Origin of the sequence: Gymnodinialimonas sp. 202GB13-11 (assembly GCF_040932485.1) — a bacterium.
In the GTDB taxonomy this organism is placed as follows: domain Bacteria; phylum Pseudomonadota; class Alphaproteobacteria; order Rhodobacterales; family Rhodobacteraceae; genus Gymnodinialimonas; species Gymnodinialimonas hymeniacidonis.
On the sequence record NZ_JBFRBH010000001.1, the window covers coordinates 2584945 to 2640003 of the forward strand.

The following is a 55059-nucleotide window of genomic DNA, read 5'->3' on the forward strand; positions in this document are numbered from 1 at the left end:
CAGGTTCACGACAATCTCGGTCCGCACCGAATTGGCGATGAAACAGGCGTGATGCGCTTTGTCATGCAGCGCTTTGTGGGTGTCTACGTCGGGCGCATCGGCCCATGTGACGCGAATGTTCAGATCGACGCGGGGGATCCACGTCTTGCCGTCCTGTCGGACCAATGCGCCGGTCGCGCGATCCTCGTAGGATTCAGGCTCAAGCCCCGCTTGGCGGGCAAAATCCAGAAACCACAGCATGTGACAGCTTGAGATTGAGGCGATGAAAGCCTCTTCCGGGTCCACCGCGGCGGGGTCGGAATAGGGTTCCGGCACAACGGACGGAGAAGCCGAGGCCGGAACCTCAAGCCCCCCATCGAAGCGCCACATGTGCCCGCGCGTGTAGCGATTGGCGGCGAAGTCGCCGCTCTTCTTCCAGATCACGCGGGCCTCGTGCATCGGCTTAGAACAGCCCTTCGATCTGACCGTCATCGTTGAGGTGGATGGCCTCTGCCGATGGCACGCGCGGCAGGCCGGGCATGGTCATGATCTCGCCGCAGACCGCGACGATGAAGCCTGCGCCAGCGCTCAGCCGCACTTCGCGGACCGGAACGGTGAAGCCCGTGGGGGCGCCGCGTTGGCCCGGATCGGTTGAGAAGGAGTACTGCGTTTTCGCCATGCAGACCGGCAGGTTGCCATAGCCCTGATCTTCCCACAGCTTCAGCTGGTCGAGGATTTTCTTGTCCATCACGGCTTCATCGGCGCGATAGATCTTCTGGCAAACCGTCTGGATTTTCTCGGCCAGCGGCATGTCGTCAGCATAAAGCGTCTCGAACTGTGCTTCGCCCTTTTCAATCACCTCGACGACCTTCTCGGCCAGCGGCGCGGAGCCTTCGGAGCCCAACTCCCAATGCCGCGACAGCACCGCTTCCGCGCCCTGTTCGGCCACATAGTCCTTAACCGCCTGCACTTCCGCGTCCGTGTCGGTGACGAAGTGGTTGATGGCGACCACAACCGGCACGCCAAACCCTTTGAGGTTCTCGATATGGCGACCAAGGTTCGGGCAGCCGGCCTTCACCGCGTCCACGTTCTCGGCACCCAGATCAGCTTTCGCCACGCCGCCGTTCATCTTCATCGCGCGCACCGTGGCCACGCAGACCACAACGCTCGGCGCGAGGCCCGCTTTGCGGCACTTTATGTTCATGAACTTCTCAGCGCCTAGATCCGCGCCGAAGCCCGCTTCCGTCACCACGTAGTCGGCAAGCTTCAGCGCCGTGGAGGTTGCAATGACGGAGTTACAGCCGTGGGCGATGTTGGCGAACGGGCCGCCATGGACAAAGGCCGGGTTGTTTTCCAGCGTCTGCACGAGGTTCGGCTGCATCGCGTCCTTCAACAGCACCGTCATCGCGCCATCGGCTTTGATGTCGCGTGCAAAAACGGGGGAGCGGTCGCGGCGGTAGGCCACGATCATCGCGCCCAGACGCTCCTGCAGGTCCTTGAGGTCCTTCGCCAGGCACAGGATCGCCATGACCTCGGAGGCCACGGTGATGTCAAAGCCCGCCTCGCGCGGGAAGCCGTTGGCCACGCCGCCAAGCGAGGCCGTGATCTGCCGCAGAGCGCGGTCGTTCATGTCCACGACACGACGCCAGACGACGCGGCGCACGTCGATTTCCAGCTCATTGCCCCAGTAGATGTGGTTGTCGATCATTGCCGACAGAAGGCTGTGCGCCGAGGTGATCGCGTGGAAGTCGCCGGTGAAGTGGAGGTTCATCTCCTCCATCGGGACAACCTGCGCATTGCCACCGCCAGCGGCCCCGCCCTTCATGCCGAAGTTCGGCCCGAGCGAGGCTTCGCGAATGCAGACCATCGCGTTCTTGCCAATGCGGTTCAGGCCGTCACCCAGACCCACGGTCGTCGTCGTCTTTCCCTCGCCTGCGGGCGTCGGGTTGATCGCGGTCACAAGGATCAGTTTGCCGTTTTCGCGCGACTGGACGGAGTTGATGAACGACTGGCTGACCTTCGCCTTGTCATGGCCGTAGGGTAGCAGATCATCGCTGCCGATCCCGATCTTCGCGCCGATCTCCTGGATCGGCTTCTTCTGCGCCTCACGTGCGATTTCGATGTCGGATTTAAAGCCCATGGCGCGCGTCTCCCTCGCGAAAATCTTTGTCTCAACTCGCCTATAACGGGCAGACCATGGGCGGATAGGGCCAATTCCGACATTTTCACAGAGCATCCCGTCATGGCGCGTGCGCGACGTTTCCGAAAGGAAAATACGCCTCACGGGGGAACCAACAGCAGATTTGCACCGTTTCTTAACAAATCCAGCGTTTATGTTGGGCACTGTCTGCTATTTGGGGGAAACACGATGCAAATTCGCGCAATCAGCTTCATGATCTATACCGGCCTTGCGATGGGCATGTCCGCTGGCGTCGCTCTGCTCTCGATTGCCGTCTGATCAACAAAGCCGCGGCATCTTCCGGGATTTGTGTTAGCGTGCCTTTAGCAAAGCGGAGGACAGCGGATGCAAGACCCAAAGGAATTCATGGCAAAGGCCCAGGCCCAGATGGAAAGCTGGACCGCTGAAATGGGCAAAATGCAGTCCAAAATGATGGAGGCCGGCGCCAAGGGTCAGGCTGAGATGGCTAAGCAAATGGACTCGCTCAATGAGCAGCGCAAACATGCCGAGGCGCAGATGGAAGAGCTTGGCAAAGCCAACATGGAGGCCGCGAAGGAAATGCAGGCCAGCGTCCAGAAGATGTGGACTGACATGGAAGCTCAGATGAAAGAGATGCAGAAAAAGATGATGGGTTGACGCGACAGCGGCGCCCTTAGCAAAAAGCCCCGGCCATTCGACCGGGGCTTCTATATGTCTTGGTAACCGATACTATGCTGTCGGCTCAGGCTCCATATCGCCCGATGGCTTGGACTTCGGCGGCAGCTTTGGAATTGCCGTCACCGATGGTGTCCCGCCTGAACTTGGCGCTTCATCATCGTCGTCGCCCCGGTTGAGCGGCTCACCCGCGATCACCTTCGTAATCTCTTTGCCGGTCAGCGTCTCATATTCTAGCAAGCCTTGCGCCAGACGCTCAAGATCATCGGCCTTTTCTGTCAGGATGCGCTTGGCAGTGTCGTAGCCTTCGTCCACCAGCTCCTTGACCTTATCGTCGATGATCTTCTGCGTCGCGGCCGAGTGGTTGGTCCCACCACCATAGCTGCCCAGATAGGACTGCTGTTCATTGGCGTAATCGATGTAGCCAAGCTCTTCAGCATAGCCGAACTGGGTGACCATCGCGCGGGCGATCTTGGACACTTGCTGAATGTCCGAAGCCGCGCCCGAGGTGATGTTCTCCTTCCCGAAGATCAGCTCCTCCGCCACACGTCCACCCATCGCCATGGCGATTTTGGAGGTGTATTTGCGGTACGAAACGCTCAGTTGATCCCGCTCCGGCAAGCTCAACACAAGACCCAGCGCGCGGCCGCGCGGAATGATCGTCGCTTTGTGGATCGGATCGTGATCAGGAACGTTCAGGCCGACGATGGCATGGCCCGCCTCATGGTAAGCAGTGAGCTTCTTCTCATCCTCAGTCATGACCATGGAGCGGCGTTCGGCCCCCATCATCACCTTGTCCTTGGCGTTCTCGAAATCTTCCATCGTCACGAAACGCCGGTTCACGCGTGCGGCCATCAGCGCCGCCTCGTTTACCAGGTTCGCCAGGTCAGCACCCGAAAATCCCGGCGTGCCGCGCGCGATGATCCGCAGATCCACATCGGGGCCAAGCGGCACTTTCCGGGCATGGACGCCCAGAATGCGCTCGCGGCCTTTGATATCGGGGTTTGGCACCTGAACCTGACGGTCGAACCGGCCTGGACGCAGCAGCGCGGGGTCCAAAACGTCGGGGCGGTTGGTCGCGGCGATGATGATGATGCCTTCATTGGCCTCAAAACCATCCATCTCGACCAGCAGCTGGTTCAAGGTCTGCTCACGCTCGTCGTTGCCGCCGCCATAGCCCACGCCACGGGACCGGCCCACGGCGTCGATTTCGTCGATGAACACGATGCAGGGCGCATTCTTTTTCGCCTGCTCGAACATGTCGCGCACGCGGCTTGCACCCACACCCACGAACATCTCAACGAAGTCAGAGCCGGAGATGGTGAAGAACGGCACGCCAGCCTCACCCGCAATCGCGCGGGCCAGAAGCGTTTTACCAGTGCCCGGAGGGCCGACCAAAAGCGCACCTTTGGGGATCTTGCCACCGAGGCGCGAGAACTTCTGCGGGTTGCGCAGGAATTCGACGATCTCTTCCAGTTCGTCCTTGGCCTCGTCGATGCCTGCCACGTCATCGAACGTCACGCGGCCATGCTTTTCAGTCAGCAACTTGGCCTTGGATTTGCCGAAGCCCATCGCACCGCCACGGCCACCGCCCTGCATCCGGTTCATGAAGAAAATCCAGATGCCGATCAGGACCAGCACCGGCAGCCACAGCGACAACACACTCAGGAAGCCCGAGGTCTGCTGCGGTTGCGCTTCGATGCGGACGTCATTGTCCAGCAGCGTCTGCGTGGTTTCCGCGTCGTTCGGTGCGATCGTGGAATAAGTGCCGTCGCCGGTGGTGAATTCAACATTCTCCCCATCCAGCGTGGCCGACAAAACGCCACCGTTTTCAACCTGTTGCACGAAATCGGAATAGGCCACGGTGCGGCTGTTCACCTGGCTCTGACCACCTGAGAACAGGTTGAAGAGCGCCAGGATCAACAGAAACAGAATGACCCAGAATGCGATGTTTCTCGCGTTACCCAAGGGAGATCTCCTCGAAACGAGTAAAGGCGGGCCAATGCCCGCGTTGCGTCTAAGATAAGGTTTGAGGGGGCAAGTTCAACGCGATTCAAGGAATGTGATGAATTGTCCCGCCGGGGGCGCGAAACGGACCTGGAATTCAGGCGACGTATGAATGGGGTGCCAAGCGATAAGCCGGTCCCCGGCAAAGACAGCAGGAAACGTGATCGCCGCATCGTGTGGCGGCAGATCGCCCGGCTTGTCGACGGCCTGTTTCCAGCCGTCCGGCCCCAGCGCGCGGAGCGTCAGGCCCTCAGGCTTGGTCGAACACACGTGCCACCGCGTGTCCCACGCCACTTCAGTCGTACCAATGGGCGTCTGCGCTCCATCCACCGCGGCATATTCCCGGCTGACGCGGATCTTCGACGGTGTCACCATCACTCGCGCGCCGTGAAGCGTGCCGCCTCCACCCGACAGCGCCCGATCCAGCAGGGCCTCCAAAGCCGAGGCGCGGGGGCGGTAAGTGGCAGAGCTGACCCATTGCAAAGCGGCTGCGAGAATTCGCAGCTGCGTGTCGGCCTCAACCTCCGCGAACCGATCCCGATCAATCAGCAGATCACCGGTTGGCATGTAATCGCACTTTTCTTGTGTAACACAGTCCCGCGCCACATCCGCCGCCCGTCGCGATAACGCGACCGAGGCGCGCTGCATCCGCTCAGCCGTCGCGGTGAACGTTGCGGCCTCAATTCCAAGGCCAGCAAGGGCCTGTCGCGCCTTGACCCGATCAAAACGCGGGTCGTCGTTGGAGGGGTCATCGACATAAGGCACTTTCAGCGTGTTGATGTGGTGGCGCAGATCGGCGCGGGCCTCTCGCGTGAGAGGGCGAACCACTTTGAACGGCGCCTTCTGTCCTCGAACCGAGCGCATGTCAGACATCGCTGAAAGCCCCTCCACCCCCGACCCGCGGGCCAGCCGCATCAGGAAGGTCTCGGCAACATCGTCCTGCGTATGGGCCATCAACACATGGGCAATCTTGCCGCGCCACTGGTCGATCAGTTCAAGCCGCGCCCGCCGCGCCGCGTCTTGCAGATTGCCCTCACCATGCCACTGCCAACGCAGCGTCTCGTGCGGATGGCCAAGCAAGGCGCATTCCTTGGCCACCATCGCGGCCTCATCGGCGCTATCGGCGCGCAGACCGTGATCCACGGTCACTACCCACAGCTTCACGCCAAAGACATGTGCCCAGTCATGGGCCAGCGCCAGCATCGCCATGCTGTCGCCCCCGCCGGAAACGGCCAATGCAATGTCGGTGGGGAAGTCAGGCCCGAGCAGATGGCCCATACGGGCCGCAAACCGCTCGGGCAGAGTTTCGCTCACTGGCAGCCCAGACGCCCGCGTTCAGCCTGCGCTTCAGCCACGGAGGCGGAGCCGGGGTAGCGCACGGCGACCTCGGCCAAAGTCAGGCAGGCTTCTTCGGTTTGGCCGATCTGCGCCAAGGCCACGCCAAGCGATGTCAATGCAACGGGCGCGCGCTGTCCGTCGGGATTGGCTGAGAAACTATCTAGAAAGGCCCGCGCCGCCGGGCTCCACCGGCCCTGGTTCGCCTCTGCCTCACCGCGGAGGTAATGCGCATCCGCCGACAGCGGACTACCCGGATAGTTGTTGGTGAAGGCCTCGAACATGATCGCCGCGTCCGCGTATTCGCCACCGTCGAAGGCCGTACGCGCACGGTTGAAGTCTTCCTCTTCCGCAACGGCAAGGTTCGCGCCGCCGGTATCGGGCAAGGTCGACGCCGCAATCTCACCTCCTGTGGGCGCGGGTGCGGTCGCAGCCCCGCCTGAGGCCGGTGTCACACCACCGAGCGAGGGCGTGTCGCCAAGCGTGGCGATGTCGCAATCATCTTCCAATTCGCACAGGCGGAACTCCAGATCACCGATCCGGTTCGTCCCATCCCGCACCACGCCGTCCAGATCAATCTGGATGCGTTCAGTCAAAGCGGTTAGCCGCTGAACTTCGGCCTCGATGGCATTTACACGGTCAATCGTGCCGCCTGTGGCCCCTGTTCCACTGGCACCACCTGTGGTGTTCAGCTCACCGCGAAGGCGTTGAATTTCAACGAACAAAACCGAAAGCTCCTGCCGGATATCGGCGAGGGTCTGCGCACGGTCCTGCGCAAGCGCGGGACCGGCCACCAGAAAGGCACAAAGGGCAACGACCAGACGCATCTTACGCTCCAAGACCTGCCGAGATCACCGTGACCGCGCGGCGGTTCTGGCTGTAGCACGCCTCGGTCGAGCAAATCTCAATCGGGCGCTCTTTACCATAGGAGATCGTGCGCAACCGGTTGCCAGGCACCCCTTGGGAGATCAGGTATTCCTGCACCGCCGCCGCGCGCCGTGCGCCAAGGGCAAGGTTGTATTCGCGTGTGCCCTGCTCATCCGCATGGCCTTCGATCAACGCGGTGAATTCGGGGTTCGACAGCATCCACTGCGCCTGACCGGCCAGAATGGTCTGCGCCTCAGCCGACAGGGTGGATTGGTCCACGGCAAACAGCACGCGGTCGCCAACGACCTGATTGAAGTAGGCCGGGCTTGACGGATCGTTCACGCCGCCAGCACCTGCACCCGCGCCAAGCGCGCCGTTGGCACCGGTACCGCCGCCAGCTTCGTCATCGCCGCGGAACCCGCCTTGCGAACAGGCGGCGAGCGCCAGAGTGCTTACCAGAAGGACCGCCGGGGCCTTGCGAAAGATGTTTGTCAGTTTCATTGCTCTGATCCTCGGATCTTGTTTTTTGAACTCATACCATGCGCGGCCCGCCCGCGCCAATCACGACTAGCTTTGAAGCGGCCCCCAGGCTGGGTCCGATGCCATGCCGGGCGTCGCCACCCGTTGCAGGTTCCGACCCGAGATATCGACCGAATAGACCGCGGGTGCCCCATCATCACCCGGTGTCTCGCGGGTGAACATGATCACGCGGCCATTCGGCGCCCATGTCGGCCCTTCATCGAGGAAGGACGACGTCAGCAAACGTTCTTCGCTGCCATCAGTGCGCATCACACCAATGTGGAAGCGCCCGTCCGCCTGATAGGTGAAGGCGATGTAGTCACCACGCGGCGACCAGACGGGCGTGCCGTAGCGGCCAGCCCCGGTCGAAATCCGGCGCCCTTCGCCGCCGCCAGCGGGCATGATGTAGATCTGCTGCTGCCCGGTCCGGTCCGACTCAAACACGATTTGGCTGCCATCAGGGCTGAAGGATGGACCCGTTTCGATAGAGGGCGATTGGGTGAGTTGCGTGCGCGACCCGCCCCCAAGGGCAAGGCCATAGATGTCGGTATTGCCGCCCTGCTCCAGACTAAAGACCACGTTCTGACCACTTGGCGCAAAACGCGGGCTAAAGGTCATGTTGCCACCCGGGATTGCCTCCAGTGGCCTGCGCTGCACCGACGCGACGTCCATCAGATAGACCTGCGGGAAACCGCTCTCATAGCTCGTGTAGAGGATCTGATCGCCAGAGGGCGAGAAACGCGGCGCCAGAACCAGCGCGCGACTGTCGGTCAGATACTGCACGTTCGCGCCGTCATAATCCATGATCGCGAGCCGCTTGAGGCGCGCATTCTTTGGCCCTTCTTCGTGGATGAACGCCACGCGCGTGTCGAAATAGCCGCTTTCGCCGGTGATGCGGGAATAGACCTGATCGGCCACGTTATGCGCCATGCGCCGCCAGCTGTTGGCGGGGCCAACGAATTGCAGACCTTCACCCAAAGGCGCTTGGCTGAACACGTCGAACAGGCGGAAGCGGACCACGATATTGCCGTCACCGCGCGCCTCAACCTCGCCGGTGATAAGCGCCTGCGCGTTGATCGCCTGCCAATCGGGGTAGCTGACCGGTGCGTTGAAGCTCGTGACCTGAGAGATGTAGGCATCCTGCGGGATCTGCCGGAACAGCCCCGTGCCGCGCAAATCGGCCGCAATCACGCGGCTGATGTCGGCCGCCGCATCCCCTGACCCAATGAACGTGGGCAGCGCGAAGGGAAGCGGTTCAATCACCCCTTCCGTAATTTCCAAACGCAATGGGCCGTCTTGCGCCAGTCCGATTTGCGGCAGGGCCGTAGAGGCCAGAAGAAGGCTGGAAGAACCGATGAAATTCCGGCGTGTCAGCATAACACCACCTCTTTTGTGAATGGGCGCGGCATGGGCCGCGAGGTATTTGGGAAGCAATGACACATGTTCAATTGCCTCCTGTCTGTGAGGGATCAAAATTGATTTCGACCCGCTCCCAATAGGGGAAAGCGGCGGCGGGCAGGTCATAACCCGCCTCGCCACACCGGATGACCGCACGACGCGCGGCAAGGAAGGCCAGATCAGCGGCATCCTGATCGTCCACCGAGGCCGAAACCAATTCAAACGTATTGGGGATCGGTTCCGCCTCAGGCGTCATGGAAAAGCGCACGACGACCGCAACATTGCCGGCCTCCGCGTTGTTGCCGGTGTTCCAGCACGCGCGCACCTGCGTGATGAAGCTGGCGGTTTCCTCTTGCGTCAGGGGCCGCGTCGCTTCGGCCACCGCTGGAACCGCTTGCGTCTCCGCGTCTTCGGCCGCGCGAGCTTCGGCAGCAGCGGCACGCTCCGCCTCGCTCGGGCGGGGAACGGGCACGACGCTTTGTGCAAAAGCAGGCACAGCAGCAAGCAAAAGGACAGCGCCTAGGCGCAGGGGGGGGATCATCTCAAGCGGACTCCGTTTCGGTCAAATACTAAGGTCGCGGGGCGTGTTGCGGGCTCAGACCCGGACGCCTCCGCACAGCCGATCAACGCGCCACGCGCGGCATCAAAGGCTTCGGCTGCGGAGGATGACATGACATGGCCGAAGCCGGTCAATTGGATGCTTTGGGCGGCCGGCATGTTCATCTCATCCAGCGCCACGCTGACCGAAAGGCGCGCCCAACCGGCCTCAGCCCCCAAATCCGCGTACTGCCAGCAAATCGCTGCATCCGCGATCATCCGCGCTACGGCATTGGCATCGGGCGCGGGCAGTTCAGGCGCGGCATCTGGGTCAATCGGTGGTTCATCAGCAAGCGGCATGTCCGGCAAGCTTAACGGTGGCAGCGGTTGCGGGGCCGGGCGCGGCTCGGTCAAAAGAACGGCAGCCATTGCCTCCGGCGCTGGGGCCGTTGGCGGCACGCTGCGGGCCTGCGCGTCGGGGGCATTGGGCAAAAGCTCAGGCGGCAGCGCGGAATACGGGAACATATCAGGCGCCGGTTGCGCGGCGAACGACAGACCTTCGGCACGGTCAGGCGCCGGGCTCGGGCCAGGCATCAGGACCGCTGCCAAAGTGGCGGGCGCTGTGGCTTCGGGGGCCGCGACCTCTTCCTGCGCCGAAGGTCCTTCGGGCAATGGGCGCGACAGCACCGGAGCGGGATCTTCGCGCGGTACGAGGAAGGCTGCTGGCTGCACGGTCGGGCGCGCGCCGGTTGAGGTGCCGGGAAGCAAGACAGCCGACAAGGAAGCGGGCTGATTGCGCGGCGACATGGCCGCGACCGCGTGGAGCGCCGTGGGTGTGGGCGCAAGCCGGGGCTGCGCTTCGGCTGCGGCGAAGGCCGATGCAACAACGATATCTTCAGGCGCAAGTGTCGCCAAATCCGGCACCGTATCCGCGCTGACAAACGGGGCGGCTGCCATGATGTCGTGGGCATCATCGGCCAACATCGCTGCGAGTTCTGCGGCAAGCGCTGCTGCATCGTCGATTTCAACGCCGGCAACCTGCGGTGCGGGGTCTTCGACAGGCGCAACCTCGGGTGTTGGATCAACCGCAATCACCGCCGCTTCTTCCACGACGGGCGGAACGCTTTCCTCGGCTGGCGGCTCCATCACCTCCTCAACCTCACGCGGACGTTGCTGGGGTCGCGGGCCGGAATAGGCAGCGTCGACGATAATGGCGACGTCCTGATCTTCCTCTGGCTCTGGGTCAATAACGTCAGCCACGACGGCCAACGTATCCGGGCGCGGCGTTGGCCGGGTCGATGGGGCTGCGGCGGTCTCCGCAGGCGCCGCAATGGCGGGATGCTCAAGGATAACGCCGCTTGCGCTGCCGGTCGCATCCAGCACGACACCGCCAGAAGGCGCGGCCGCGATCAGCGGCGCGGAGTCCGGCGCGGTCAGAATCTCAGGCTGCGATGCGGGGGCCTCTGGCTGGACCGAAATCCACATGCCGGGGCGGTCATTCAAAGCCGTCTGCGCCGCAAGGGGTGAGACCGACGCCATGAGAGAGAAAACAATCGCGGAACGGAACACAGTCATAAGCCCGCCTCCTTCTTTACCGAATACGGGAAAGGCACCGCATGGGTGCTTTGGGGCAGCTTGAGAGGAATGGAGAAACAGGTCATCGCAGGCGCATCCCTTCGGGGTTGAACACCAGTTCAACCTGTTGCCAGCGACCGTAGCTTTCTTCGGGCAGGCCGTAGCCATTTGATCCACAACGGATAATCGCGCGACGGGCCGCTTCGTAAGCTTGCAATGCAGCAGCCTCGGACCCGCCGGAGAACTCGATCATACGGATCGTGCCCGTCTCGGGCCGCGCGTCGCGGGTCATGTCGAATGCTACAACGACGGTTGTGCCGAGCGCCTCGGTTGAAAGCGAGCCAACGTTCCAGCACGAGCTGACTGCCACCCGGAACCCATCCCTTACGCCTTGAGACAGCGGCGGCCCGGCCGGCGCAGAGTCGGCAGCAGGTGTGGGCGTTTCCACCGCCTCAGCGACTGCACCCGCAATCGCGGCGGCCAGCGGGTCTTCCTCAGGCTCAACGCTCGCCGTTTCTTCAACGGGTGCCTCAACCACCGGCTCTTCCGCAGGTTCCTCAACCTCCGCCACAGCCTCTTCCACAGGCTCCTCGACCGGTGCGGGCCGGTTGGGCCGTGCGGTCGGGCGCACAGAGGCTGTTGGAGCAAGCGCCGCGGCCGGTTCGTCGGCCTCGGTCACGATCTCAGTCGTGGATTCCTCGGGCGCAGTCTCGGGCACCTCCTCGACAGGGGTCTCTTCGGCCACAGCTTCTTCCGTGGGCTGCTCCAGAACCTCCGGCGCGGTCTCCACATCCGGTTCGGGCAAGGGGTTTGCCACAGGCGCGATGCGCGGCGCTTCCTCTGGCGTCGGCGTGTCGGACGGATCAGCGTCGGGCGCATCAGGTGGCGGAGCCAGGACAGCAACGTCGTCGCTGACCTGCGTGTCCGGGATTGGGTCCACCGGGACCGGATCACTCTCAGGCGCGGGCGCTTCTGTCTCTGCCGGTTGTTCCGTCACTGGTGGCGGCGCTTCTTGCGTTGGCGTCTCTGGCGCTTCGGTCACATCGGGCAAAGCCGGTGCTTCCGGCGCTTCGATCACGGCGGGCGCATCGGCGGCGCCGCTGGTCAGCGCCTCGAATTCCTCGGCCGTGATCAACGCCACACCCGTCACCTCAAACTCCACCTCCGGGCTGCGGTCGAACAGCAACCCGCCAAAGGCGACCCAGGCCAGAAGGCCCACATGGATCGCTGAAGAGGCATAGAGGGACCGGCGCATCGGGCTATCACTCCCCGCCGTCCAGGGTCGGGCCACCGGCATCGGTCACGAGACCAATCTCACGGAAGCCCGCCGCATTCAGCGCGCCCATCACCTGCATGACATCTTCATAAGGAATGCCACCATCGGCGCGCACAAAGATGCGCGGGCTGTCGCGCTCAGCAGCAATCGCTTGCAGGCGTGGGATGATCTCTTCCCGCGTCACTTCCGTGGTCTGCAGCATCACGCGCCCATCGGCGGCGAGGGTCACGGTCAGTGGCTCTTCCTCTTCGCTTGGCAATGCCTCAGCAGAAGTATCTGGCAAGTCGATAGGAACGCCCACAGTCATCAAGGGTGCGGCCACCATAAAGATAATCAAAAGGCACAACATCACGTCCACGAAGGGCGTGACGTTGATCTCGGACATCGGGCGTGCGCTTCGGCGGCCCCTGCCCCTGCGGCGACGTTGACCGCCGCCCGTCTGGACGGAGGCCCCCATCAGTCGAGCTGCCTGCTGAGAAGGGTGGAGAATTCGTCAGCGAACCCTTCGAAGGTCGCCACAATCTCATCCGCATCACTGGAAAGCTTGTTGTACAGGATCACCGCCGGGATAGCCGCCAGCAGGCCTAGGCCCGTGGCCAAAAGGGCCTCGGCAATACCGGGGGCCACAACGGCAAGCGAGGTCTGCCCGGAAATCGCAATCTCTTGGAACGACCGCATGATGCCCCAGACCGTGCCGAACAGACCCACAAACGGGGCCGTCGCGCCGGTCGTGGCCAGAAAGTTCAGCCCGTTGGTCATGCGCTGGCTTTCGCGCGCAATGGCCACATCCATCGACCGATCCACGCGCTGCTGCACACCGGGGATCAACGCCCCGTCATCGCGCAAGCTGCGCCGCCATTCGGTCATGCCGGCCACAAAGACCCGCTCAGACGCCGAACCCGGCGCGTCGGCCACCTGATCGTAAAGCTCATCGAGCGGCTCACCCGACCAGAAGGCCGCGTCGAAGCCTGCCGCATTGCTGCGCGCGCGGCGGAACATGGCGAATTTCGTGAAAGCGATTGCCCAAACCCAGACGGAGGCGACAATCAGCGCCACCATCACGAGTTGAACGATGAAACTTGCACGGAAGAAAAGGGCGACGAGGGTGAAATCCGCCTCGGTCGCCATAGCGAGCGTCTCTGTTTCCATAACTGGTTTGCTGTCCTCTGCCCGGCCTCAAACGTAAGGGCGCGATTTTTGATGCGCCTCATTTGAGCGGTAGATTAACAGCAATAAAGGGTTATGGCGAACACTTCTGCGTCACGGGCCATCACTTGCCGCGATTGCTGTGACTTTTGCGCGAATATCCGCCGGAAGACGGGCCGCACGCCCCTGTTCGTTAAGGATAACGACCTTGATCCGGGCTTCCATCAGCACCTCATCGCCCCGCAAAATGCGCTGTGGCATGTCGAATGAGGCCCCTTTGAGGGTATCGAGGCGTGTTTCAACCACCAGTTCGTCGTCATAATGGGCAGGTTTGAGGTAATCGGCCTCCACCCGGCGGACCGCGAAAACCAGCCCCGCTGCCTTCATGTCGAGCTGGCTGATCCCGGCGGCGCGGACCATCTCGGACCGGCCACGTTCGAGGTATTTCAGGTAATTCGCGTAGTAGACGATCGCCGCAAGATCGACGTCTTCATAGTACACGCGGAGAGGCCAGTGATGGATCATTGCAACGCTCCCATACGTGCGGCGATCCGCAGGGCCGTCGCGGGTTCTGTTGAGGCGACCGGCAACACCGGGTCATAGCCCGCGCGGATCACGTCCGCGATTTCGGGCCGCAGGACCGCCGCGCCGTTCTCCAGAACCGCCAAGGGCGAGTTTCCCAGAAAGGCCGTGTCCGACCAAAGCAGGATCGTCTGCACCACTTGGCTCAGCGCGATCGTTTCCGCCGGGGCCGCACTCATCGCCTCGTCCATCCGCACGAACACAAACGCCGCCTTGATCCCACCATCGGCATCGAACCGAAAGCTGCGATACTGGTTCGCATCCGCCCCCTTCAGACGTTCCACCGTCGGCGCAAGGTCGGGGATCAGCCGGTCGAGGTCGGGCACGGCAATCAGCTCATCCCACTCTCGAATGAAAAAGACCATTAGGTTCGCGCCAAGCTCTGGGTCTGTCTCGGCCATCTTGTGACCTGCCAGCGCAACGACCGCCTCAATCGCGCCTTTCAGCACGCTGACAGTCGCATCCTCCACCCCGAACACCACCGGCACGATAGGCCGCCCCCATCGCGCGAACAGGAACGTGCCATCGGCGCGTGTGAACAGCGCTTCGATCTCAGCGGGGTCGCTCATTCAAACCCATCCGCAATTGCAGCACGGAATGAAGGGGCGTCCGCCAGACCGAAGGTGCGATCGGGGTTTCCGGACGAACGGATAACGGCTGCCACCGCGCCATCGCTGATGCGGATGCCAATGGCGCCCATGTCCAGCCCGCAGGCATGGGGCTGACATCCCGTTGCAAAAACCCAATCGCCCTGTTGCGCTACGCTTGTGCCGACCAGAAGCCGCACCCAAAGGTCCTGCATCTCCCACACCTGCATCGCGCTCTCGAACCGCGCGCGCTCGCTCGGGTCTTCAAGCATGTTTGCGGCATGCTCTCCCAGCCACCGGGTCACATCCGCGCCCGCGCCGGCAGCCTCCGCCGGTGGGGCGTAGTGCAACGTCTCGGTATAAGCATCCCCCTGCCAGCGGATTGTCACATGGGTCACGAGGATGTTCGGTTCCATCCGATCCACTTCGACCCAATCCGCAGCTGCGCGAATGTCCAAAAGCAAGCCATCGCAATCGCTGATCGGCTGGCCCGCCGCCACGCCATCGGCCCCGACACGCAGCAGATAGGCCGCCCCACCGCAGGAATTTCCGCCGTGGTGGTGACTGGCCAGAACCCAGTCAAAGTCGCCCTCCGACGGTTGATGCCAGTTCACCCACCAGCGCCCATCTTCGGGCAGCGGCAGCTGTGTCTGATTGTGCCACAGTGTGAACTGAAAATCCGCACCCACGGCATGGATTTCCCCGAACCGCGTATTCACGCGCTCGGCGTAATCCAGCTCGATTTGCGCCTGCGCGGCGCCATCCAAACCAAGCGCGCATAGAGCAGCCGCAATGAACCATCTCATAGCAAATCCCCCTGCTCCGGCCGCTTTGGCGCAGCAAGCCCGAGATGGCTCCACCCCTTGTGCGCCAGCATCCGCCCGCGCGGCGTTCGCGCGATCAGGCCCTGTTGCAGAAGGAACGGCTCGATCACCTCTTCCAGCGCGTCGCGGGGTTCCGCCAAAGCAGCGGCAATCGTCTCAATCCCCACGGGACCGCCCTGATAATTCTCGGCGATCAGAGAAAGATAACGCCGGTCCGCCCCATCCAGCCCCAGCGCATCCACGCCAAGCCGCGTCAGCGCGCTGTCGGCAATCGCCCGGGTCAGCCGCCCGTCGCCTTCGACAACGGCAAAGTCGATGACACGCCGCAACAGCCGCCCCGCAATCCTCGGCGTACCCCGCGCGCGTTTGGCGATCTCTCGTGTGCCTTCCGGGTCCGCTTCGATCCCGGCCAGCCGCGATCCACGTGCCACGATCAGGTCCAACTCATCCTCGGTATAGAAATTCAGCCGCGTCGGAATGCCAAACCGGTCGCGCAATGGCGTGGTCAGGAGGCCAAGCCGCGTCGTCGCACCCACTAGCGTAAACGGCTGCAATTCAATCCGCACCGTCCGCGCGGCAGGCCCCTCCCCGATCACCAGATCCAGCTCAAAATCCTCAAGCGCAGGATAGAGTACCTCTTCCACCGCCGGGTTCAGTCTGTGGATCTCGTCAATGAACAGCACATCGCGCGCCTCCAGGTTCGTCAGGATCGCTGCCAAATCCCCAGCCTTGGCCAGAACAGGGCCAGACGTCATCCGAAACCCGACCCCCAATTCCTTCGCCATGATCTGTGCCAACGTGGTCTTGCCCAAACCGGGCGGCCCGTGGAACAGCACATGGTCCATCGCCTCACCGCGCCGTTTCGCGCTTTCGATGAACACGCGCAGGTTCGCGCGCGCCTCTTCCTGACCTGTGAAATCGTCAAGCGATTGCGGACGCAGGGCGCGGTCATCTTCCGGCTGTCGGTCCGGGCGCAGGGTTGGATCAGGCTCTGTCATATCCATCGCTTATGTCCCGTCGCCACGCGCGCCGCTAGTCCTTGGGTGCCAGCAACCGCAGCGCCGCGCGGATCAGGCCGGAGGTCTCGCTTTCGCCATCTGCCGCCTCGGCCACGGCGCGTGCCGCATCGGAGGGCGCATAGCCAAGGTTTTGCAACGCCGAAAGCGCCTCAGCCTGCGCATTCGACGCGGCCGCGCGCGGCTTGGGGGCCGGCGCATCGTCCACCACCAAAGGCTCCGCCGCCTCGTCCCCCATCGCAGCACCAAGCGAACCGCCCTGCGCCATCGCCGCCGGGGCCTTGTCCTTCAACTCCATCACCACCCGCTGCGCCAGCTTCGGCCCGACGCCTTGCGCGGCCTTCACCGCCGCCGCATCGCCAAGCGCAATCGCGCGCGCCACTCCCTCGGCCCCAAGCGTGCCAAGGATGGCCATGGACGCCTTCGCACCTACGCCTTGAACGGAGATCAGCAACCGATGCCATTCCCGTTCATAAGGCGTGGTGAAGCCGAACAGCTGCAACAGGTCTTCGCGGACCAGCAACTCCGTATAAAGCGACACCGCCTCCCCCGGCCCTGGCAGCGCGGCAAGCGTCCGGTCCGAGCAGTGCACAACGTAACCCACGCCACCCACATCAATCAGCGCGTGGTCATTGGCGCGGTAGTCCAGCCGACCGGTCAGCTTGCCGATCATGATGCCGCCCCAATCGCTGCGGCTAACCGACCGGCAGTTGCTGCGTGAAAGGAATGGCAAATCGCAATCGCCAGCGCATCGGCGGCATCGGCATTCTCTGGTGCGCAGCCCGGCAATTGCAGCCGCACCATATGGTCGATCTGCCGCTTGTCGGCATGGCCCACACCAACCACGGCCTTCTTCACCGCATTGGGCGCATATTCGGCCACCGCCAGACCCGCCTGCGCGGGCACCAGCATCGCGATCCCGCGCGCCTGACCCAGCTTCAGCGTGCCCGCGCCATCGCGGTTCACGAATGTCTGCTCCACCGCCGCCGTTTCGGGCGCGTAGCGGGCCACAACATCAGTCAGTTGGATATGCAACGACAGCAAGCGGTCCGCCAGATCGGTACCTGTGCTTTTGCAGGTGCCATTGGCCACATGGCTCAACCGCCCATTCACGGCGTCGACCACACCCCAGCCCAGACATCTCAGCCCGGGGTCAATTCCAATGATGCGCATGCCCTGCTCTTCCCGCCTGTTTCCGGCCTTTCAATCGCCACTAGCACGAAACGCGAACATCGCCAAGCAGAGCCTGTGTGAAGGCGGTTTTCGACGCACCGATGTCGCTTTCAGATCACGCGGAGGTTTTCCGACATTTTTCTGCAGATTTTCGACATCCACATCGCGGATTCTTGGATGAAAAACGGCAGGTTACGTCGATTTTGAGCTATGCAGAAATTGCATGGAGCCCATGCAAAAAATCGTCTTGTCCGGCGCAATTTCCAACTCTAGATGCCGTTCATCTTGAGGCGATGAAAATCATCGTCGGACAAGTCAAAAACACGAAACTGGAAAGGATGAGACCTATGGCCATCATCACCAATCGCCCGCTCGGCGCGGGGTTCAACGCCACCCGGATCCTCTCCGATCTGGTTGCAAAAGTCGCTGCCTGGAACGATGCGCGCGTCACGCGCAAAGCGCTGTCGGCCCTGTCAAACCGTGAGCTTGACGATCTCGGCCTGAACCGCGGCGACATCGAAGACATCGCAAGCGGTCGTCACGTTCGCTGATCTGCGACTGCTCAAAATAAGAAAAGGGCGACCGGTGGGACATCCGGTCGCCCTTTTTTTTGTCGGTGGCGGGGTGGGACAGCCCCGTACCAATTCAAAGCATCAGGTGCAAAGCGTGCGCGGTTCAGCGCAGGCCGCTTGCAACCAGTGCGTTAATCTCATCAATCCGATCCACACCCCACAAGGTCATCGCATCGGGCAGAAGGATGATCCCGGCGATCTGTTCGAAGCTGGACCCCGAAAGCAGGCTCTGCACTTCAAGCGTGTAGATATCCACGCCGAGGAACCAGATCAGATAGGATTTCACGGCCGCCACAATGAAGAGCGCCAGCATGAGGCCCTTCAGCGGGAACGCGAAGCGAAGACGGGAGGAGGGTTGACCGATCGCGGTGACGACACCGTCCGGATGGACGACAAAGCCCATGCCACCACGCTTCCGGCGCCGTGTGCGCTGGATGCGGTGTAACCGCGACTGGAACTGTTCAGTTTCATTTACCATTGGGCAGCTCTAACACAACATTGCTGCCCCCACCGGGAATTTACATAGCAATTCCCTGGCTTAATTGCGACAGATTTTAGGCAACTTATCCGAGCAAGTCTGACGTTACGTCATTTTCGCCGCTGCAGGGTGAGAGTGGTCCATTCGCCGATCTCGTCACGCGCTTTCAGGTCAAAGCCAGCCCCATCGTAGGCCGCAACAACCTCATCGGCTTGCGGGTTGAGAATGCCCGACAGGATGACATGACCATCCGCTGCGGTGTGGGCGGCCATAGAAGGAGCCAGATCGACCAGCGGACCTTTCAAAATGTTAGCAAAAACAAGATCGTAAGGCGCTTTCTGCCCAAGATCAGGATGCTCAAACCCCGCCGCTTCGACGCAGTCAACCAATGCCTCCACGCCGTTGGCACGGGCATTGGCCACCGCCGTTTCTACCGCCTGCGGATCAATGTCTGACGCCATCACAGACCGGTTCAAAACCTTCGCTGCCGCAATCGCCAGAACAGCCGTACCACAGCCGATATCGGCCACAGATTGGGGTAAATTCCGATCCGTAAACAGTTTGTCCACGGCCTCCAGACACCCTTTTGTGGTCCCGTGGTGTCCGGTTCCGAACGCCATTGCCGCCTCAATCAGCAGTGGAACCGACTCAGCTGGCACCTTGTCGGCATCGTGGCTGCCATAGACAAAGAAGCGCCCCGCCTCGACCGGATGCAATTCGCGGCGCACTTCGGCCACCCAATCCGTCTCAGGCAGTTCCGACACGGCAAAATCCTTCGCCCCGAAGGCCGCCGCAAGGATCGCCAGCGCGACCTCATCCGGGGCTTCGATGAAATAGGCGCCGACCTCCCACAGGCCTGAGCCGTCCTCCACCTCGAACACACCCACACCGGTTGGGGTCGGGTCGATCTCTTCCAAAGCCGCGCCAAGCGCCTCGGCTTTGGGTTTGTCAGACAATGTGATCAGGGCAGTCCAGGTGGGCATGGGGCCTCCAATTCTTGGTCAAAGGACCGCTATCCGCTTCGCAAAGCAATGGCAAATACGGCGGTGGTATTCCCGACTACACGCAAGGGTGGAAATGCCTCTATCCTCAGGAACGCATTATCGAGGAGCCCCCTTCATGTTCCGTGGACCCCGTGGCCTGATCGTTGGCCTTCTTGTCGCTGCCGTCGCCATCGGCTTTGCCATCACCTTCGGCCTGCGCGGCTCCAATCAGGATGCTGACACGGTCCGTGCCTTCCTTAACCATCTGGCCGCCGAAGAAATCACGCAAGCCCATGGGCTCCTGCACAACTCGATCACCGAACGCCTGCCGGAAGAGGAACTGCGCAGCTCGGTCGCGGGGCTTCAGACATTCGACGACATCTCTTTTCCGTCCTTCAGCTTCTCCACCTCGAACGGCACACGCACGACGGAGCTAACGGGAACCGGCACCACTGCCAGCGGATGCGAAAGTGCGCTGGACTTCGAACTGCTGAACGGCGTCATCACATATTTCAATATCGAGCCGCTCTGCCTTGGCAGTGTGACCGACACATGAAAAAGGCCATCCTCCCCATCACCCTCGGTCTCGCGGGCCTTGGCCTGACGGTCTGGCTCTTCTGGTGGGCCTTTGAAAGCCAGCGCGAAGACGTCGCCGTCGCACGCGCGTTCCTGACCCATATCGCGGCGGAGGAATACGACCAGGCACAGACCCTGCTCACCCCGCTTCTGGCCTCGCGCTTGTCCCCTACGGCCCTCGACCGCCAATTCGGGCGGATCGAACCTTGGGAGCGCCTGCGGTTTGGCGAACGCTCCTCCAACTCCTCAAGCGACGGTCGCCGCACCCAGATTTGGGGCCTCGGGATCACCGTATCGGGTTGCGAAAGCGAGCTGTTCGTGCGCCTGCAAGACGGGCTGATCGACGAATACAACGTAACCCCCCTCTGTCCGATGATCGGAGAAGACGTATGAGCGAAGACACCAAAACCGGAAAGAACGGCGGTCGTATCGTCCTGATCGTTCTGGGTGTGATCGCGCTTGGCATCGGGTATTGCACCTTTTCCACCAACCGCGACAGCGCGGCGATGGACACCTTCATCGGCCATATAGAGGCAGGCGATTACGAGGCCGCCAGCGCGTATTGGTCGCCCGATATCGCCGATGGGTTCTTGGCCGCGGTCACACCCCCGATCGCTGCCGACATTGCATCGCACGCACCGTATGAGACGCAATGGACCGGCTCGGGCGTCAACGGCGCGGAAAGCTACAGCACCTATACCGCCACCGGCACGATCCCCGATGACGCGGGCTGCGTGCTGGAGATGACGGTCGATTTCGTGAACGGAGAGATCGTGGCGCTCGGCTCAGAAGACAGCTGCCCTGAATAGCCTATTCAGCAGGCTGCGCCGCGCCTCGGGCCAACACCGTCTCGTTGCCCTCTTTCGGGTGGCGCGGCACCAGAAACGAGAGCGCCAGCGAGATGCACGCCATAAGCGCAGCGGCCACAAAGACCGCCGTGGGGGAGGTCAGCCACAAATAGCCTAGGCCAGCCGGCAGGAACACGGCTGCGATGTGGTTGATGGTGAACGCCACAGCCGCCGTCGGTGCGATGTCGGCAGGGTCCGCGATTTTCTGGAAGTAGGTTTTGATCGCCAGAGCCAGCGCAAAGAAGATGTGGTTCACCACATATAGCACAGCGGCGAACACGAAACCCCAGTCGAAGATATAGAGGCCCGCGTAAAGAACGAAGACAGCGGCCAAACCCGAATATTCTACGATCAGCGCCAGACGTTCCCCGAACCGGGCGACGACTTTGCCTAACATCGGCGCCACGATCATGTTGATCAGCAGCGTGACCATATAAAGCGAGGTGATGTGATGGACCTCGAACCCGTAGCGTTCGACCATCATGAAGCCCGCGAAGACGACGAAGATCTGCCGCCGTGCGCCTGACATGAACTGGAGCGCATAATAAAGCCAATAACGCCGCCGCAGGACCATCTGTTTGCGCTGCGGATTGGGGCTTTCGAACTGCGGATAGATCAGGAAACAAACCAAAGCCAAAAGGGCCGTCGCCCCGCCCGACACCCAGTAGACCAGATCATAGCTCAGCTCATAGGTCCGCCATGTGACGACGATCAACAGGTAGGCCAGCAGGGTCGCGCCGGACCCCACGCTCAACAACCAGCCCAAAACCTGCGGCGCGCGATCCTTTTCGATCCATTGCAATTGCAGGCTCTGGTTCACCGTCTCGTAGTAGTGGAATCCGATCGAGCTGATCAGCGTGACGAACAACAATCCCCCCAACGATGGGAACTGAGCCGTTAGTGCTGTCGCGACCCCAAGCAGGATAAGCGAGACCAGGCCCAACACCTGTTCCCGAATGAAAATCAGCAGGAAGATCACGCCAATCGCCAGAAAGCCCGGGATTTCGCGCACGGTATGCAGCCAGCCAATGTCGGATCCATCAAAGCTCGCGACCTCGATAACGAAGTTATTCAGCAGCGCCGACCATGTCGCAAAGGCCACGGGCATCGCGAAGGCCATCACGGCCAACAACGCAATCGGCGTGCGCCAGAACGGCAGCTTTCGCCCCTCTTCAAGGGACGTGATCTTGAGGTTGTCTCCGATGACCATGCCGCTGGCTTACGCCTGTTTGGACGGAATGGCGAGGGCTGGGATAGCGCAAGACGCCGTGCAATACTGCACATGACATGGCCGATACAGCATCCCTTACCCATCAATATGACCGCGCCGCCGATAAGTGGGGCGACAAGATGCGGATGCTTGGCTATGCGGATGGCTATCTGGGATTCCTGACGGGGGCGGGCCTCCGCGCGAAGGCCTCGGACCGCGTCTGCGATGTCGGCTGCGGCACGGGCGCATTTTCGGAAGGTTGGGGCGCGATCTACGGGCCGGAGGCGAATATCACGCTTCTCGAACCCTCCGCCCCGATGCTCGACCGGGCCGAGGCCGCGCTCATCCGACGAGGCGGTCAGGCGCGCAAGGTGCAGGGCGATATTGACACTTTTCGCCCCGATCTGCCGTTCGACCATCTGCTGATGGCCCATGTGATCGAGCATGTCCCAAATCCCGGCGCAGCGCTCGCAACGCTGCGGACTTGGGTGCAGCCCGGCGCAAAGCTGTGGCTTGTCCTGTCAAAACCGCATTGGTGCAACGCGATCATCTGGCTGCAATGGCGCCATCGTACCTTCGAAGCCTCCGAAACCGAGACCCTTCTGCAAAGCGCTGGATGGCAGCTCGACGAAACCTACGCCTTCCCCTCCGGCCCGCCCTCCCGCACCAGCCGGGGGTATCTGGCGACAGCGAGCTAGGGCGCACCCGCCCTCTTTGTTCCATGAAAATGCAAATACGCCCTCGGCCCCACAGGGCGAGATTTGCAATTGGCCACCTGCGGGAGGGCGGGCGGGGCGTCGGCGACAGCCGAGCGTCGCAGCGCCCTATTCGTCAACTCGCCAACACGTTCCGGAACGCCCAGGGCTCACTTTCGTCCAGATCCTCCGGGAACATCTCCCACCGATCCTGCAACGGCGTCCAGTCGGTGTAATGCGCTTCGACCGGCCCAAGATAGGGCCGCTGCACCTCAAGGCACCGCGTATGATCCATCTCGTCAGCCTCCACGATTCCGGCATTGGGGTTCTCCAACGCCCAGACCATCCCGGCCAACACGGCTGACGTCACCTGCAAGCCCGTCGCATTTTGATACGGCGCAAGGTCCCGTGTCTCTTCATTCGACAGGCGCGAGCCATACCACATCGCGTTTTTCTCATGCCCGTAAAGCAACACGCCAAGCTCATCGATGCCTTCGACGATTTCGTCTTCGTTCAGAATGTAATGCTCGGTCTGAGTGATGCCGGAGCCGAACATCTCATGCAAAGACAGAACTGCATCATCGCAAGGGTGGTAAGCATAGTGGCAGGTCGGGCGGTACTCCGGCTCATGCCCCTCCCCCACGGTATAATAATCGCTGATCGAAACGGCCTCGTTATGGGTCACAAGAAAGCCGAACTGCGGCCCCGGCGTCGGACACCAGGTATGGACCCGCGTGATCGCGCCGGGCCGTTCCATCCAGATGGCAGCCTTGCAGCCCGTTTCCTGACGGTGTGCATTGGGCGGGAACCAAGGCTCATGCGTGCCCCAGCCAAGCTCCGCAGGCTGGAACCCTTCGGCGATGAAGCCTTCAACAGACCAAGTGTTCACGAAGAAATCGCGCGGACGCGGGGCAAGGCGCGCCTGCGTGTCCCGTTCGGCGATATGAACACCTTTTACGCCCAGATCGCGCATTAGCGCGGCCCAATCTTCCCGGCTTTGCGGCGTGGCCTCGCGGCCAAGGTCTTTTGCCAGCGTCAGCAGCCCTTCTTTCACGAACCAACTCACCATGCCGGGGTTGGCCCCGCAGCACGACACCGCCGTTGTTCCGCCCGGGTTGGCCGCCTTCTCATCCCGCACACGCTGGCGAAGGGCGTAGTTCGTGCGAGCAGCGTTGTCCTCGGTTCCGAAATAGTAACCCGCCCAAGGCTCCACGACCGTGTCGATATAGGGAACGCCGATCTCGCGGCAGAACTTCATCAGGTCGAGCGAGTCCGTATCCACCGACAGGTTCACGCAGAACCCCTTGCCGGGTTCCAAAAGCCCACCCAAAACCTCGCGGAAGTTGTCTGGCGTCAGGGAAGTGTCCACAAATGCCAAACCATGTTCGCGCAGGAAGTCATGCTGACGCGCATCGGGCTCGATCACGGTAAAGCGGCTATGATCATAGTCGAAGTGCCGCTCGATCAGAGGCCAGGTCCCCTTCCCGATCGAGCCGAAGCCGATCATCACGATGGGACCGTCGATCTTGGCATAGACGGGGTGAGATGTGGTCATAGCGTGCCCTCCGCAAAAGATGCGGCCTGATACGCGCGGATTGGGGAAATGGGAACCGTTTTGCACGCGAAAGAGCCGGTGCGGGCATGTCCCGGCCGGTGACTATTGCGGCTCGGGCTGGGATCGGGCCAGATGCGAGATCCGGCGGAAAGAGCGAACAGGGAGGGCAGCGCTGCCCGAAAGCGATCGAAAGGCCACCGGGTGCCACCCCGACGGCTGGAATGATGCGCGATCCGCGACGCAAGACTGCGCCGTCAATCGTCCTGTCGTTTGGCGGGTTGATGGCCCGCCGGCCTAGGCTGATCAGGGGTTATGCCGCGGCAGAGTTAAGGTTCGGTTACGACCGCGAGAAGATCCCAAGCCGTGTCGCAACCGCGCGGCTGAGCGCTTCTGTATCCGTATCGGCATCAGGGCCAATGACCAGCACCCGCACGTAGCGGTCGGTGATCGTTGTGGTCGCCAATCCATGACGCTGTGCTGTGGAGATTGAAACGCCCAGGATATCGTCGGTGTTCTCCATGATGCAGACCGCAACCGGGCGACCGTTGGCGTCAAGGTAGGCGAATTGGATCAGCGCTTGATCTTCCCACCCGAGGATCTGCGCGCGGCGGAAATCGAGGCCTTCGACATCAGCCAATGCCGACAGGTCCTGACCAAGTGCCTCAGACACATGCGCCACACCGCCATCGCCTTGCAGGGGGGCGGCAAGAGTCTCCGGCTGGTAAAGCAAATGATAAGCAGCGGCAAAGTCGCGCCAATCCTCACCGCCACCCAACCGTGACCCGATCAGAACCCCGCCCAACACGAGGGCCAGCGCCACCGATGCCGCCATCGCAAGCCCCGCAAGCGATCCGCGCGGTGCAGCTATTGCCGGCATCTTCGGGGCGCTTGCCAAAACACCAGCTGCCTCGACCCCAAGACCCGAGAAGTCGACGTCCAACGCCTTCAACCGCGCCTGCAAAGACGGATCATCAGCGATCTCGGCCCGCAGCGCTTGGGCCTCCGCTTCTGGCAAGGCCCCGTCCAGCAGCGCAATCAAACGTGCGTCACGATCTTCGGTCATTCCCGGTCTCCCAACCGTTCTTTCAGCTTCGCTCTAGCCGCGGCCAACCGGCTCATCACCGTGCCGACGGGCACGTCCAGCACTTCGGCGGCTTCCGCATAGGCGTATCCTTCGACGTAGACCAGCAAAACCACGCTACGCTGGACGTCAGACAGGTCCATCACCGCCGATAACACCTCACCTCCGAAAAAAGTCTGTTCGGGATCGTCGGGCGAAATCAGCCCGGCCTCTTCCGCATCCACGACGCCGGTCCCGCGCCGCACCTTGGCCGCGCGCAAGCGGTTGAGCCAGAGGTTGTGGAGGATGCGCATCAACCAGCGATCCACCCGCGTGCCAGGCGCAAATTGCGCAGCTTTCGCAAGACCCTGCGCGACCGCTTCCTGTGCAAGATCTTCGGCTTCCGCCCGATCGCGCGTAAGCGTCAGGCCATAGCGCCAAAGCCTGGGCCAGACGACTGGCAAGGCTGCGCGGATCTCACGTTCCGCCTGCGATGGAAAAAGCCGCCGAATAATATCCGTGTCTCGCGTGTTGTCTTCCCAAGGACGGGCCACGGGGCCGGTCCAACGATCACGACTTTAGGGAGGACATCATGTCGTTGAAACATCTTATCGCCGCCGCATTGATCACATTGCCGGGGGTCGCTCTGGCCCAGGATACGCCGGCCCCTGAGGGCGCTGCCGTCTATTTCGTGAACCTTGAAGATGGCGCGACGGTCTCTGGCCCGGTCACGGTGATCTTTGGCCTTGAAGGCATGGGCGTGGCCCCTGCGGGGACCGAGCGGGAGATGACCGGCCACCATCATATCTTCCTCAACCGCCCGCCGCTGGGCGAGGGAGAAGAAGGTGCGGAAGAGCTGCTGTACGGCATCCCCGCTGACGACAATCACATCCATTTCGGCGGTGGCCAGACACAGGTGACGCTGGATCTGGAGCCGGGCGAGCACACGCTGCAACTGGTTCTGGGGGACTTGAACCATGTGCCGCATGTTCCGCCCGTGGCATCTGAGCAGATCACCATCACTGTGGAATAACGCGCGCATTCGCCCCCGAAAGCGTAGCGTTGCGGGCGGCTTCCAGGGCCGCCCGCTTTCTTTCTCAACACACTCAAATGTGGAGCATTTCATGTTGGGAGTAAGGATTTCCCGGCATGGCAAAGGCTTGCCACAAACGCCGATGGTGTCGCAGGGTCGGCGCATTGAAAGCCAAACGAGTTGCCCATGCGTCCCCTTCTGTTCTCCGCTTCTGTCCTTTTGCTGACCACCAGCCTGACCTTTGCCCAGACCGATCCCGCCGAAATCTGCCTGTTCGAGGAAGACGATTGGGCCGCCACGCTGGCCGCCTGCAATGAAGCCCTTGCCGCAAGTGATGACCCGGTCGAACAGGGCCGCTTCGTCTTACATCGCGGGCTCGCGCATGAAGGACTGGGCGACATGCAAGCCGCTCTACTGGATCAGATCCTTGTCGGCGAATACCGCCCCGACTGGTTCCGTGGCTACGCAAATGCCTCGTCCCTGGCCTTTGAGTTGGGTGATCATGAGGCGGAAGCGCGTTGGGCGCAGGCCGCCGTTGACGCCGAACCGGACAATCCGCGCGCGTATCACAGCAACCTACTTTTGGCAGTCTACAGCGATGAGCCGACCAGCTGCGAACCGGTAGCGGATCAGATCATCAGCTTGCTGCGCCACCCCATAGATTGGGCCTTTGACGTGTCTGCTGATGCTTCGCTGATGGGCGATCTGGGCTATTGCCTGCACTACCTTGAACGCCATGAAGAGGCGATGACAGCTTATCTGGCCGCTGAATATCTGGGGCTGGAGGCGCAATGGTTCTTCAGCGATATGGCGCGGATTGCGTTCTACAGCCTCGAACAGGACCACCGCGCAATTGCAGCGGCGACGCGTGCCTTGTCGATGGGCGAGACAAATATTGATGATGTTGCAGTTCTTGTGGGCGCGAACCGCTATCTTGGCCAGTGGGATGCCGCCATTGCGGTTGAGCTGGACTATGCGGACTTCCTGAACGCCGAGGATCAGGACTTCGGTGTTCGCAACAATCTGGCTTGGGCGCTTTACCTCGACGGCAATATCGAAGCTGCCTCGGGTGTGGCGGAACGCTGGCATGCCTCGCTCGATCCAAGCGACACCTCGCCCGTGTCCGATGTAGCGGATACATTCGACACGCTTGCCCATATCCGTGCTGCGCGGGGTGAGCCCGAAGGCGCGCTTGAAGCCTTTGAGCAGGCCCTCGCCCGTGAGGCAGATGAGTACACCGACTTGCGTCGCGACACCTACCGCTCGGGGATGGAGGCGCTGGGGATTGAGGTGGCCGACGGTGAAGCGGGCCTTTTGGCCGGGTTGGCAGAATGCGTGGCAATGGGTGCCGAGTGCCGCCTCTTCTTTGAGGGTGACGAGGCCGCGCAAGAGGCTTTGGCAGCAGAACAAACCGAACAGTAAAGAAAAAGGCCGCTCCAATCGGAAGCGGCCTTTTGAAATCTCGGGTTGCGAAGAGGCTTAGTTCTTCGCGTAGAATTCCACGACGAGGTTCGGTTCCATCACAACCGGGTACGGCACATCGCCAAGGCCCGGTGTGCGCACGAACGTTGCGGTCATTTTGGAGTGGTCGACGTCCAGGTAATCCGGCACGTCACGCTCAGCCAGTTGGGCGGCTTCGAGCACGATGGCCAGTTGCTTGGAGCGGTCACGCACCTCGATCACGTCACCTTCCTGCACGCGGTAGGAGGGGATGTTGACCTTCTTGCCGTTCACCTTGACGTGGCCGTGGTTCACGAACTGACGTGCTGCGAAGACGGTCGGCACGAACTTGGCACGGTAGACGACGGCGTCCAGGCGACGTTCCAGCAGACCGATGAGAAGCTCACCGGTGTCACCGCGCAGACGCTCGGCTTCGGCATAGATGCGGCGGAACTGCTTTTCCGTCAGGTCGCCGTAGTAGCCCTTGAGCTTCTGCTTGGCGCGCAGCTGCAGACCAAAGTCGGAAAGCTTGCCCTTGCGGCGCTGACCGTGCTGGCCGGGGCCGTATTCGCGGCGGTTGACGGGGGATTTCGGACGGCCCCAGATGTTTTCGCCCATCCGGCGGTCGATTTTGTACTTGGCAGACGTGCGTTTGGTCACGGCTGATCTCCTTCGTTCAGGTTTCGAAGGGCGTTGTCCTCTCCCCGGATTTGGCCGGGGTGACAGGGATCCCCTTGCGAGGGCCACCAACACCAAATGAAAACCCCGCAACGAATGCTGCGGGATTGGGCGGCTTTTAGGCATGGATCAGGGGGGTGTCAATGCACCGTGCCAAGGATCGGTTTCGTGGGCGCGCCGTGGATCAGGATGGCCGCCTCGGCCCGGGTCAGCATACGCCGAACAGGGGCGCCATAGGCATGTGGGTTTGCGCCAAGCTCAGGGCGCATTTCCAGCAGGCTGTTGCGTTGCAGGTTCGACAGATGCTCCAACCCCATGAAGCCGGGGTGAAAGGTCTCAACCTCTAGCCCATTGGCCCAGATCACCTCATGCCGGTCGAGCATCAGGTGGATATAGAAGGTCTCGCGCAGGGAATGGTCCACCGTCACGCGGCTATCGCCCACTAGATCGGCGGCACGCACCAGCACCTCATGCTCGCCCCACAATTCAAGCGCTGCGCGACCGGTCACCAGAACGCGATGCTCTGGGCTAACGATCAGATCGCCGTCAGGCCTGTCGATGCCAAGGGCACCTGCCCGCATCCGGATCGGGCGCTGGTCGGGCATGGCAAAAAGGCGCGCACCCGACATGCGGCGATGGCCGGACCAAAGCACCTCTTGCGGACCGTTATCGCGCGTCAGCACGCGATCGCCGGTGCCAAGTTCCTCGATGGCGACATCGCCATCCTCGGTCCGGATACGGGTGCCGGGCGTGAAGCAGATCACGGCCGGCTCATCGGTTGGCGCGGGCTTCAGCGTTTCCTCGTTACGGTGAACGATGGTCAATTCACGCCCCGAAGGCGGGGGCTCGCTTGCAAACATCAAAAGCGGCGGGGTGCCGTCTTCCAGCAGGATCGGAACGATGGTGTAGAACTTGGCACCGTCGGACACCACGAACGCACCGCGATACAGGGGGTCGGCATCGGTGGCGGCAAATTCGGCGGGGCTCGGCGCCGGGTGCTGCAATAGCTTGCGCACAACACGGGCCGCACGGCTGCGAAGCTCATCCTGGTCCCGGCTGGCGGTCAGAAGAAGTGCCGCAGGATCTCCATCCAGCGGTTGGAGCCTCCCATGCCAGCTCCAGTTCATTCCTTCGGCCAGTTCTTGTTGTGGTTCTGCCGGAAACCCTTCGATGCAGGTCTGCGCCCATGCAATCACGAACGCGCCCTGAAAGCCCGTAGCCATGTTTTGTGCCCCGCCTCGGAGTTTTTGACGTGTTTGGCCGGTGGTTGATCCCCGACCTTTGGCAGGACGCTAGCAGAGGTGATTCGCTTGGGGCAAGTGTCCGATTCGCGATTTTCGAATCGGGTGAGTCGTTTTTGTCAGAACCGCAGCATCAACGAGAGCGTTCCAACCAGCTGACCTTCGGGCTGTGTCACGAATTCTTCCGAAAGATACGTGATGCCGTAGGACAGGTCCGCCGGGCCGAACCCGTAATGCACTGCACCGCGCGCGCGCAGGCGCATCTCCTCAAGGTCCGGGCCTTGTGCCGGCAAAAGCGCGCTTTCATGGACGTAGGCCACATCGGCACCCGCCGAAAAGCTCCACCCAGAAACACTGTCGCCCGGAAGGGCCACGACGCGCTGCCCGGTCACGACATCGCGAACCAGAAACGCCCCACTGTCATAGTTGCCCAAGCGGATGTCCGCCCCGGCCCGCACCAGAGTTTCGACGCCTGCCTGTGCCTCAACAAAGGGGCGCAGGTCGCTTGTGCCGAGGTCAAAGCTGCGGCCAACTTCGGCGGTGGCGTTAAAGTACACGCCATCCTCGATCATGAAACTGCTGAGATCGACGGGTGTGCCGCCAAACGCCTGGTGAATGGAATCGTGCAATCCCATCAGGCCCGTCTGATCGCCGAGAATTGCGATATCGGCACCAAGGCTGAATTCAAAAGCGGCCCGCTCAAAATGTGTGGACGCACCGAAATAGAGCGCGGGCGCATAGAGGCGGTCATCCGCGGCAGGTACGGCGAGGTTGTCAGGCGCGATAATCTCGGCCCGCACGCGCGTTTCGATCAAGGCGAAGGGGCGATCCGGCAAGCTGCCATCCCAATCCTGCCCCCAAAGCGCGCTCAGTTGGTAGGAGCCCGTACGCCAGCGATCAAACCGGTCACCCACCGGCATGCCATACCAGTCATTGGAAAAGATCTGCGTAACACCTTGATAGGTGTAGGCGCTGTCCTGCGCGGCCGCGGGATGGGCAACGAGGGCGGCACAAACCGCCAGAGCCCGAAGGGGTGAAACTGCCATTTGCTCTGCCTGTAGCTGTGTTTTGCCGGTCTAATGCCGGTGATTTGTGGCGAAATTAGCACCAAAGCTTGCAGTTGGCGGGAAAAGTTGCCGGATCAAGGACAGCACCCTTAGGGCTGCGACCTATCTGCGACACCTTAGTCGAACAAATCGCGGATGGCGGCGTCGGCCCGATCAAGCGGCTTTGGCACCCGCGCCCAGTGGCCGCGCCGCCAGACAAGCTTGCCCGTTTGCGTGGTGATCAGGTGATCTTCCACGCGACGGAACATGGCTTAGCCGCACTTGGAGTGGCCGCAGGAGGCGCAGGTGAGGCAGCCTTCGACCATCCGCAGATCGTATTGCCCGCACGATGGGCAAGCCGGGCCGGGGCGGTTGCCGATATTGACGACTTCAGCCTGAGGGTCGGACTTGAGGCCCATCCCCTCCCCCGCGAGGAACCCGGTGGCGATCATATGCTTCTCGATCACACCGCCGATGGCCGCAAGGATCGAGGGCACGTATTTGCCCTGCATCCACGCGCCCCCGCGCGGGTCGAAGACGGCCTTGAGTTCTTCCACGACAAAGCTGACATCTCCACCGCGCCGGAACACGGCCGAGATCATGCGGGTCAGAGCGACCGTCCAAGCGAAATGCTCCATGTTCTTAGAGTTGATGAACACTTCGAACGGGCGACGATGGCCGTTCAGAACGATATCGTTGATCGTAATGTAAAGCGCGTGCTCGCTGTCGGGCCATTTGACCTTGTACGTATTGCCTTCGAGTTCAGACGGGCGGTCGAGCGGCTCGGACAGGAAGACAACTTCGCCCGTCGCGGCTTCAGCAGCTTCTTGGGCTTGTGGCTTTTCTTCGGCCTCCGAGACGGACAGGACAGAACCGGTCACATCGTTCGGGCGGTAGGTTGTGCAACCCTTGCAGCCGGTTGCGTAAGCCTCGGCATAGACGTCCTTGAACGCCTCGAAACTGATATCGGCGGGGACGTTGATGGTCTTGGAGATCGACGAGTCGACCCAAGGCTGTGCGGCGGCTTGCATGCGCACGTGATCCAGCGGCGCGAGGGTTTGGGCGGTGACGAAATACTCGGGCAGCGGCGTGTCGCCTTGCAGGTCGCGCCAGGCGGCGACGGCGAAATCGACAACCTCTTCTTCCGTGCGCGTGCCATCGGGTTGAAGCACCTTGCGGGTGTAGGAATTGGCAAAGATCGGCTCGATCCCGGAGGAGACATTGCCTGCGAAGAGGGAGATCGTGCCGGTGGGCGCGATGGAGGTCAGCAGCGCGTTGCGCAGGCCATGTTCAGCGATCAGCGCCTGCACATCGGCATCCAGCCGCCGGATCATTGGCGCTTTGGCATAGGCGTCTGCATCGAAAAGCGGGAACGCCCCCTTCTCTTTTGCAAGCATCGCCGAGGCGCGGTAGGAGGCGTTGGCGATGCGCACCATCCATTGTTCGGTCAACGTGACGGCCTCATCCGAGCCGTAGCGCACACCGCACATGGCCAGCGCATCGGCAAGGCCTGTGACGCCGAGGCCGATGCGGCGCTTGGCCTGCGCCTCTTGCCGCTGTTCTTCCAGCGGGAAGCGGGAGGCATCGACGACGTTGTCCATCATGCGGATGGCGGTCGCGACCAGATCATCCAGAGCGGCATCGGGGATCGCCCCGCCATCGAACGGGTTCTCGACCAGACGCGCGAGGTTGATAGACCCAAGCAGGCACGCGCCGTAGGGCGGCAAAGGTTGCTCGCCGCAGGGGTTCGTTGCGGCGATCGTTTCCGCGTAGTTCAAGTTATTCTCAGCATTGATGCGGTCGATGAAGATCACGCCGGGCTCGGCATAATCGTAGGTCGCGCGCATCATCTTGTCCCACAGATCGCGGGCCTGAACGGTCCGATATACTTGGCCGTCGAACACCAGATCCCACGGCGCGTCGTTCTTCACCGCCTCCATGAACGGATCCGTCGCCAGCACGGACACGTTGAACATCCGCAGCCGCGCAGGGTCCTGTTTCGCCTCGATAAACGCCTCGATATCCGGGTGATCGCAACGCAGGGTCGCCATCATCGCGCCCCGTCGCGAACCTGCCGACATGATCGTGCGGCACATCGCATCCCACACATCCATGAACGACAGCGGGCCCGACGCATCCGCTGCCACGCCACTGACCGCAGCACCCTTGGGCCGGATGGTCGAGAAATCGTAGCCGATCCCACCGCCCTGCTGCATCGTGAGCGCGGCTTCCTTCAGCATGTCGAAGATGCCGCCCATGCTGTCTGGAACCGTGCCCATGACGAAGCAGTTAAAGAGGGTCACGCTGCGGCCCGTCCCGGCACCGGCGACGATGCGACCCGCCGGCAGGTATTTGAAATCCTCCAAAGCGCCGTAGAACTGCTCACCGAAGGCGGTTTTGTCGTCTTCAACCTCAGCCAGGGCATCCGCGATCCGGCGCCATGTCGCTTCGACATCGCCATCAATGGGCGTGCCGTCCGCCTCTTTCAGGCGATACTTCATGTCCCAAATCTGCTCGGCAATCGGGGCGGCAAAGCGGGTCACGGGCACTACTCCTTGGTGGGTGAGGGTCGGATTCTACCAGATAGGTTGTATGACACAAATGTCGCGGATTGGCCAGAATTGGGTGAGGAATCGCGGTGCAATGGTGACGCAACTGGGAGGCGAAGCGATGGTTGAGGCAGCTGAGTTCCGAGCGAACGGGTATGGCATTTGGCCTGAGCTCGTGCCTGTGAATGCCTTGAATGCCCTGCGCGCGGCTGCCGATGCTTTGATTGCTGAGCCTGCGGCCGCCGATGGTGGCAACCACGACATCAACCGGGGCGCGGACCGGCAATTCCTGCACAAGCGCCATGCTGATTTCCCAGCGGTGGAACGGTTCCTCTTCAGCCCCTTCATGCGCGATGTCGCGCGGGTCGCCCTTGGCGAACCGCATCTGTTCAATGAGCAATTCGTCGTAAAGGGCCCCCGCACCGGGGCCAGTTTCGCGTGGCATCAGGACGGCGCTTACGTGCCGTTTGAACACCGGCCTTACCTGTCGGTCTGGATCGCGCTGGATGATACGACGCTGGAAAACGGTGCGCTATCGATCCTGCCGAGGGATTTGGACCGCCAGGGGCATATCGACCCACATCACTGGGACGAAATTGGGAAAGAAAAAGTCGGCTATGATGGCCCCGACACCGGCACCATCCTGCCCTGCCCAGCTGGCACAATGATCCTGTTCTCATCGCTGACGCTGCATCGCTCCGGCGCGAATACCACAGACCGTCCGCGCCGCGCCTATCTCGCGCAGTATTCCGACGGCCCAATCATCGATCCATCCACAGGAAATCCGCGTAATTTCGCCAAACCTTTGGCCTGAGCCTTGCCCTGACCGGATAGCCTGCTAGCCTTGCCACCCACATCATCGGGGGATGAGGCTTGGCTGACACCATACATCTTGTGAAACTTTGCGTTGGTGCGGAGAAGGTCGAGGATCTGCTGGATTGGCAGGAAAACCCCCGTGCGAAGGGGCCTGACGGCCTGCCACGCCATGTCACCCGCATGTGGCCCAAGCGGGCTGATCAGGTACTCGATGGCGGATCACTCTACTGGGTGTTCAAGGGCTTGGTGCTGTGTCGCCAACCCATCCTGCGGCTTGACCCGGTGGATCGTGGTGACGGGATCAACCGTTGCGGCATCGTGTTGGACCCAGAGGTTGTCCGGGTCGCCGCAACGCCAAAGCGCCCGTTTCAGGGCTGGCGATATTTGCAGCCGGGCGATGCGCCGCGTGATCTGCCGAAGGGCCGTGCAGCGCAAGAGCCGCTGCCGCCGCAGCTTGAGAATGCGCTGGCTGAAATCGGCGTGCTCTGAACTGCAAAAGGCCGGGCGTGAACGCCCGGCCTTCGCATTCATTCGGCGGTCAATCAGAACGAATTGACCAGAGCGGCCACTGCCGAGCGATACTCGCCCCGCGCCGTGCGGGTGTTCGAGTTCAACGGCGTGGTCGAGCCGTTGCCAATCGGGATCGTCACACCAAGGGCGAAGCGGTCCACGGTCAGGTCATTGCCACCGATGATCGGCGCAAGCGTGCCCAGATCAACATTGGTACGCGAGTATTCAGCGCTCAGGACCAGCGGCATGGAGCCCGATGCGGACAGGTCATAGGATGCGCCAATTGTAGCACCGAAGGCAGTGATGTCGTCGATGGGACCCAGATCGCTGAGATCGAAAGTCGAGCCGCCGACCGAACCATAGATGTCAAAACCGTTGCCAAGATCGTATTCTGCACCGATGGCATAGGCCGTGATCGGAAGGCTGGTTGCCCCGCTTTCAATATTGGTCCGCATCACGGAGCCGAACACGTCGAGGCCGTCCATCACTTCATACGATCCCGACACACCGAAATCGGTCACGTCGGTGTTCAGTGCAACTGGGATCAAGGCGTTATCGCCAAGCTCGGACATGCCATAGAAAGCCTCAACATGGCCTTGGCCAAAGTCGTACCCACCGAAGATACCGTATTGCGAGGTGTCGATCCCGATTGTGACTGGGCCTAGCAGGGCGAGGTCCAAATCGCCCATGCGGTAGTAACCACCCACATAGGCCCCGCTTGAGAAGCGGTAGACCGGCTCGATCGACAGGCTGATGAGATCGACGTTGATCTCGTTCGGGGCGCCGGTGATATCAAGGTTTCCGGTGCTGAACCCGGCACCGATGCCGACCGAGAACGACTCGTCAAAGTGCAGATCGCCGTCGAAATCGAACGAATAGCCATTCAGCGTGATGTCGGTTCCGGGGATGCCACCGATGGAGTTGAAGTTTGCGCCGGCTGTCACGGAACCATCGAATTCCAAACCTTGGGCAGAAGCGAGGGCGGGCATAGCCACAACTGTAGTGGCCAACAAAATTGGGCGGATCATATCCATGTTCCTTGTACAAATTTTAGAAAGCGGCGCCGGGCGCTGGGTTGAAAAATGTCCCGACGGCGATCGTCTATGTCAGTTTGAAAGTGTCGCCGGGGGCAGAGTTTGAAAAATCCCGACGGCTGTCGTTAATGCAGGTTAAGAATAGCTTAATGCCCCCAAAGCGGGCAACTTGAGGGAAACCACACCCCCTGATCGGGTGGGTTAGTATTTGGGTGTTGCAAAAAAGGCACAAAATCGCCGGATCAGACGCCAGTTTTCAGCTGTTTCTCAAAAATATCTAGCGCTGAACGGGTCGAATCATTCCACTTCGCGGCCCGCGAGCGGAACAAAGTGGCCTCCGATCTGTGGATCAATCCATCCTCCAGAATCGCAAGGTGATTGGCCCGCAGCGTCTCACCGGTTGAGGTGATGTCGGCAATCGCCTCGGCTGTGCCGTGGGCCACTGTGCCTTCGGTTGCGCCTTGGCTGTCGACCAGCCGGTAGTCGGCCACGCCCGCATCGCGCAGGAAATCGCGGACAAGGCGATGGTATTTGGTGGCAATGCGCAGGCGCTGGCCATGGGCCGCGCGGAAATCAGCGGCGACGGCATCAAGGTCATCCAGCGTACGGACATCGACCCACCATGCGGGCACGGCGATAATCAGGTCCGCATGGCCAAAGCCCATCTCGGCCAGAACCTCAACGGCCTGATCCCAGGCGGGGATACGCTCCTGCACCAGATCGCTGCCGGTGACGCCAAGATGGATGCGCCCTGCAGCGAGTTCGCGCGGGATTTCACCGGCACTCATCAGACGCAGGTCGATGGGCAAGCCCGCAACCTCGGCCCCATAATCCCGGTCCGACCCGGTGCGGCGCATCTCGATCCCGCGCGCGGCGAACCATTGGAAGGTTTTCTCCATCAACCGGCCCTTGGAGGGGACACCAAGCGTGATCATGCCCCTGCCCTCCGCAACGCGTGGACCTGTTCGGGCCGGATCACCCCACCCACGGCCGGGATCTCCCGTCCGCCGCCAAGCTGGCGGGTCAGCGCATCGTAGCGCCCGCCGGTGGCCAAAGGCGGCAAACCGGGTGTCGGCGCGAGGAGGCCGAAGACGAACCCGTCGTAGTATTCCATCTGCGTGCGCCCGTAGGAGGCCTCGTACGGAATATCGGTCACATCGACGCCTGCCGATTTGAGCGCCTCGACACGCGCCTCGAAATGCTCAACTGCCGCCTGCAAACCCGGCAGATCGACTGCGAAGTTTTGCAGCGCATCCACGGCCTCGGACAACGGAGCCTTCAGTGCCAGCAGGCTGACGAGCACCTCGGCCTGCGTCTGGTCAATCGGGTCGGCGGCGGCTTCGGCCTGCAAACGTTCAAGCCGCGCGTTCATCTCATCGGTGGTGCGCAGCCCGATTGGCGGACCAGCCTGCGCGATCATCGCGGCCAGTCCCTGTTCTTCCGCAGCCTTCAAATATTCGGCGCGACCCTTGGCAGGTTTGCCAGTGCCGGTGAAACGGTCCAGCAAGGCGCGGAAGCGGCGCGGACGCCAGACATGGCGGCGCAGGGCGGTTTTGCGCGCTTTCGTCGTATCGAGCGCCTCTATCGCCGCCAGCAAAACGCCGATATCGCCCGTCACCGCACGGATCGGCAGGCCATCTAGCGCCTTGAGCATCAGGGCAAAAACCTCGGCATCGGCCTGTAGCGGGTTTTCACGGTCAAAGACCTCATAGCCCAATTGCAGATATTCCGTGGGCCGCCCGCTGCCCGCGTCCTGCATCCGGAAGACTTCGCCCAGATAGGTGTAACGCGCAGGCTCGGCCCCGCCGTCCATGTGCATCTGCACGACCGGCACCGTGAAGTCGGGGCGCAGCATCAGCTCGCCGCGGTCGGGGTCGTGGGTAGTGAAAGCGCGGCCCCGGATATCCTCACCATAGAGGTCCAGCAACGTGTCAGCACTGACCAGCATCGGCGCCTCCACGGGCATGGCGCCCGCGAAAATGGCCTGAAGCGCCTCCGCCTCGGCCCGGATAACGGATTTGAGGGTCACTGGTGACGGGCGATCATGGCTTGGACTTCGGCCACGAGATCAGCCAGTGGCACCTCGGTCTGCGCGGGCTGGGATTTCCATTCCTCCAGCGTCGCGTCCTGCGCCAGCTTCGCGCCGAGGATCAGGTCCTTGAGTTGCACGACACCACGGTCCGCTTCGTCCGAGCCCTGAATAACCGCGACCGGCGACCGGCGCTTGTCAGCATATTTGAGCTGGTTGCCGAAGTTCTTCGGATTGCCAAGGTAGACTTCGGCCCGGATGCCCGCGTTGCGCAAGGTGGAAGCCATGGCCTGATAATCGGCCATGCGGTCGCGATCCATGACGGTCACAATCACCGGGCCTGCATCTTCGCCCTTCAGCTTGCCTGTCAGGCGCAGAGCCGACAGCAAACGGTCAACGCCGATGGACACGCCCGTGGCTGGCACTTCCTGCCCGGTGAAGCGCTTGACCAGATCGTCATAGCGCCCGCCCCCGGCGACAGAACCGAATTGGACGGTCTGCCCCTTCTCGTTCTGCACGTCGAAGGTCAGCTCAGCCTCATAGACCGGGCCGGTGTAGTAGCCGAGGCCACGGACAACGGAGGGGTCGATGACGATGCGGTCCGGGCCATAGCCTTGTGCGTCGAGAAGACCGGCGATCTGTTCGAGTTCGGCCACGCCTTGCGTGCCGATATCCGAGCCTTCGGTCAGCGCTTTAAGGTTACCAATGGTCTGCGAGTTATCCCCAGCCGTGGCTTGCACAAACGCAATTATTTTGTCCGCCTGTCCAGTGGATAACCCCGCCCCCTTGGTGAAATCCCCACTTTCGTCCTTGCGGCCTTCGCCGAGCAGATCGCGCACGCCCTGCTCACCCAGACGGTCCATCTTGTCGATCGCGCGTAGGACAATGCCACGCTCGGCTTCCTTGTCATCGCCCGCCAGTCCGGCCACTTCCATGACGCCGTTCAGCACCTTCCGGTTGTTCACCCGCACCACGTAGTCGCCGCGCTCGATGCCCACGGCCTCAAGGCAATCGGACAGCATCGCGCAGATCTCGGCGTCGGCGGCGACAGAGCCGCTGCCGACCGTGTCCGCGTCGCATTGGTAAAACTGCCGGAACCGCCCCGGACCCGGCTTCTCGTTGCGCCAGACCGGACCCATCGTGTAGCGGCGATAGGGCGATGGCAGATCGTTGCGGAACTGCGCGGCCACACGCGCCAATGGGGCCGTCATGTCATAGCGAAGGGCCAGCCACATGCCATCTTCCTCGAACGCGAAAACACCCTCATTCGGGCGGTCGACGTCGGGCAGGAACTTGCCCAACGCTTCGACCGTCTCAACCCCGGAGGTCTCCAGCGGATCGAAGCCATAGCGATTATAGACCTCAGCGATCTTGGCAAGCATCTGCTGACGCTCGGACACTTCAGCGCCGAAATAGTCGCGGAAGCCCTTTGGCGTTTCGGCCTTGGGGCGGGGCTGCTTCTTCTGCTTTGCCATGGCGATTTGAGGCCTTAAATTCGGGTCGCGCATCCTCTAACGGGTGGGGGGCGTAGGGGCAAGGAGCGTGAGGAATGGATCAGCGATTGGAAGAGCAGGTGGCGCATCTGACCAAGACGGTCGATGAGATGTCCGAGGTGGTGGCGCGGCAGGATGCCGAGATTGCAGTCCTGACCCGCCGGGTTGAGATGTTGATGCAGCGCGAGGCCGAACGCGAGGTGGACGCCAGCGGGACAGTGCCGCTGGCTGACCAAAAGCCGCCGCATTGGTGATCTGAGGCCGCTTGGGGGCCAGCCCCCAAACCCCCGGCATATTTGCCGAACAAAGAGGGGCGGGCTTGATCTGAGCGGCCAGTGGCGGGGAAAAGCGCCGGATCGTCGGCAAAAACCGTTCATCCCATCAAGGTCTGGAATTGTTGAATTGACACCGCCGTTCGCACACGGCCTAAGGTCAGGCATGATCAATACACGTATTACCCCCGCCCTCACCCTTGCTTTCGTCTGCCTTGCCGCGCCCGCCATGGCCGAGCCTCAGTGCTCGGGCGGTGGTTATGTGGCTGATGCCGTGGTCGTCCCTGCGACCGAGATCGGCAATGTCACCGTCGCCACGCAATATGCGTGGGATGGGGGTGGCCGACTGGTCGATGTTTGCAACCTTCTGACCGATAGCGGTTTCTTTGCCACCTGGTCGCTCTTCTCCGGCGAAGTGGATGCGGCCTATCCCGGCATCTGCGTGTCGCTGACCAACGATGCGGGCGAGGAATGGTTCTCCTGCCAGACGCCTGAGGCCACAACGGCTGCGTTCAACGCAACGCCCGGCACCGAGGAAGCGATCCTGCGGTTCGAAGAATGGGCCGCGGAAGCGCCGCAGCTCTAACGACGCATACTGGGCGGCCAAACCACTGGGCCGCCCATACTAAAGGTTTTCGAAAGGGTTCACACCACCGCTAGGCGTTGGTGGACCTTCGCTAGGATTGAATGGATTGTTTTGAAGCGGTCCAGTTTGATTGCGATCCCAGCATAGAATTGCAGAAGCCAGAGCGGCATTGCTCCCTGAAAGCGATGTTCGGTAAAACGAACCATCAGGAAAATTGATGGTAAACTGGGTCCCAACCTGAAGGGCCGTAACCAAATCCACAACATCTTCGTTGTTTGGGAGAATCTGCATTAGTTGAGCACTGTTGAGCGTGTCATTTGTGTCACGCGGAAAGGTGCGAGCAAACATCAAAAAGCGGGATCCATCTATTTCAAAGATTAGCGAGCCTAGATCAGCTCCGTAAGGCAGGGTGAAATCGTCTCGAAAGAAAAGAAAATCGATATTGTCGCCATAGAACCGCGTAGAGAACCAAGCATTCGTGTAGTCAATTCCCGCATAACAGACACTTAATTGACCAGCAGACTCTGCCTCTAGGTATCGAGAAATCCATTGCTGCGAATTTGCAGGAAATGAAGCAAGTAAACTAAGACCCAACAACGGCAAAACCTTGGTTGTGCGCATTCTAATCCCTCTACCATCGTATGGCATGCAATTTGCACTTAAACCTCTTCCACGTCCATCACCCCTTCAAGGCTGCGCAGCGCGCCCTTGATCTGGGGGGAGACGGGGAAGTTGTCGCCCAAGATCACTTCAACCTCACCCGGCAGGTCGGGGGCCATCAGGCAGAGGTGGATCGGCCCTTTGGCGGCCTTCGCGGCATCGGCGGCGGTGCGTTCCAGAAGGCTCTCGACCGATGAAATCCCGGTGGCATCGTCGATGAAGACGCGCAGGCCACTCGCCTCGCCCGCGATGGCGTTGTCGACAGGGGTGATCGCGCGGGCGAGCAGCTTGAGTTGATCTGCCTCTAGGGTCGCTTCGGCCTGCACCTGCACATTGCTGCCGGTTTCAAGGAATTCGCGGCTGGCTTCCAACGCCTCGGAGAACACCGTGATCTCGTAAAGGCCGGTTGGGTCGCTCAGCGACACGAAGGCGAAACGATTGCCGCGCTGGCTTTTACGTTCCTGTTTGACGGAGACAGCCCCGGCCATCTTGGCCACGAACGGCCCCTGCTGCACGCGTTGTTCGACCTCCGCCAGCGTCATCACCCCGCGCCGTTTCAGGGCAGGCAGGTAATCGTCAAGCGGATGACCCGAGAAATAGAAGCCCACCGCCTGATGTTCCGCCGCCAGCCGTTCGTTCGGCAGCCAATCTGGCGGGTTCGGTAGGCGTGGCTCGGGAAGGTCGTCGCCCGCATCGCCGAACAACGACACCTGATCTGACGCCGCCTGATCGTGTACAGCACCGGAATAAGCGGTCAGGGCATCAAGGCTGTCGATCACGCGGCGGCGGTTTCGGTCGAGTTCATCGAATGCCCCGGCGCGAGCCAGCATTTCAAGCGATCGCTTGCCGACGCGCTTGAGATCGACACGGCGAGCCAGATCAAAGAGCGTCGCATAGGGCTTCTCCCCCTGCTCCGTCTGACGGCCTTCTACGATCATCTTCATCGCTTCGACGCCCACATTCTTGAGCGCGCCGAGGGCGTAGAGAATCTTGCCCTCTTTCACCGTGAACGTCGCCGCAGACCGGTTCACGCATGGAGGCAGGGTTTCAATCCCCAGCCGGTCAACCTCCTGCTTATACACGCCCAGCTTGTCGGTCAGGTGGATATCGCAGTTCATCACGGCGGCCATGAATTCGACCGGATGGTTCGCCTTCAGCCAGGCCGTTTGATAGCTGACGACCGCGTAGGCGGCGGCGTGGGATTTGTTGAAGCCGTAGTTGGCGAACTTGTCGAGAAGGTGCCAAACCTCCAGCGCCTTCTGTTCATCGACGCCGTTTTCCTTGGCACCGGCCAGAAACTTCGGACGCTCGGCATCCATAGCTTCCTGAATCTTCTTACCCATCGCGCGACGCAGCAGGTCGGCGCCACCAAGCGAATAACCCGCCATTTCCTGCGCGATCTGCATCACCTGTTCCTGGTAAACGATGATGCCCTGCGTCTCGTCGAGGATATGGTCGATGGATGGATGCAGCGTATCGCGGTCGGAGATCCCGTTTTTCACCTCGCAGAACTTCGGAATGTTCTCCATCGGGCCGGGGCGGTAGAGCGCCACAAGTGCAATGATGTCTTCGATGCAGTCGGGCTTCATGCGCCGGAGCGCGTCCATCATGCCCGAACTTTCCACCTGGAACACAGCGACGGTCTTGGCGGAGGCGTAGAGGTCGTAGGTCGCCTTATCGTCTAGCGGGATGGCGTTGGCTTGGTTCTCCGTCCCCGGTTCGGGAACGTAAAGCTGCGAACCGTCCGGGCCTTCGTGGAGCTGCCGCCCACTCCCGTGGATCAGATCGATGGCGTTCTGCACAACCGTCAGGGTCTTCAGACCAAGGAAGTCGAACTTAACCAGCCCCGCCGGTTCCACCCATTTCATGTTGAACTGCGTGGCCGGCATGTCCGATCGTGGATCGCGGTAAAGCGGCACCAGCTCATCCAGCGGGCGGTCCCCGATCACCACGCCCGCAGCGTGGGTGGAGGCATTGCGCAGAAGCCCCTCCACCTTCTCCGCATAATCCATCAAACGGCGCGTCGGGTTCACCTTGCCGTCGCGCTTGTCCTGCTCCGTCTCGCGCATTTCCTCAAGGAACCGCGGCTCATCCTTGATGGCCTGCGCAATGCCCACGGGCTTCACGCCCTCCACCGGGATCATCTTGGAAAGCCGGTCTACCTGCCCGAACGGCATCTGCAACACACGTCCCACATCGCGCACGGCGGCTTTGGATAGCAACGCACCGAAGGTGATGATCTGCCCCACCCGGTCGCGACCGTATTTCTCCTGCACGTAACGGATCACCTCTTCCCGGCGATCCATGCAGAAGTCGATATCGAAGTCGGGCATCGATACACGTTCGGGGTTCAGGAAGCGTTCAAAAAGCAGGGAGTAGCGCAGCGGATCGAGGTCGGTGATCGTCAGCGCGTAAGCCACAAGTGACCCCGCGCCCGAGCCACGACCCGGCCCCACTGGAATGTCATTGTCTTTGGACCACTGAATGAAGTCCGCCACGATCAGGAAGTAGCCGGGGAAGCCCATTCCTTCGATGATCCCCAGCTCGAAATCGAGCCGCTTCTGGTATTCCTCGACCGACACAGCGTGCGGGATCACGGCAAGGCGCGCTTGCAGACCTTCGTTGGCCATACGCCGCAATTCCGCGACCTCGTCATCGGCAAATTTGGGCAAGATCGGATCGTGGGTTTCCGCCCGGAACGCGCAACGCTGCGCGATCTCGACGGTGTTTTCCAGCGCCTCCGGCAGATCAGCAAACAGCGCGGCCATTTCCTCGGGCGTCTTGAAATAGTGCTGCGGGGTCAGACGGCGGCGCGGCTCAGACTGGTCGACATATGCACCTTGGGCGACACACAGCATCGCGTCGTGCGCCTCATACATCTCCGTCTTCGGGAAGTAGACGTCGTTTGTGGCCACAAGCGGCAGATCAAGCGCATAGGCCAGTTCCACATGGCCCCGCTCCGTCAGCCGCTCCGCCTCCGGCGCGCCGCCCTCTCCTGGATGGCGCTGCAATTCGACATACAGCCGGTCCGGGTAGATGGCCGCCAGCGTCTTGAGCAACGCCTCCGCCTTCGGCCGCTGCCCGCCCTGCAAATGCATCCCTACCGGTCCGTCTGGTCCACCGCTCAGGCAGATCACGCCTTCAGAATGCGCCTCCAATTCCGGCATGGTCACATGGGGCACCGAGCCGTCACCCCGCAGATACAGCGCGGAGTTCAGCTTCATGAGGTTCTCGTAGCCCTGCCGATCCTGGGCCAACAGCACCACCGGCGCTGGCGCACGCGGCTTTTCGCCCGGCGCCGCCACCTCGTATTCCAGATCAACCTGACAGCCCACAATGGGCTGAACGCCCGCCTTCTTCGCCATCTCGGAGAATTCGAGCGCGCAGAACATGTTGTTTGTGTCCGTCACAGCAACAGCGGGCATTCCCGCATCGGCCACCATTCCGGGCAGTTTCTTGACGCGCATGGCACCTTCAAGAAGCGAATATTCCGTGTGAACACGCAGGTGAATGAATCGTGGGGCAGCCATGCTGGTAGCCTATCTTGCGTGTCCAGCCGCAGAAACCCCAATCTGTGCTGTTTCCGCGATTGTTTCCAAACCAGTATATTGCCGCCGACCCCCAGACGCATTTATGCCTTATTTTAGTCACTGTCTGCAAAGTGCGTCCGATGAAAATTGAACTGGAACAAGCGTTTGCGACGCTTGGCGTGCCTGCCAGCGCGTCTGCGTCCGATGTCCGATCTGCGTATCGGTCATTGATCCGTCAAAACCACCCCGACCATGTCGCGGGTGACACGACGGCCGCGACACATCGCCTGGCCGAGATCAACGCCGCCAAGGATCTCATCGACCGTAGCCCTGCTCCCACCATCGCTCAGCCAAGTCGCACGCCCCCAAAGCAGGCGCAAGCGGATCAGAGCGCGCCTCTGACGGCTGAACAGCAGCGCGCGCGCCGCGAAGCTGAGGCACGGGCGTTTCGCAAAGCGATGGAAACGCGAGCTCATGCGGACCTGGAGGCGGAACGCCGCGCCCGCGCCGCCGCGGACCGCCGTAGCAGCGCCCGTGAAAAGGCCGAAGCGCAACGCCGCGTGGAAGAAGAGGCCCGCCGCGAGCGACAAGCAGCCTTTGCGGCAGCCCTGCGCGGAACAACAGAAACACCCAGCCCAGTGTCGATCCTTGGCCGGCTGCGTGCCCTCGGGTCGCGAACTTCAGCGGGCGCTTAATTGCGCCTGTAAACCACCCGCCGCACATCCCGCAAAAATCGCAATCTGGCGGTTGAAGCCGCCACCGCTCAACCATTGCGAAAGAGAATCGTGTCATTTCGGTCATACCGGGGAGGGCTTGCGCCTCTTTCCCCCGGACATGGTGTATACAACCGCCCGCGCCAGACTGTAGCTACCCTATACCGGACGCTGGGGACCGCGGTCGGACGAATGTAAAGAAATGTCGGGAAAACCGATCTGATGGACCGTTTTGTAATCAATTCCGTTGTTGCTCTTGGCACCGGACTGTCGCTCGTACTCCTTGTCGGCCTGGTGGAGCTTCAGCCCGTGGGCGCCAGCACCGAGGGCTATGAAACTGTCCTGACCACCGACGCTGGCAAAATCTCGAACACGTAAGACCACAAAAAGTTAGCTGAGAGGCTATCTTTTCAATTTTCGCCGTGTTAGTTAGCCACATGGCTAACAATCTGGATCACATCTTCTCTGCCCTTTCTGACCCTACGCGCCGCGCTATTGTCGCACGACTTGGTCAGGGTGAGGCACCGGTAAAAACCCTTGCCGCGCCCCATGACATGGCCTTGCCGAGTTTTCTCAAACATATCGACGCTCTGGAACGTGCGGGGCTTGTACATTCGCGCAAGGAAGGCCGGGTGCGGGTCTGCACCCTGCATCCAGAGGCTTTGGCCGCAGCCGAATCCTGGCTCGACCAGCAACGCAATCTTTGGGCCGGGCGGATGGATCGCCTCGGCCGCTTGGCCGAACAAATCGCCGAAGACGAAAGGACCGCCGAATGACAACCGATACCGACACCTTCCATTTCACGCGGGCCATGCCGCTGTCAGCGGACCGGATGTGGCACCTAATCACGGACACGACGATGCGCGAATCCTGGGGTGCGCCCGGGGATCATGTCCTTGAGACGATCACCGCCGACATGCGCGTCGGTGGCGTTGAGCGGCATCGGTGTGGCCCCGCCGACAACCCTGAATTCGAGGTCGAGACGCGCTGGCTTCACCTCGACGCCCCCGGAAACGCCGTCTTCACCGAACAGATCGAAGCCGGCGGCATGACCGTTGGCGCAAGCCTCGTGACGTTTCGGATAGCCGAGGCGGATGCAGGCTCAACGGTGACGGCCACCGTCGCCGTATCCTCCTTTGTTGGCCCTGAGATGATCGCGGAGTTCAAGGCAGGCTGGGAAGGCGGGCTGGTGAACCTTGAGAAACTGGCAAAATCCGAAGCGGAGAGCGCGTGATGACCGACACAACCCTCACACTCAGCTTCGAAACCGGGGCTACGCCGGCGCAGGTCTGGCGCTGCCTGACGGAGCCTGAGCTTCTGAAGCAATGGTTTGCCCCTGCCCCCGTAACGGTGACGGATGCAGAGATCGACCCGACACCCGGCGGCGGTTTTCGCACTGTCATGCAAGTGCCCGAGATGGGCGAAATGGACGGCGGCTGGGGCTGCGTGCTGTTGGCCGACCCGCAAAAGCGCATCGTCTGGACCTCCGCCCTTGGCCCCGGGTTCAAACCGAACCCCGCGCCGGGCGAGGGGGAATTTGCCTTCACCGCTGACATCCGCCTGACTGAAACGACCAACGGCTGCACCTATACAGCAACGGTCTTGCACGCCTCCGACGCAGACCGCGCCGCGCACGAAGCTATGGGCTTCCATGATGGATGGGGCAGCGCCGCGCAACAACTCGCAGAACTCGCCCGAACGCTTTGAAAGGCTTTCACAAAAGCTTAGGGCATGGCACCAATGGGCCATGCGACTTGTCCTTTGCCTGACGGCCCTTCTTGCCACGCCCGCCACCGCCTTTCCCGTTGAACGCTGCATCAACCTCGGCGCGGCGATGGAGGCTCCGGTCGAAGGCGATTGGGGCTATGTGATCGAGGAAGACCATGTCGCGCGCATCGCAGAGGCCGGGTTCGACACCATCCGCCTGCCTGTCCGGTTCTCGGCCCATTGGGATGGCGAACGGCTTTCTCCCGCAATCCTCGCCCGGACCGATCAGGTCATCGGTTGGGCGCAGGCCGAGGGGCTGAATGTCATCCTCGACCCGCACCATTTCCGCGAAATGCTATTCGACCCCGCCACACACTCCCTTGACCTCGTCAAAATCTGGCGCGCGCTGGCTACGCATTACGAAGGTGCGCCCGACAGCCTGATGTTCGAGCTCTTCAACGAACCAGAAGGCGCCTTCACAACCGAGCGCGCCGTGCCGCTGTTCCAGCAGATCACAGCCATGATCCGCGAAACCCATCCCGACCGCTGGATTATCACAGGTGGCGGCAACTGGAATGATCTGGACGAAATGCTGCGCCTGCCCGATCCGGGCCACCGCGAAGTGCGCACGTTCCACTACTATCACCCGTGGGAATTCACCCACCAGCAGGCCGCTTATCTCAGCAATCCGCCCCCGCCCAGCACCTGGGGCAGCGTCGAAGACCGCGCACAACTCGCCGCCGATATGGCCCGTGCGGTCGCCGCCGAAGGCCCGGTCTTGCTGGGCGAATTCGGTGTCTACGGTGCAACCGACCCTGATCAGCGCCTGAACTGGATTGCTGCCGTTCGCCGCGCTGCCGAAGATCAGGGCCTTCCCTGGTGCTACTGGGGTTTCAGCCAGGGCGAGGTCACGGGTTTTTCCGCCTTCACGCCCTCAACCAATTCGTGGGAACCCGGAATGCTGGACGCCCTGGTCCCCTAAGGCTTGAAATCCAACCGCATCCGCGTTTTCCTGTCGGACAGGCCCAAACCGGGGCCGCCCCTCTACGCCGCATCGAGGGGCGGATGGCCACCCCAGCGCCAACAGGTAACGCGGCGGGCATGACATCCATGACGATCCGGTTTCTTCTCAACGGAGAACCGCAGGAGGTAACGGCAACGCCGACAACCACCCTGCTCGATTGGCTGCGCGAAAAGGCACGGCTGACCGGCACGAAGGAAGGCTGCAACGAAGGCGATTGCGGGGCCTGCACCGTAATGGTCACCGACCCCGACGGCACCGCGCGCAGCCTGAACGCCTGCATCCTGTTTCTGCCGCAACTGCAAGGCCGCGCCGTGCGCACGGTCGAGGGCATCGCCGCCCCCGACGGCACGTTGCACCCGGTGCAACAGGCCATGGTCGACCATCACGGGTCACAATGCGGCTTCTGCACGCCCGGCTTCATCACAACGATGGCCACCGCGCACCTGAATGGCGCGACAGACCATGCTGACCAGGTCGCCGGCAATCTCTGCCGCTGCACCGGCTACGCCCCGATCCTGCGCGCGGCCGAAGCGGCAGCCGCCGCGCCCGTGCCCGCCCATATGCGCGGTGATGCCGAAAGGCTCGCGACCGCCCCCTTCCATGTGCCCGAAATGTCCCCGGGGGGGTCCGGGGGGGCAGGCAGCCCCCCCGTGGCACCAAGCTCAGCCGACGCGCTCGCCGCCTGGTACCTGGAACACCCCGACGCCACCCTGGTCGCCGGAGCCACCGATGTGGGCCTGTGGGTGACAAAACAGCACCGCGATCTTGGGCCAATCGCCTTCCTCAACCAATGCGCCGACCTGCGCGGGATTGAGGCTGACGACACAACCATCCGCATCGGCGCCATGACGAATATGGAAGAGGTCCGCGCCTTCATGGCCGACCGCCACCCCAGTTTTTCCGAGATGCTGCGCCGATATGGCTCCGTCCAGGTGCGCAACGCGGCCACCATTGGCGGCAATATCGCCAATGGCTCGCCCATCGGTGATAGCCCGCCCGCGCTGATCGCGCTCGGCGCAACCCTGCATCTGCGCAAGGGGGACGCGCGCCGCGACCTGGCCTTGCAGGATTTCTTCCTCGACTACGGCAAGCAGGACCGCGCGCCGGGGGAATTCGTCGAAGCCGTATCGTTCCCCGTCCAGCCCGACATGTTGCGGGTCTACAAGCTGTCCAAACGCTTCGATCAGGACATTTCCGCCGTCTGCGGTGCGTTCAACCTGACCGTCCAGAACGGCACGATCACCGAGGCAAAGATCGCCTTCGGTGGCATGGCGGGCGTCCCGAAGCGCGCCAGCGCCGTAGAAGCGGCACTCACAGGCCAGCCCTTGACCGAGGCGACCGCGCAAGCCGCCCTGCCCGCCTTCGCGCAGGACTTCACGCCGCTCTCAGATATGCGCGCCTCCGCGGACTACCGGATGCAATCGGCGCAGAACATGCTGTTTCGCTACGCGGCCGAGATGTCCGGCACGGCAACAGATGTTCTGGAGGTTCGGACATGAGCGTTCACAAGCCCCTCCCCCACGACGCGGCGCGCCTGCATGTCACCGGCGCGGCGCGCTATGTCGATGACATTCCCACCCCGCCCGATTGCCTGCATCTGGCCTTCGGCCTCAGCACAATCGCCAAAGGACAGATTCAGCGGCTCGACCTCACCAACCCCTCCTCCGCCAAAGGCGTCCTCGCAGTTGTTTCGGGGGCGGATCTGGACGCAATCCCCGATTGCTCGCCCTCCAACCATGATGAGCCGCTGCTCTCGGACGGCGCCATCCACTATGCGGGCCAGCCCCTGTTCATCGTGGCCGCGGATTCTCACCTGAACTCCCGACGCGCTGCGACGCTGGCGGAGGTCGAGATTTCGGAGGAAACGCCGATCCTGACACTGGATGACGCCCTCGCCGCCGACAGCCGGTTCGAAGACGGGCCGCGCATCTACACCAAGGGCGATGTGGACGCGGCGTTGTCCGGTGCCACCCATCTCGTCGAAGGCCAGATCGAGATCGGCGGGCAGGAGCATTTCTATCTTGAGGGTCAATCCGCCCTCGCCTTGCCCCAAGAAGGCGGGGATATGGTGATTCATTCCTCGTCCCAGCATCCGACCGAAATCCAACACAAGGTTGCCGACGCACTTGGCGTGCCGATGAACGCGGTCCGCGTCGAGGTCCGCCGCATGGGCGGCGGGTTCGGCGGAAAGGAAAGCCAGGGCAATCATCTGGCGATTGCTTGCGCGATCATGGCGGCCCGCACAGGTCGACCTTGCAAGATGCGCTACGACCGCGACGATGATTTCGTCGTCACCGGCAAACGCCATGACGCCCGGATTGCATATCGCGCCGGGTTCGACGCCGATGGGCGCATTTTGGGTGTCGATTTCACCCACCTGATCCGCTGCGGTTGGGCGATGGACCTGTCCCTGCCCGTGGCCGACCGCGCGATGCTTCACGCCGACAATGCCTATCTGCTGCCGACCGCGCGGATCACCTCGCACAGGCTCAAGACCAACACCCAAAGTGCCACGGCGTTTCGGGGTTTCGGTGGACCGCAAGGCATGGTCGGGATCGAGCGTGTGATGGACCATGCGGCGCATGAGATCGGGATGGACGCGACGGAGCTGCGGCGCATCAATTTCTACCGTCCGGCAAAGGCCCAAAGCTCGGATGCATCCGGCGGGCAATCTCCTGGAACAAAAAGAGGCGGACGCCTGGCGTCGGCAGATCTCGCGGGGCGCGGCTCCGTCCGTGTCTCAGGCGGCGCAGGCGGCTCAAAACGCTTCGGCGGCGCGCATTCTCCGGTCGCAGAGGGCGAGGAGCCGAACGCCACGCCCTATGGGATGGAAGTTGAGGATTTTATCCTTGAGGACCTCCAATCGCAGTTATCCACAAGCTGCGCGTTCGAAAAGCGTAAGCAGGCTGTGGATAAGTGGAACGCCGAGAACACAATTCTGAAACGCGGCATAGCCCTGACGCCGGTGAAATTCGGGATCTCCTTCACGCTCACGCATCTCAATCAGGCCGGCGCTTTGGTGCATGTCTATCAGGATGGCTCCATCCACATGAACCATGGCGGGACGGAGATGGGGCAAGGGCTGTTCCAGAAGGTCGCGCAAGTGGCCGCTGACCGGTTTGGCGTCGATGTGGGCCATGTGAAGATCACTGCCACCGACACGGGCAAAGTGCCCAACACCTCGGCCACCGCCGCCTCCTCCGGGACCGACCTGAACGGAATGGCCGTGAAGGCCGCGTGTGACACGATCCGCGACCGGATCGCCGAAGTGGTCGCGCCGGAATTACAGGCCGAGCCGGATCAGGTGGTTTTCGCAGGGGGAGAGGTCCGCGCCAATGGCGCTGCCATGCCGTTCAAGGACGCCGTGACGAAGGCCTACATGGCGCGCGTCAGCCTCTCCGCGACGGGCTTCTACAAGACCCCCAAGATCGAATGGGATCGCATCAAGGGCCAAGGCCGCCCGTTCTTCTACTTCGCCTATGGCGCGGCGTGTTCGGAGGTGGTGATCGACACACTGACCGGCGAGAACCGCATCCTGCGCACCGACATCCTTCATGACGCGGGCGCGTCGTTGAATCCGGCGCTGGATATCGGGCAGGTTGAGGGCGGCTTCGTGCAAAGCGCGGGCTGGCTGACGATGGAGGAGCTCGTTTGGGACGACAATGGCGCGCTCAAGACCCACGCCCCGTCGACCTACAAGATCCCCTGCGCCTCTGACGCGCCCGAGGTTTTCAACGTGGCGCTCTATGAGGGCGCGAACCGCGAAGACACGATCTATCGCTCCAAGGCCGTGGGGGAGCCGCCCTTCATGCTCGGCATCAGCGTCTTCTCAGCCCTCGGCCATGCCTGCGCTGCCGCCGGCCCGAACTTCCCCGACCTGCAAGCCCCCGCCACGCCAGAGGCGATCCTGGCCGCCGTCACCCGGGCGCGCGGATGACACAGCCCGAAATCGTCGTCAATGTGGTCAAAACCCGTGGCTCCACCCCCCGCGAAATCGGGGCCACGCTGCACGTGACCGCCGACAGCATTGACGGCACGATCGGGGGCGGCGCGCTGGAATGGGAAGCAATCCGAATCGCGCGCCAGATGCTGGCAGATGGCCCCACGAACCTGACCCGAACTTTCCCTCTCGGCCCCGATCTCGGCCAATGCTGCGGCGGCGTCGTCACGCTGGTCTTTGTGGAAGGCGCGCAGGGGATCGAGCCGTCGGAGCCGCCCGTCTACATCTGGGGCGCGGGCCATGTGGGGCGCGCGCTTGCACGCACCATCGCGCCCTTCGAATGGATGCACGTCACCCTGATCGATGCCGCGGCAGACCGTCTGCCCAATCCGCTTCCTCCCAACGCGACGCCCCTTGTTGCGGCTGACATGCCCCGTGCCGTGCCGCATACCGACCCCGGCGGGGTCCACTTCATCGTCACCTATTCCCACGACATCGACCTTGCGCTCTGCGATGCACTGCTGCGGCACGGCTTCACCGGCTGCGGCCTCATCGGCTCGGCCACCAAATGGGCTCGCTTCCGCAAACGGCTCGGCCAAATGGGCCATTCCGATGCACAAATTTCGCGCATTCAGTGCCCAATTGGCGACCCATCCTTGGGCAAACACCCCCAAGCCATTGCGATTGGGGTGGCCGCACGGCTACTTGATGGGCAAATGCCACAAGAATCGGCACTCGCGCCAACGTCTGGGGGGACATGACCGCGCCACTTCTCGATCTCCGGGGGCTGACCAAGGCCTATCCCGGCGTCATTGCGAATGACGACGTGTCTTTTGCGATTCAACCGGGTGAGGTTCACGCTCTGCTAGGTGAGAATGGCGCGGGCAAGTCGACCCTCGTGAAAATGATCTACGGGCTGGTGAAGCCCGACAGTGGCACGATGGAACTGAACGGCGCGCCCTACACACCGTCTGAACCGCGCGCGGCCCGCGCCCAAGGTGTGGCGATGGTCTTCCAGCACTTCAGCCTGTTCGAAGCCCTCAGCGTGGCCGAAAACATTGCCCTCGGGATGGAGAACCCACCCAAGCCGCGCGATCTGAGCGCGCGCATCCGCGATGTCAGCCAAGCCTATGGCTTGCCGCTGGACCCCGAAAGCCTTGTGGGTGACCTGAGCGCCGGGGAACGCCAGCGGGTCGAAATCATTCGGTGCCTGTTGCAGGACCCCAAGCTTCTTATCATGGACGAGCCGACCTCAGTGCTGACCCCGCAGGAAGTGGAGATCCTGTTCCACACCCTCCGCAAGCTGTCGGCCGAAGGCACTGCGATCCTTTATATCTCGCATAAACTCGAAGAAATCCGGGCGCTCTGCGATGCCGCCACCATCCTCAGGCTCGGCAAGGTCGTCGGCGCGTGCGATCCGAAACAGACGTCCGCTGCGCAGATGGCCGAGATGATGGTGGGCAAATCGCTGGCCCAACCGGCACGCGACGCCGCGACGCCCGGCAAGGTCCTACTCAGTGCAGACGGCCTGTCCGTGCCCGCCGCGTCCGCCTTCGGCACACCCCTGCGCGACATCAGCTTTGAGGTCCGCGCAGGCGAAATCCTCGGCATCGGCGGTGTTGCTGGCAATGGTCAGGATGAATTGCTGGCCGTGCTATCGGGCGAACGCGTGACGCCGAAAGGGGCGGTCCAGTTCAATGGCGAAGACCTCGCCACACTGCCCCCCGAAGCCCGGCGGGGCATTGGCATCCTGTCGGCCCCGGAAGAACGACTAGGCCACGCCGCCGCCCCGGATATGAGCCTGACAGAAAATGCCGTTCTCACCGGTGCAACCCGTAAGGGTCTGGCAAAGAACGGCTTTATCGGCTGGGGTCGCGCCCGCGCCTTCGCCGACGATATCATCGCCCGTTTCGACGTGCGCACCCCCGGCAACCATGTCGCCGCCCGCGCGCTGTCCGGTGGCAACTTGCAGAAATTCGTCGTGGGGCGCGAGATTTTGCAAGACCCCGTCGTACTCGTCATCAACCAGCCCACCTGGGGTGTCGATGCCTCTGCCGCCGCCGACATCCGGCAGTCACTGCTGGACCTTGCACAAAAGGGCGCGGCGGTGATCGTGATCTCCCAAGACCTCGACGAACTCTTGGAAATCTCCGACCGCTTCTGCGCCCTCAACGAAGGCCGCCTCTCCGATCCGCGCCCCGCGCGTGGGCTCAGCATGGAGGAAATCGGCCTGATGCTTGGCGGGGCCCACGGGATGCAGGAGGCCGCGATATGATCCGCCTCGAAAAACGCCCCACCCCCTCGCGCGCTTGGGCGCTTGGCACGCCCGTCCTCGCCGTGATCCTGACCATGATCGCGGGCGGGGCGATGTTTGCAGCCCTCGGCCAAGACCCGGTCGAGACGATCCGCGTGATTTTCTGGGATCCGCTCTTCCACGAACGCTTTGCTGCCTTCTCGCGCCCGCAACTCCTCGTCAAAGCTGGCCCCCTGATCCTCATCGCGATCGGCCTGTCGCTCGGCTTCCGCGCGGGCATCTGGAACATCGGGGCCGAGGGGCAGTATATCGTCGGCGCGCTGGCCGGGGCAGCGTTTGGCCTTGCCTTCTACCCCTCTGAGTCTCCGCTGCTTTTCCCTGGCATGGTTCTGGCCGGGCTGCTTGGCGGGTGGCTCTGGGCGATGATCCCGGCGCTTCTGAAAGTCTACGCCAATACCAACGAAATCCTTGTCTCGCTGCTTCTGGTTTATGTGGCCGAGGCGATGTTGGCCTCCGCCGCCACAAGCTGGCTGCGCAACCCCGATGGCCAGGGCTTTCCCGGTTCGCGTAACCTCAGCCGCCATCCCGGCACCGACAACCCGGAACTTTTTGCCGGCACCGGCATCCATTGGGGCGTCATGGCCGCCTTCATCGCCGTGATCGCCGCCTATGTCCTGTTCCAGCGGCACATGTTCGGCTACCAGATCAAGCTGGCCGGTCAGGCCCCGCGCGCCGCGCGGTTCTCGGGCGTCAATCCGGGGCGGCTGGTGATCCTGTGCCTTGGCATTTCCGGCGCACTGGCCGGGGCGGCGGGCCTGTTCGAGGTCGCCGGCCCCGCAGGCCAGATCACCATCGACTTCAACGTGGGCTATG

58 protein-coding genes (2 of these 58 cut by a window edge) are annotated in these 55059 nt (G+C 62.1%); 23 read left to right on the top strand and 35 right to left on the bottom strand.

Features of this window, described 5'->3' with window-relative positions:
• Positions 1-471: the 5' portion of an OsmC family protein gene (locus V8J81_RS13020; RefSeq protein ID WP_368476182.1), read on the bottom strand. 18 nt of this gene lie to the left of the window's left edge; the window shows 471 of its 489 coding nt (coding positions 1-471); its start codon is at positions 469-471; its stop codon lies off the left edge, out of view.
• The gene (locus V8J81_RS13025) at positions 443-2119 is read right to left on the bottom strand and encodes a formate--tetrahydrofolate ligase (RefSeq protein WP_368476183.1); all 1677 of its coding nucleotides are present in this window, start codon (positions 2117-2119) and stop codon (positions 443-445) included. The genes V8J81_RS13020 and V8J81_RS13025 overlap by 29 nt, the downstream gene beginning before the upstream one ends.
• A 384-nt stretch (positions 2120-2503) precedes the next feature.
• On the opposite strand from V8J81_RS13025, the gene V8J81_RS13030 reads away from it, so the two are divergent.
• Positions 2504-2794 carry a sll1863 family stress response protein gene (locus tag V8J81_RS13030; RefSeq protein ID WP_368476184.1) on the top strand — a complete coding sequence of 97 codons (291 nt, stop codon included), beginning with the start codon at positions 2504-2506 and terminating at the stop codon, positions 2792-2794.
• Between the two features lie 72 nt (positions 2795-2866).
• Here the strand turns inward: V8J81_RS13030 and ftsH are convergent, their stop codons facing one another.
• The 16 genes from ftsH to ruvC all read right to left on the bottom strand — a co-directional run bounded on the left by ftsH (position 2867) and on the right by ruvC (position 17654).
• Positions 2867-4780, bottom strand: coding sequence for an ATP-dependent zinc metalloprotease FtsH (gene ftsH, locus V8J81_RS13035; protein WP_368476185.1), 1914 nt, complete (start codon positions 4778-4780; stop codon positions 2867-2869).
• 75 nt (positions 4781-4855) lie between these two features.
• Entirely contained in the window at positions 4856-6133 is a 1278-nt protein-coding gene (gene tilS / locus V8J81_RS13040; protein WP_368476186.1) for a tRNA lysidine(34) synthetase TilS, read from the bottom strand.
• Entirely contained in the window at positions 6130-6981 is an 852-nt protein-coding gene (gene ybgF, locus V8J81_RS13045; RefSeq protein WP_368476187.1) for a tol-pal system protein YbgF, read from the bottom strand. Before ybgF ends, tilS begins: the two co-directional genes overlap by 4 nt.
• Position 6982: 1 nt before the next feature.
• Positions 6983-7522, bottom strand: a complete 540-nt coding sequence (gene pal / locus V8J81_RS13050) for a peptidoglycan-associated lipoprotein Pal (protein WP_368476188.1) — start codon at positions 7520-7522, stop codon at positions 6983-6985.
• A gap of 66 nt (positions 7523-7588) precedes the next feature.
• Positions 7589-8917 (bottom strand): Tol-Pal system beta propeller repeat protein TolB, encoded by a 1329-nt coding sequence (gene tolB, locus V8J81_RS13055; protein ID WP_368476189.1) that lies wholly within the window; start codon positions 8915-8917, stop codon positions 7589-7591.
• Between the two features lie 67 nt (positions 8918-8984).
• Positions 8985-9479, bottom strand: coding sequence for a cell envelope integrity protein TolA (tolA, locus tag V8J81_RS13060; RefSeq protein ID WP_368476190.1), 495 nt, complete (start codon positions 9477-9479; stop codon positions 8985-8987).
• Positions 9476-11050: a hypothetical protein gene (locus V8J81_RS13065; RefSeq protein ID WP_368476191.1), complete on the bottom strand. Its 1575-nt coding sequence runs from the start codon at positions 11048-11050 to the stop codon at positions 9476-9478. Before V8J81_RS13065 ends, tolA (V8J81_RS13060) begins: the two co-directional genes overlap by 4 nt.
• A gap of 82 nt (positions 11051-11132) precedes the next feature.
• The gene (gene tolA / locus V8J81_RS13070) at positions 11133-12305 is read right to left on the bottom strand and encodes a cell envelope integrity protein TolA (protein WP_368476192.1); all 1173 of its coding nucleotides are present in this window, start codon (positions 12303-12305) and stop codon (positions 11133-11135) included.
• Positions 12306-12312: 7 nt separating this feature from the next.
• A complete protein-coding gene (gene tolR, locus V8J81_RS13075) occupies positions 12313-12783 on the bottom strand; it encodes a protein TolR (RefSeq protein WP_368476193.1) in 471 nt (156 codons plus the stop codon).
• The gene (gene tolQ, locus V8J81_RS13080) at positions 12783-13475 is read right to left on the bottom strand and encodes a protein TolQ (protein WP_368476194.1); all 693 of its coding nucleotides are present in this window, start codon (positions 13473-13475) and stop codon (positions 12783-12785) included. The genes tolR and tolQ overlap by 1 nt, the downstream gene beginning before the upstream one ends.
• Before the next feature lie 111 nt (positions 13476-13586).
• Complete coding sequence (gene ybgC / locus V8J81_RS13085; RefSeq protein ID WP_368476195.1) at positions 13587-13997, bottom strand: tol-pal system-associated acyl-CoA thioesterase; 411 nt, start codon at positions 13995-13997, stop codon at positions 13587-13589.
• A complete protein-coding gene (locus tag V8J81_RS13090) occupies positions 13994-14623 on the bottom strand; it encodes a hypothetical protein (RefSeq protein WP_368476196.1) in 630 nt (209 codons plus the stop codon). The genes ybgC and V8J81_RS13090 overlap by 4 nt, the downstream gene beginning before the upstream one ends.
• A complete protein-coding gene (locus V8J81_RS13095; protein ID WP_368476197.1) occupies positions 14620-15447 on the bottom strand; it encodes an Ivy family c-type lysozyme inhibitor in 828 nt (275 codons plus the stop codon). The genes V8J81_RS13090 and V8J81_RS13095 overlap by 4 nt, the downstream gene beginning before the upstream one ends.
• Complete coding sequence (gene ruvB / locus V8J81_RS13100; RefSeq protein WP_368477641.1) at positions 15444-16463, bottom strand: Holliday junction branch migration DNA helicase RuvB; 1020 nt, start codon at positions 16461-16463, stop codon at positions 15444-15446. The genes V8J81_RS13095 and ruvB overlap by 4 nt, the downstream gene beginning before the upstream one ends.
• Before the next feature lie 34 nt (positions 16464-16497).
• Positions 16498-17154, bottom strand: a complete 657-nt coding sequence (gene ruvA, locus V8J81_RS13105) for a Holliday junction branch migration protein RuvA (protein WP_368476198.1) — start codon at positions 17152-17154, stop codon at positions 16498-16500.
• On the bottom strand, positions 17151-17654 hold the full coding sequence (gene ruvC, locus V8J81_RS13110) for a crossover junction endodeoxyribonuclease RuvC (RefSeq protein ID WP_368476199.1): 504 nt from the start codon (positions 17652-17654) through the stop codon (positions 17151-17153). The genes ruvA and ruvC overlap by 4 nt, the downstream gene beginning before the upstream one ends.
• A 77-nt stretch (positions 17655-17731) precedes the next feature.
• On the opposite strand from ruvC, the gene V8J81_RS20525 reads away from it, so the two are divergent.
• Complete coding sequence (locus V8J81_RS20525) at positions 17732-18205, top strand: DUF1127 domain-containing protein (RefSeq protein WP_439649894.1); 474 nt, start codon at positions 17732-17734, stop codon at positions 18203-18205.
• A 124-nt stretch (positions 18206-18329) separates the two neighbouring features.
• Here the strand turns inward: V8J81_RS20525 and V8J81_RS13120 are convergent, their stop codons facing one another.
• Positions 18330-18704, bottom strand: a complete 375-nt coding sequence (locus V8J81_RS13120; RefSeq protein WP_368476200.1) for a hypothetical protein — start codon at positions 18702-18704, stop codon at positions 18330-18332.
• Positions 18705-18814: 110 nt separating this feature from the next.
• Positions 18815-19687 (bottom strand): 50S ribosomal protein L11 methyltransferase, encoded by an 873-nt coding sequence (locus V8J81_RS13125; RefSeq protein ID WP_368476201.1) that lies wholly within the window; start codon positions 19685-19687, stop codon positions 18815-18817.
• A 136-nt stretch (positions 19688-19823) separates the two neighbouring features.
• Between V8J81_RS13125 and V8J81_RS13130 the strand changes: the two genes are divergently transcribed.
• Genes V8J81_RS13130 through V8J81_RS13140 form a run of 3 tightly spaced genes read left to right on the top strand, consistent with a single transcriptional unit; the run spans position 19824 to position 21072 of the window.
• Positions 19824-20243 carry a hypothetical protein gene (locus V8J81_RS13130; RefSeq protein WP_368476202.1) on the top strand — a complete coding sequence of 140 codons (420 nt, stop codon included), beginning with the start codon at positions 19824-19826 and terminating at the stop codon, positions 20241-20243.
• On the top strand, positions 20240-20656 hold the full coding sequence (locus V8J81_RS13135) for a hypothetical protein (RefSeq protein ID WP_368476203.1): 417 nt from the start codon (positions 20240-20242) through the stop codon (positions 20654-20656). The genes V8J81_RS13130 and V8J81_RS13135 overlap by 4 nt, the downstream gene beginning before the upstream one ends.
• On the top strand, positions 20653-21072 hold the full coding sequence (locus V8J81_RS13140) for a hypothetical protein (protein ID WP_368476204.1): 420 nt from the start codon (positions 20653-20655) through the stop codon (positions 21070-21072). Before V8J81_RS13135 ends, V8J81_RS13140 begins: the two co-directional genes overlap by 4 nt.
• Position 21073: 1 nt before the next feature.
• Here V8J81_RS13140 and V8J81_RS13145 read toward each other — a convergent pair whose 3' ends face one another.
• Positions 21074-22321, bottom strand: a complete 1248-nt coding sequence (locus V8J81_RS13145) for an MFS transporter (RefSeq protein ID WP_368476205.1) — start codon at positions 22319-22321, stop codon at positions 21074-21076.
• Positions 22322-22398: 77 nt separating this feature from the next.
• On the opposite strand from V8J81_RS13145, the gene V8J81_RS13150 reads away from it, so the two are divergent.
• A complete protein-coding gene (locus tag V8J81_RS13150) occupies positions 22399-23019 on the top strand; it encodes a class I SAM-dependent methyltransferase (protein ID WP_368476206.1) in 621 nt (206 codons plus the stop codon).
• Between the two features lie 133 nt (positions 23020-23152).
• On the opposite strand, the gene V8J81_RS13155 is transcribed toward V8J81_RS13150, so the two are convergent.
• The 3 genes from V8J81_RS13155 to V8J81_RS13165 all read right to left on the bottom strand — a co-directional run bounded on the left by V8J81_RS13155 (position 23153) and on the right by V8J81_RS13165 (position 26185).
• Positions 23153-24571 (bottom strand): homospermidine synthase, encoded by a 1419-nt coding sequence (locus tag V8J81_RS13155; RefSeq protein ID WP_368476207.1) that lies wholly within the window; start codon positions 24569-24571, stop codon positions 23153-23155.
• A 337-nt stretch (positions 24572-24908) separates the two neighbouring features.
• Positions 24909-25634 carry a hypothetical protein gene (locus V8J81_RS13160; protein ID WP_368476208.1) on the bottom strand — a complete coding sequence of 242 codons (726 nt, stop codon included), beginning with the start codon at positions 25632-25634 and terminating at the stop codon, positions 24909-24911.
• Complete coding sequence (locus V8J81_RS13165) at positions 25631-26185, bottom strand: RNA polymerase sigma factor (protein WP_368476209.1); 555 nt, start codon at positions 26183-26185, stop codon at positions 25631-25633. Before V8J81_RS13165 ends, V8J81_RS13160 begins: the two co-directional genes overlap by 4 nt.
• 38 nt (positions 26186-26223) lie before the next feature.
• Here V8J81_RS13165 and V8J81_RS13170 point away from each other — a divergent pair, with 38 nt between their 5' ends.
• Together V8J81_RS13170 and V8J81_RS13175 are read left to right on the top strand one after the other, a co-directional pair.
• The gene (locus tag V8J81_RS13170) at positions 26224-26664 is read left to right on the top strand and encodes a DUF4399 domain-containing protein (protein WP_368476210.1); all 441 of its coding nucleotides are present in this window, start codon (positions 26224-26226) and stop codon (positions 26662-26664) included.
• A 186-nt stretch (positions 26665-26850) separates the two neighbouring features.
• The gene (locus tag V8J81_RS13175) at positions 26851-28086 is read left to right on the top strand and encodes a tetratricopeptide repeat protein (protein ID WP_368476211.1); all 1236 of its coding nucleotides are present in this window, start codon (positions 26851-26853) and stop codon (positions 28084-28086) included.
• Positions 28087-28143: 57 nt separating this feature from the next.
• On the opposite strand, the gene rpsD is transcribed toward V8J81_RS13175, so the two are convergent.
• The 5 genes from rpsD to V8J81_RS13200 form a co-directional block, all read right to left on the bottom strand.
• Positions 28144-28764: a 30S ribosomal protein S4 gene (gene rpsD / locus V8J81_RS13180; protein WP_368476212.1), complete on the bottom strand. Its 621-nt coding sequence runs from the start codon at positions 28762-28764 to the stop codon at positions 28144-28146.
• A 158-nt stretch (positions 28765-28922) separates the two neighbouring features.
• The gene (locus V8J81_RS13185) at positions 28923-30005 is read right to left on the bottom strand and encodes a Hint domain-containing protein (RefSeq protein WP_368476213.1); all 1083 of its coding nucleotides are present in this window, start codon (positions 30003-30005) and stop codon (positions 28923-28925) included.
• Positions 30006-30142: 137 nt separating this feature from the next.
• Positions 30143-31069 (bottom strand): lipid A-modifier LpxR family protein, encoded by a 927-nt coding sequence (locus V8J81_RS13190; RefSeq protein ID WP_368476214.1) that lies wholly within the window; start codon positions 31067-31069, stop codon positions 30143-30145.
• A gap of 137 nt (positions 31070-31206) precedes the next feature.
• Positions 31207-31338 (bottom strand): hypothetical protein, encoded by a 132-nt coding sequence (locus V8J81_RS13195; protein WP_368476215.1) that lies wholly within the window; start codon positions 31336-31338, stop codon positions 31207-31209.
• A gap of 3 nt (positions 31339-31341) precedes the next feature.
• The gene (locus V8J81_RS13200) at positions 31342-33612 is read right to left on the bottom strand and encodes an adenosylcobalamin-dependent ribonucleoside-diphosphate reductase (RefSeq protein ID WP_368476216.1); all 2271 of its coding nucleotides are present in this window, start codon (positions 33610-33612) and stop codon (positions 31342-31344) included.
• A 100-nt stretch (positions 33613-33712) separates the two neighbouring features.
• Here V8J81_RS13200 and V8J81_RS13205 point away from each other — a divergent pair, with 100 nt between their 5' ends.
• On the top strand, positions 33713-34432 hold the full coding sequence (locus V8J81_RS13205) for a phytanoyl-CoA dioxygenase family protein (RefSeq protein ID WP_368476217.1): 720 nt from the start codon (positions 33713-33715) through the stop codon (positions 34430-34432).
• Between the two features lie 59 nt (positions 34433-34491).
• Complete coding sequence (locus tag V8J81_RS13210) at positions 34492-34923, top strand: DUF1489 family protein (protein ID WP_368476218.1); 432 nt, start codon at positions 34492-34494, stop codon at positions 34921-34923.
• A 53-nt stretch (positions 34924-34976) separates the two neighbouring features.
• Here the strand turns inward: V8J81_RS13210 and V8J81_RS13215 are convergent, their stop codons facing one another.
• From V8J81_RS13215 to hisS, 4 genes are all read right to left on the bottom strand, one after another.
• A complete protein-coding gene (locus V8J81_RS13215) occupies positions 34977-35972 on the bottom strand; it encodes a porin (protein WP_368476219.1) in 996 nt (331 codons plus the stop codon).
• Positions 35973-36220: 248 nt separating this feature from the next.
• Positions 36221-36913: an ATP phosphoribosyltransferase gene (hisG, locus tag V8J81_RS13220; protein WP_368476220.1), complete on the bottom strand. Its 693-nt coding sequence runs from the start codon at positions 36911-36913 to the stop codon at positions 36221-36223.
• The gene (locus V8J81_RS13225) at positions 36910-38007 is read right to left on the bottom strand and encodes an ATP phosphoribosyltransferase regulatory subunit (RefSeq protein WP_368476221.1); all 1098 of its coding nucleotides are present in this window, start codon (positions 38005-38007) and stop codon (positions 36910-36912) included. The genes hisG and V8J81_RS13225 overlap by 4 nt, the downstream gene beginning before the upstream one ends.
• Positions 38004-39482, bottom strand: a complete 1479-nt coding sequence (gene hisS, locus V8J81_RS13230; protein ID WP_368476222.1) for a histidine--tRNA ligase — start codon at positions 39480-39482, stop codon at positions 38004-38006. Before hisS ends, V8J81_RS13225 begins: the two co-directional genes overlap by 4 nt.
• Positions 39483-39556: 74 nt before the next feature.
• Between hisS and V8J81_RS13235 the strand changes: the two genes are divergently transcribed.
• Together V8J81_RS13235 and V8J81_RS13240 are read left to right on the top strand one after the other, a co-directional pair.
• Positions 39557-39754, top strand: a complete 198-nt coding sequence (locus tag V8J81_RS13235) for a SlyX family protein (RefSeq protein WP_368476223.1) — start codon at positions 39557-39559, stop codon at positions 39752-39754.
• A 184-nt stretch (positions 39755-39938) separates the two neighbouring features.
• Positions 39939-40358, top strand: a complete 420-nt coding sequence (locus V8J81_RS13240) for a hypothetical protein (RefSeq protein WP_368476224.1) — start codon at positions 39939-39941, stop codon at positions 40356-40358.
• 39 nt (positions 40359-40397) lie between these two features.
• On the opposite strand, the gene V8J81_RS13245 is transcribed toward V8J81_RS13240, so the two are convergent.
• Together V8J81_RS13245 and dnaE are read right to left on the bottom strand one after the other, a co-directional pair.
• Positions 40398-40979: a hypothetical protein gene (locus V8J81_RS13245; RefSeq protein WP_368476225.1), complete on the bottom strand. Its 582-nt coding sequence runs from the start codon at positions 40977-40979 to the stop codon at positions 40398-40400.
• Positions 40980-41017: 38 nt separating this feature from the next.
• Positions 41018-44548 carry a DNA polymerase III subunit alpha gene (gene dnaE / locus V8J81_RS13250; RefSeq protein WP_368476226.1) on the bottom strand — a complete coding sequence of 1177 codons (3531 nt, stop codon included), beginning with the start codon at positions 44546-44548 and terminating at the stop codon, positions 41018-41020.
• Between the two features lie 140 nt (positions 44549-44688).
• Between dnaE and V8J81_RS13255 the strand changes: the two genes are divergently transcribed.
• From V8J81_RS13255 to V8J81_RS13305, 11 genes are all read left to right on the top strand, one after another.
• The gene (locus V8J81_RS13255) at positions 44689-45243 is read left to right on the top strand and encodes a J domain-containing protein (RefSeq protein ID WP_368476227.1); all 555 of its coding nucleotides are present in this window, start codon (positions 44689-44691) and stop codon (positions 45241-45243) included.
• Between the two features lie 240 nt (positions 45244-45483).
• Entirely contained in the window at positions 45484-45639 is a 156-nt protein-coding gene (locus tag V8J81_RS13260) for a hypothetical protein (RefSeq protein WP_368476228.1), read from the top strand.
• Positions 45640-45698: 59 nt separating this feature from the next.
• Complete coding sequence (locus tag V8J81_RS13265) at positions 45699-46037, top strand: ArsR/SmtB family transcription factor (RefSeq protein WP_368476229.1); 339 nt, start codon at positions 45699-45701, stop codon at positions 46035-46037.
• Positions 46034-46495, top strand: coding sequence for an SRPBCC domain-containing protein (locus V8J81_RS13270; protein ID WP_368476230.1), 462 nt, complete (start codon positions 46034-46036; stop codon positions 46493-46495). The genes V8J81_RS13265 and V8J81_RS13270 overlap by 4 nt, the downstream gene beginning before the upstream one ends.
• Positions 46495-46968, top strand: coding sequence for an SRPBCC domain-containing protein (locus tag V8J81_RS13275; protein ID WP_368476231.1), 474 nt, complete (start codon positions 46495-46497; stop codon positions 46966-46968). The genes V8J81_RS13270 and V8J81_RS13275 overlap by 1 nt, the downstream gene beginning before the upstream one ends.
• 40 nt (positions 46969-47008) lie before the next feature.
• The gene (locus V8J81_RS13280) at positions 47009-47950 is read left to right on the top strand and encodes a glycoside hydrolase family 5 protein (protein WP_368476232.1); all 942 of its coding nucleotides are present in this window, start codon (positions 47009-47011) and stop codon (positions 47948-47950) included.
• Between the two features lie 128 nt (positions 47951-48078).
• Complete coding sequence (gene xdhA, locus V8J81_RS13285) at positions 48079-49491, top strand: xanthine dehydrogenase small subunit (protein ID WP_368477643.1); 1413 nt, start codon at positions 48079-48081, stop codon at positions 49489-49491.
• A complete protein-coding gene (gene xdhB / locus V8J81_RS13290; RefSeq protein WP_368476233.1) occupies positions 49488-51929 on the top strand; it encodes a xanthine dehydrogenase molybdopterin binding subunit in 2442 nt (813 codons plus the stop codon). Before xdhA ends, xdhB begins: the two co-directional genes overlap by 4 nt.
• Positions 51926-52693 (top strand): xanthine dehydrogenase accessory protein XdhC, encoded by a 768-nt coding sequence (gene xdhC, locus V8J81_RS13295; RefSeq protein ID WP_368476234.1) that lies wholly within the window; start codon positions 51926-51928, stop codon positions 52691-52693. The genes xdhB and xdhC overlap by 4 nt, the downstream gene beginning before the upstream one ends.
• Positions 52690-54207, top strand: coding sequence for an ABC transporter ATP-binding protein (locus tag V8J81_RS13300; RefSeq protein WP_368476235.1), 1518 nt, complete (start codon positions 52690-52692; stop codon positions 54205-54207). Before xdhC ends, V8J81_RS13300 begins: the two co-directional genes overlap by 4 nt.
• A protein-coding gene (locus tag V8J81_RS13305; RefSeq protein ID WP_368476236.1) for an ABC transporter permease crosses the window boundary here: on the top strand, positions 54204-55059 show its 5' portion. 230 nt of this gene lie beyond the right edge of the window; 856 of the gene's 1086 nt are visible here — the first part of the coding sequence; it begins with the start codon at positions 54204-54206; the stop codon falls past the right edge of the window. Before V8J81_RS13300 ends, V8J81_RS13305 begins: the two co-directional genes overlap by 4 nt.

Bases quoted from the DNA above. Each gene is read 5' to 3' on its own strand.
- V8J81_RS13025 (WP_368476183.1), bottom strand. From the start codon at position 2,119: ATGGGCTTTAAATCCGACATCGAAATCGCACGTGAGGCGCAGAAGAAG.
- V8J81_RS13030 (WP_368476184.1), top strand. From the start codon at position 2,504: ATGCAAGACCCAAAGGAATTCATGGCAAAGGCCCAGGCCCAGATGGAA.
- ybgF (WP_368476187.1), bottom strand. From the start codon at position 6,981: ATGCGTCTGGTCGTTGCCCTTTGTGCCTTTCTGGTGGCCGGTCCCGCG.
- pal (WP_368476188.1), bottom strand. From the start codon at position 7,522: ATGAAACTGACAAACATCTTTCGCAAGGCCCCGGCGGTCCTTCTGGTA.
- tolB (WP_368476189.1), bottom strand. From the start codon at position 8,917: ATGCTGACACGCCGGAATTTCATCGGTTCTTCCAGCCTTCTTCTGGCC.
- tolA (WP_368476190.1), bottom strand. From the start codon at position 9,479: ATGATCCCCCCCCTGCGCCTAGGCGCTGTCCTTTTGCTTGCTGCTGTG.
- V8J81_RS13065 (WP_368476191.1), bottom strand. From the start codon at position 11,050: ATGACTGTGTTCCGTTCCGCGATTGTTTTCTCTCTCATGGCGTCGGTC.
- tolA (WP_368476192.1), bottom strand. From the start codon at position 12,305: ATGCGCCGGTCCCTCTATGCCTCTTCAGCGATCCATGTGGGCCTTCTG.
- tolR (WP_368476193.1), bottom strand. From the start codon at position 12,783: ATGGGGGCCTCCGTCCAGACGGGCGGCGGTCAACGTCGCCGCAGGGGC.
- tolQ (WP_368476194.1), bottom strand. From the start codon at position 13,475: ATGGAAACAGAGACGCTCGCTATGGCGACCGAGGCGGATTTCACCCTC.
- ybgC (WP_368476195.1), bottom strand. From the start codon at position 13,997: ATGATCCATCACTGGCCTCTCCGCGTGTACTATGAAGACGTCGATCTT.
- V8J81_RS13090 (WP_368476196.1), bottom strand. From the start codon at position 14,623: ATGAGCGACCCCGCTGAGATCGAAGCGCTGTTCACACGCGCCGATGGC.
- V8J81_RS13095 (WP_368476197.1), bottom strand. From the start codon at position 15,447: ATGAGATGGTTCATTGCGGCTGCTCTATGCGCGCTTGGTTTGGATGGC.
- ruvB (WP_368477641.1), bottom strand. From the start codon at position 16,463: ATGACAGAGCCTGATCCAACCCTGCGCCCGGACCGACAGCCGGAAGAT.
- ruvA (WP_368476198.1), bottom strand. From the start codon at position 17,154: ATGATCGGCAAGCTGACCGGTCGGCTGGACTACCGCGCCAATGACCAC.
- ruvC (WP_368476199.1), bottom strand. From the start codon at position 17,654: ATGCGCATCATTGGAATTGACCCCGGGCTGAGATGTCTGGGCTGGGGT.
- V8J81_RS13120 (WP_368476200.1), bottom strand. From the start codon at position 18,704: ATGGTAAATGAAACTGAACAGTTCCAGTCGCGGTTACACCGCATCCAG.
- V8J81_RS13125 (WP_368476201.1), bottom strand. From the start codon at position 19,687: ATGCCCACCTGGACTGCCCTGATCACATTGTCTGACAAACCCAAAGCC.
- V8J81_RS13130 (WP_368476202.1), top strand. From the start codon at position 19,824: ATGTTCCGTGGACCCCGTGGCCTGATCGTTGGCCTTCTTGTCGCTGCC.
- V8J81_RS13135 (WP_368476203.1), top strand. From the start codon at position 20,240: ATGAAAAAGGCCATCCTCCCCATCACCCTCGGTCTCGCGGGCCTTGGC.
- V8J81_RS13140 (WP_368476204.1), top strand. From the start codon at position 20,653: ATGAGCGAAGACACCAAAACCGGAAAGAACGGCGGTCGTATCGTCCTG.
- V8J81_RS13145 (WP_368476205.1), bottom strand. From the start codon at position 22,321: ATGGTCATCGGAGACAACCTCAAGATCACGTCCCTTGAAGAGGGGCGA.
- V8J81_RS13150 (WP_368476206.1), top strand. From the start codon at position 22,399: ATGGCCGATACAGCATCCCTTACCCATCAATATGACCGCGCCGCCGAT.
- V8J81_RS13155 (WP_368476207.1), bottom strand. From the start codon at position 24,571: ATGACCACATCTCACCCCGTCTATGCCAAGATCGACGGTCCCATCGTG.
- V8J81_RS13160 (WP_368476208.1), bottom strand. From the start codon at position 25,634: ATGACCGAAGATCGTGACGCACGTTTGATTGCGCTGCTGGACGGGGCC.
- V8J81_RS13170 (WP_368476210.1), top strand. From the start codon at position 26,224: ATGTCGTTGAAACATCTTATCGCCGCCGCATTGATCACATTGCCGGGG.
- V8J81_RS13175 (WP_368476211.1), top strand. From the start codon at position 26,851: ATGCGTCCCCTTCTGTTCTCCGCTTCTGTCCTTTTGCTGACCACCAGC.
- V8J81_RS13185 (WP_368476213.1), bottom strand. From the start codon at position 30,005: ATGGCTACGGGCTTTCAGGGCGCGTTCGTGATTGCATGGGCGCAGACC.
- V8J81_RS13190 (WP_368476214.1), bottom strand. From the start codon at position 31,069: ATGGCAGTTTCACCCCTTCGGGCTCTGGCGGTTTGTGCCGCCCTCGTT.
- V8J81_RS13195 (WP_368476215.1), bottom strand. From the start codon at position 31,338: ATGTTCCGTCGCGTGGAAGATCACCTGATCACCACGCAAACGGGCAAG.
- V8J81_RS13205 (WP_368476217.1), top strand. From the start codon at position 33,713: ATGGTGACGCAACTGGGAGGCGAAGCGATGGTTGAGGCAGCTGAGTTC.
- V8J81_RS13215 (WP_368476219.1), bottom strand. From the start codon at position 35,972: ATGATCCGCCCAATTTTGTTGGCCACTACAGTTGTGGCTATGCCCGCC.
- hisG (WP_368476220.1), bottom strand. From the start codon at position 36,913: ATGATCACGCTTGGTGTCCCCTCCAAGGGCCGGTTGATGGAGAAAACC.
- hisS (WP_368476222.1), bottom strand. From the start codon at position 39,482: ATGGCAAAGCAGAAGAAGCAGCCCCGCCCCAAGGCCGAAACGCCAAAG.
- V8J81_RS13235 (WP_368476223.1), top strand. From the start codon at position 39,557: ATGGATCAGCGATTGGAAGAGCAGGTGGCGCATCTGACCAAGACGGTC.
- V8J81_RS13240 (WP_368476224.1), top strand. From the start codon at position 39,939: ATGATCAATACACGTATTACCCCCGCCCTCACCCTTGCTTTCGTCTGC.
- V8J81_RS13245 (WP_368476225.1), bottom strand. From the start codon at position 40,979: ATGCGCACAACCAAGGTTTTGCCGTTGTTGGGTCTTAGTTTACTTGCT.
- dnaE (WP_368476226.1), bottom strand. From the start codon at position 44,548: ATGGCTGCCCCACGATTCATTCACCTGCGTGTTCACACGGAATATTCG.
- V8J81_RS13255 (WP_368476227.1), top strand. From the start codon at position 44,689: ATGAAAATTGAACTGGAACAAGCGTTTGCGACGCTTGGCGTGCCTGCC.
- V8J81_RS13260 (WP_368476228.1), top strand. From the start codon at position 45,484: ATGGACCGTTTTGTAATCAATTCCGTTGTTGCTCTTGGCACCGGACTG.
- V8J81_RS13265 (WP_368476229.1), top strand. From the start codon at position 45,699: ATGGCTAACAATCTGGATCACATCTTCTCTGCCCTTTCTGACCCTACG.
- V8J81_RS13270 (WP_368476230.1), top strand. From the start codon at position 46,034: ATGACAACCGATACCGACACCTTCCATTTCACGCGGGCCATGCCGCTG.
- V8J81_RS13275 (WP_368476231.1), top strand. From the start codon at position 46,495: ATGACCGACACAACCCTCACACTCAGCTTCGAAACCGGGGCTACGCCG.
- V8J81_RS13280 (WP_368476232.1), top strand. From the start codon at position 47,009: ATGCGACTTGTCCTTTGCCTGACGGCCCTTCTTGCCACGCCCGCCACC.
- xdhA (WP_368477643.1), top strand. From the start codon at position 48,079: ATGACGATCCGGTTTCTTCTCAACGGAGAACCGCAGGAGGTAACGGCA.
- xdhB (WP_368476233.1), top strand. From the start codon at position 49,488: ATGAGCGTTCACAAGCCCCTCCCCCACGACGCGGCGCGCCTGCATGTC.
- xdhC (WP_368476234.1), top strand. From the start codon at position 51,926: ATGACACAGCCCGAAATCGTCGTCAATGTGGTCAAAACCCGTGGCTCC.
- V8J81_RS13300 (WP_368476235.1), top strand. From the start codon at position 52,690: ATGACCGCGCCACTTCTCGATCTCCGGGGGCTGACCAAGGCCTATCCC.